This window comes from Bradyrhizobium ferriligni (assembly GCF_056837965.1).
Genome location: NZ_JBXEJO010000038.1, coordinates 1 through 56,536 on the forward strand (window position 1 = coordinate 1; position 56,536 = coordinate 56,536).

The 56,536-nt window shown below is 62.4% G+C and carries 53 protein-coding genes (1 of these 53 cut by a window edge); 23 read left to right on the forward strand and 30 right to left on the reverse strand.

The window, feature by feature from the left end; translation table 11 throughout:
• Positions 1–451 precede the first annotated feature (451 nt).
• Positions 452–772, reverse strand: coding sequence for a helix-turn-helix domain-containing protein (locus tag AC1VNY_RS22600; RefSeq protein WP_482406823.1), 321 nt, complete (start codon positions 770–772; stop codon positions 452–454).
• 126 nt (positions 773–898) lie between these two features.
• The gene (gene mgtE / locus AC1VNY_RS22605; protein ID WP_482406824.1) at positions 899–2,320 is read right to left on the reverse strand and encodes a magnesium transporter; all 1,422 of its coding nucleotides are present in this window, start codon (positions 2,318–2,320) and stop codon (positions 899–901) included.
• Positions 2,321–2,404: 84 nt separating this feature from the next.
• On the opposite strand from mgtE, the gene AC1VNY_RS22610 reads away from it, so the two are divergent.
• Positions 2,405–3,220, forward strand: a complete 816-nt coding sequence (locus tag AC1VNY_RS22610; RefSeq protein ID WP_482406825.1) for a polysaccharide deacetylase family protein — start codon at positions 2,405–2,407, stop codon at positions 3,218–3,220.
• Positions 3,221–3,316: 96 nt separating this feature from the next.
• A complete protein-coding gene (locus tag AC1VNY_RS22615) occupies positions 3,317–4,693 on the forward strand; it encodes a polysaccharide deacetylase family protein (protein WP_482406826.1) in 1,377 nt (458 codons plus the stop codon).
• Between the two features lie 6 nt (positions 4,694–4,699).
• Here the strand turns inward: AC1VNY_RS22615 and AC1VNY_RS22620 are convergent, their stop codons facing one another.
• The 4 genes from AC1VNY_RS22620 to AC1VNY_RS22635 form a co-directional block, all read right to left on the reverse strand.
• Positions 4,700–5,074 carry a hypothetical protein gene (locus AC1VNY_RS22620; protein ID WP_482406827.1) on the reverse strand — a complete coding sequence of 125 codons (375 nt, stop codon included), beginning with the start codon at positions 5,072–5,074 and terminating at the stop codon, positions 4,700–4,702.
• A 564-nt stretch (positions 5,075–5,638) separates the two neighbouring features.
• A complete protein-coding gene (locus tag AC1VNY_RS22625; protein ID WP_482406828.1) occupies positions 5,639–5,815 on the reverse strand; it encodes a hypothetical protein in 177 nt (58 codons plus the stop codon).
• A gap of 136 nt (positions 5,816–5,951) precedes the next feature.
• Positions 5,952–6,824: an alpha/beta fold hydrolase gene (locus tag AC1VNY_RS22630; RefSeq protein ID WP_482406829.1), complete on the reverse strand. Its 873-nt coding sequence runs from the start codon at positions 6,822–6,824 to the stop codon at positions 5,952–5,954.
• A gap of 40 nt (positions 6,825–6,864) precedes the next feature.
• On the reverse strand, positions 6,865–9,351 hold the full coding sequence (locus AC1VNY_RS22635) for an alpha/beta hydrolase (protein WP_482406830.1): 2,487 nt from the start codon (positions 9,349–9,351) through the stop codon (positions 6,865–6,867).
• A 128-nt stretch (positions 9,352–9,479) separates the two neighbouring features.
• On the opposite strand from AC1VNY_RS22635, the gene AC1VNY_RS22640 reads away from it, so the two are divergent.
• From AC1VNY_RS22640 to AC1VNY_RS22660, 5 genes are all read left to right on the forward strand, one after another.
• On the forward strand, positions 9,480–10,406 hold the full coding sequence (locus AC1VNY_RS22640; protein ID WP_482406831.1) for an alpha/beta fold hydrolase: 927 nt from the start codon (positions 9,480–9,482) through the stop codon (positions 10,404–10,406).
• Positions 10,403–11,008 (forward strand): hypothetical protein, encoded by a 606-nt coding sequence (locus AC1VNY_RS22645; protein ID WP_482406832.1) that lies wholly within the window; start codon positions 10,403–10,405, stop codon positions 11,006–11,008. The genes AC1VNY_RS22640 and AC1VNY_RS22645 overlap by 4 nt, the downstream gene beginning before the upstream one ends.
• Before the next feature lie 92 nt (positions 11,009–11,100).
• Positions 11,101–11,748 carry a CoA transferase subunit A gene (locus AC1VNY_RS22650; protein WP_482406833.1) on the forward strand — a complete coding sequence of 216 codons (648 nt, stop codon included), beginning with the start codon at positions 11,101–11,103 and terminating at the stop codon, positions 11,746–11,748.
• A gap of 3 nt (positions 11,749–11,751) precedes the next feature.
• Complete coding sequence (locus AC1VNY_RS22655) at positions 11,752–12,402, forward strand: 3-oxoacid CoA-transferase subunit B (protein WP_482406834.1); 651 nt, start codon at positions 11,752–11,754, stop codon at positions 12,400–12,402.
• Between the two features lie 32 nt (positions 12,403–12,434).
• The gene (locus tag AC1VNY_RS22660; RefSeq protein WP_482406835.1) at positions 12,435–12,893 is read left to right on the forward strand and encodes a MaoC family dehydratase; all 459 of its coding nucleotides are present in this window, start codon (positions 12,435–12,437) and stop codon (positions 12,891–12,893) included.
• 16 nt (positions 12,894–12,909) lie between these two features.
• Here the strand turns inward: AC1VNY_RS22660 and fabI are convergent, their stop codons facing one another.
• Genes fabI through AC1VNY_RS22680 form a run of 4 tightly spaced genes read right to left on the reverse strand, consistent with a single transcriptional unit; the run spans position 12,910 to position 18,120 of the window.
• Positions 12,910–13,701 (reverse strand): enoyl-ACP reductase FabI, encoded by a 792-nt coding sequence (fabI, locus tag AC1VNY_RS22665; RefSeq protein WP_456827893.1) that lies wholly within the window; start codon positions 13,699–13,701, stop codon positions 12,910–12,912.
• Entirely contained in the window at positions 13,698–14,912 is a 1,215-nt protein-coding gene (locus AC1VNY_RS22670) for an acetate/propionate family kinase (protein ID WP_482406836.1), read from the reverse strand. Before AC1VNY_RS22670 ends, fabI begins: the two co-directional genes overlap by 4 nt.
• Before the next feature lie 5 nt (positions 14,913–14,917).
• Positions 14,918–15,883, reverse strand: coding sequence for a phosphate acetyltransferase (locus AC1VNY_RS22675; protein WP_482406837.1), 966 nt, complete (start codon positions 15,881–15,883; stop codon positions 14,918–14,920).
• A gap of 26 nt (positions 15,884–15,909) precedes the next feature.
• Positions 15,910–18,120 (reverse strand): DUF3141 domain-containing protein, encoded by a 2,211-nt coding sequence (locus AC1VNY_RS22680; RefSeq protein ID WP_482406838.1) that lies wholly within the window; start codon positions 18,118–18,120, stop codon positions 15,910–15,912.
• Between the two features lie 116 nt (positions 18,121–18,236).
• On the opposite strand from AC1VNY_RS22680, the gene AC1VNY_RS22685 reads away from it, so the two are divergent.
• On the forward strand, positions 18,237–18,755 hold the full coding sequence (locus AC1VNY_RS22685; RefSeq protein ID WP_482406839.1) for a GNAT family N-acetyltransferase: 519 nt from the start codon (positions 18,237–18,239) through the stop codon (positions 18,753–18,755).
• Positions 18,756–18,817: 62 nt separating this feature from the next.
• Positions 18,818–19,021 carry a hypothetical protein gene (locus AC1VNY_RS22690; RefSeq protein ID WP_482406840.1) on the forward strand — a complete coding sequence of 68 codons (204 nt, stop codon included), beginning with the start codon at positions 18,818–18,820 and terminating at the stop codon, positions 19,019–19,021.
• Between the two features lie 445 nt (positions 19,022–19,466).
• Here the strand turns inward: AC1VNY_RS22690 and AC1VNY_RS22695 are convergent, their stop codons facing one another.
• Positions 19,467–19,676: a helix-turn-helix domain-containing protein gene (locus tag AC1VNY_RS22695; protein ID WP_069278491.1), complete on the reverse strand. Its 210-nt coding sequence runs from the start codon at positions 19,674–19,676 to the stop codon at positions 19,467–19,469.
• 87 nt (positions 19,677–19,763) lie between these two features.
• Between AC1VNY_RS22695 and AC1VNY_RS22700 the strand changes: the two genes are divergently transcribed.
• The 4 genes from AC1VNY_RS22700 (at position 19,764) to tnpC (ending at position 23,819) form a co-directional block, all read left to right on the forward strand.
• Positions 19,764–20,171, forward strand: coding sequence for a hypothetical protein (locus AC1VNY_RS22700; protein WP_482406841.1), 408 nt, complete (start codon positions 19,764–19,766; stop codon positions 20,169–20,171).
• An 805-nt stretch (positions 20,172–20,976) separates the two neighbouring features.
• Complete coding sequence (gene tnpA, locus AC1VNY_RS22705; protein WP_482406842.1) at positions 20,977–21,864, forward strand: IS66 family insertion sequence element accessory protein TnpA; 888 nt, start codon at positions 20,977–20,979, stop codon at positions 21,862–21,864.
• Entirely contained in the window at positions 21,861–22,214 is a 354-nt protein-coding gene (gene tnpB, locus AC1VNY_RS22710; protein WP_482406843.1) for an IS66 family insertion sequence element accessory protein TnpB, read from the forward strand. The genes tnpA and tnpB overlap by 4 nt, the downstream gene beginning before the upstream one ends.
• Positions 22,215–22,283: 69 nt before the next feature.
• On the forward strand, positions 22,284–23,819 hold the full coding sequence (gene tnpC, locus AC1VNY_RS22715; RefSeq protein ID WP_482406844.1) for an IS66 family transposase: 1,536 nt from the start codon (positions 22,284–22,286) through the stop codon (positions 23,817–23,819).
• Positions 23,820–24,244: 425 nt separating this feature from the next.
• Here tnpC and AC1VNY_RS22720 read toward each other — a convergent pair whose 3' ends face one another.
• Positions 24,245–24,556, reverse strand: coding sequence for a DUF736 domain-containing protein (locus AC1VNY_RS22720; protein ID WP_482406845.1), 312 nt, complete (start codon positions 24,554–24,556; stop codon positions 24,245–24,247).
• A 292-nt stretch (positions 24,557–24,848) separates the two neighbouring features.
• Here AC1VNY_RS22720 and AC1VNY_RS22725 point away from each other — a divergent pair, with 292 nt between their 5' ends.
• The gene (locus AC1VNY_RS22725; protein ID WP_482406846.1) at positions 24,849–25,085 is read left to right on the forward strand and encodes a hypothetical protein; all 237 of its coding nucleotides are present in this window, start codon (positions 24,849–24,851) and stop codon (positions 25,083–25,085) included.
• A 189-nt stretch (positions 25,086–25,274) separates the two neighbouring features.
• Here the strand turns inward: AC1VNY_RS22725 and AC1VNY_RS22730 are convergent, their stop codons facing one another.
• Positions 25,275–27,287, reverse strand: coding sequence for a ParB/RepB/Spo0J family partition protein (locus tag AC1VNY_RS22730; protein ID WP_482406847.1), 2,013 nt, complete (start codon positions 27,285–27,287; stop codon positions 25,275–25,277).
• Positions 27,288–28,279: 992 nt separating this feature from the next.
• Positions 28,280–28,603 carry a DUF736 domain-containing protein gene (locus AC1VNY_RS22735; RefSeq protein ID WP_482406848.1) on the reverse strand — a complete coding sequence of 108 codons (324 nt, stop codon included), beginning with the start codon at positions 28,601–28,603 and terminating at the stop codon, positions 28,280–28,282.
• A gap of 693 nt (positions 28,604–29,296) precedes the next feature.
• Here AC1VNY_RS22735 and AC1VNY_RS22740 point away from each other — a divergent pair.
• Positions 29,297–29,518 carry a hypothetical protein gene (locus AC1VNY_RS22740; RefSeq protein ID WP_209944822.1) on the forward strand — a complete coding sequence of 74 codons (222 nt, stop codon included), beginning with the start codon at positions 29,297–29,299 and terminating at the stop codon, positions 29,516–29,518.
• A 119-nt stretch (positions 29,519–29,637) separates the two neighbouring features.
• A complete protein-coding gene (locus AC1VNY_RS22745; RefSeq protein WP_482406849.1) occupies positions 29,638–31,092 on the forward strand; it encodes a tyrosine-type recombinase/integrase in 1,455 nt (484 codons plus the stop codon).
• Positions 31,093–31,140: 48 nt separating this feature from the next.
• Here AC1VNY_RS22745 and AC1VNY_RS22750 read toward each other — a convergent pair whose 3' ends face one another.
• The 3 genes from AC1VNY_RS22750 to AC1VNY_RS22760 are packed head-to-tail and all read right to left on the reverse strand — an operon-like array spanning position 31,141 to position 35,058.
• Positions 31,141–31,890 (reverse strand): SDR family NAD(P)-dependent oxidoreductase, encoded by a 750-nt coding sequence (locus AC1VNY_RS22750; RefSeq protein ID WP_482406850.1) that lies wholly within the window; start codon positions 31,888–31,890, stop codon positions 31,141–31,143.
• Positions 31,891–31,908: 18 nt separating this feature from the next.
• Positions 31,909–33,564 (reverse strand): AMP-binding protein, encoded by a 1,656-nt coding sequence (locus tag AC1VNY_RS22755; protein ID WP_482406851.1) that lies wholly within the window; start codon positions 33,562–33,564, stop codon positions 31,909–31,911.
• Between the two features lie 27 nt (positions 33,565–33,591).
• On the reverse strand, positions 33,592–35,058 hold the full coding sequence (locus AC1VNY_RS22760) for a flavin-containing monooxygenase (protein WP_482406852.1): 1,467 nt from the start codon (positions 35,056–35,058) through the stop codon (positions 33,592–33,594).
• A gap of 246 nt (positions 35,059–35,304) precedes the next feature.
• Here AC1VNY_RS22760 and AC1VNY_RS22765 point away from each other — a divergent pair, with 246 nt between their 5' ends.
• Positions 35,305–36,522, forward strand: a complete 1,218-nt coding sequence (locus AC1VNY_RS22765; RefSeq protein ID WP_482406853.1) for an ABC transporter substrate-binding protein — start codon at positions 35,305–35,307, stop codon at positions 36,520–36,522.
• A 21-nt stretch (positions 36,523–36,543) separates the two neighbouring features.
• On the opposite strand, the gene AC1VNY_RS22770 is transcribed toward AC1VNY_RS22765, so the two are convergent.
• Positions 36,544–37,143, reverse strand: coding sequence for a TetR/AcrR family transcriptional regulator (locus tag AC1VNY_RS22770; RefSeq protein WP_069278186.1), 600 nt, complete (start codon positions 37,141–37,143; stop codon positions 36,544–36,546).
• 253 nt (positions 37,144–37,396) lie between these two features.
• Here AC1VNY_RS22770 and AC1VNY_RS22775 point away from each other — a divergent pair, with 253 nt between their 5' ends.
• From AC1VNY_RS22775 to AC1VNY_RS22790, 4 genes are read left to right on the forward strand one after another with little or no spacing between them, the layout of a single operon-like run.
• Positions 37,397–38,491, forward strand: a complete 1,095-nt coding sequence (locus AC1VNY_RS22775; protein ID WP_482406854.1) for an acyl-CoA dehydrogenase family protein — start codon at positions 37,397–37,399, stop codon at positions 38,489–38,491.
• Complete coding sequence (locus tag AC1VNY_RS22780; RefSeq protein ID WP_069278188.1) at positions 38,488–39,636, forward strand: acyl-CoA dehydrogenase family protein; 1,149 nt, start codon at positions 38,488–38,490, stop codon at positions 39,634–39,636. Before AC1VNY_RS22775 ends, AC1VNY_RS22780 begins: the two co-directional genes overlap by 4 nt.
• Before the next feature lie 53 nt (positions 39,637–39,689).
• The gene (locus AC1VNY_RS22785; protein WP_482406855.1) at positions 39,690–40,745 is read left to right on the forward strand and encodes an MBL fold metallo-hydrolase; all 1,056 of its coding nucleotides are present in this window, start codon (positions 39,690–39,692) and stop codon (positions 40,743–40,745) included.
• A 41-nt stretch (positions 40,746–40,786) separates the two neighbouring features.
• The gene (locus tag AC1VNY_RS22790) at positions 40,787–41,923 is read left to right on the forward strand and encodes a CaiB/BaiF CoA transferase family protein (RefSeq protein ID WP_482406856.1); all 1,137 of its coding nucleotides are present in this window, start codon (positions 40,787–40,789) and stop codon (positions 41,921–41,923) included.
• Between the two features lie 12 nt (positions 41,924–41,935).
• On the opposite strand, the gene AC1VNY_RS22795 is transcribed toward AC1VNY_RS22790, so the two are convergent.
• The 3 genes from AC1VNY_RS22795 to AC1VNY_RS22805 form a co-directional block, all read right to left on the reverse strand.
• A complete protein-coding gene (locus AC1VNY_RS22795; RefSeq protein ID WP_069278191.1) occupies positions 41,936–42,721 on the reverse strand; it encodes an SDR family NAD(P)-dependent oxidoreductase in 786 nt (261 codons plus the stop codon).
• 90 nt (positions 42,722–42,811) lie between these two features.
• Positions 42,812–43,156 (reverse strand): carboxymuconolactone decarboxylase family protein, encoded by a 345-nt coding sequence (locus AC1VNY_RS22800; RefSeq protein WP_482406857.1) that lies wholly within the window; start codon positions 43,154–43,156, stop codon positions 42,812–42,814.
• Positions 43,157–43,201: 45 nt separating this feature from the next.
• On the reverse strand, positions 43,202–43,909 hold the full coding sequence (locus AC1VNY_RS22805; RefSeq protein WP_482406858.1) for a nitroreductase: 708 nt from the start codon (positions 43,907–43,909) through the stop codon (positions 43,202–43,204).
• Positions 43,910–44,156: 247 nt separating this feature from the next.
• On the opposite strand from AC1VNY_RS22805, the gene AC1VNY_RS22810 reads away from it, so the two are divergent.
• Positions 44,157–45,785: a class I adenylate-forming enzyme family protein gene (locus AC1VNY_RS22810; RefSeq protein WP_482406859.1), complete on the forward strand. Its 1,629-nt coding sequence runs from the start codon at positions 44,157–44,159 to the stop codon at positions 45,783–45,785.
• A 148-nt stretch (positions 45,786–45,933) separates the two neighbouring features.
• Here AC1VNY_RS22810 and AC1VNY_RS22815 read toward each other — a convergent pair whose 3' ends face one another.
• Positions 45,934–46,884 carry an alpha/beta hydrolase gene (locus AC1VNY_RS22815; protein WP_482406860.1) on the reverse strand — a complete coding sequence of 317 codons (951 nt, stop codon included), beginning with the start codon at positions 46,882–46,884 and terminating at the stop codon, positions 45,934–45,936.
• A gap of 69 nt (positions 46,885–46,953) precedes the next feature.
• Positions 46,954–47,895: an alpha/beta hydrolase gene (locus AC1VNY_RS22820; RefSeq protein ID WP_482406861.1), complete on the reverse strand. Its 942-nt coding sequence runs from the start codon at positions 47,893–47,895 to the stop codon at positions 46,954–46,956.
• A gap of 124 nt (positions 47,896–48,019) precedes the next feature.
• On the opposite strand from AC1VNY_RS22820, the gene AC1VNY_RS22825 reads away from it, so the two are divergent.
• Entirely contained in the window at positions 48,020–48,955 is a 936-nt protein-coding gene (locus AC1VNY_RS22825) for a LysR family transcriptional regulator (protein ID WP_482406862.1), read from the forward strand.
• 420 nt (positions 48,956–49,375) lie between these two features.
• Here AC1VNY_RS22825 and AC1VNY_RS22830 read toward each other — a convergent pair whose 3' ends face one another.
• The 7 genes from AC1VNY_RS22830 to AC1VNY_RS22860 form a co-directional block, all read right to left on the reverse strand.
• The gene (locus AC1VNY_RS22830) at positions 49,376–50,392 is read right to left on the reverse strand and encodes a zinc-dependent alcohol dehydrogenase (protein WP_482406863.1); all 1,017 of its coding nucleotides are present in this window, start codon (positions 50,390–50,392) and stop codon (positions 49,376–49,378) included.
• A gap of 264 nt (positions 50,393–50,656) precedes the next feature.
• Positions 50,657–51,604: a sugar-binding transcriptional regulator gene (locus AC1VNY_RS22835; RefSeq protein ID WP_482406864.1), complete on the reverse strand. Its 948-nt coding sequence runs from the start codon at positions 51,602–51,604 to the stop codon at positions 50,657–50,659.
• Positions 51,605–51,689: 85 nt separating this feature from the next.
• Positions 51,690–53,186, reverse strand: coding sequence for an alkaline phosphatase D family protein (locus AC1VNY_RS22840; protein ID WP_482406865.1), 1,497 nt, complete (start codon positions 53,184–53,186; stop codon positions 51,690–51,692).
• A gap of 38 nt (positions 53,187–53,224) precedes the next feature.
• The gene (locus AC1VNY_RS22845) at positions 53,225–53,986 is read right to left on the reverse strand and encodes a glycerophosphodiester phosphodiesterase family protein (protein ID WP_482406866.1); all 762 of its coding nucleotides are present in this window, start codon (positions 53,984–53,986) and stop codon (positions 53,225–53,227) included.
• 9 nt (positions 53,987–53,995) lie between these two features.
• Positions 53,996–54,916: an ABC transporter permease subunit gene (locus AC1VNY_RS22850; protein ID WP_482406867.1), complete on the reverse strand. Its 921-nt coding sequence runs from the start codon at positions 54,914–54,916 to the stop codon at positions 53,996–53,998.
• Position 54,917: 1 nt separating this feature from the next.
• A complete protein-coding gene (locus AC1VNY_RS22855) occupies positions 54,918–55,844 on the reverse strand; it encodes an ABC transporter permease subunit (RefSeq protein WP_311989330.1) in 927 nt (308 codons plus the stop codon).
• Positions 55,845–56,048: 204 nt separating this feature from the next.
• Positions 56,049–56,536 carry the 3' portion of an extracellular solute-binding protein gene (locus AC1VNY_RS22860; RefSeq protein ID WP_482406868.1) on the reverse strand. The gene runs 667 nt beyond the window's last position, so only the last 488 of its 1,155 coding nucleotides appear in the window; the start codon falls outside the window, past its right edge; its stop codon occupies positions 56,049–56,051.

The window sequence follows — 56,536 nt, forward strand, 5'->3', positions numbered from 1 at the left end:
GCGTCGTTGCGAAGACGGTGACAAAAAAGCCCAGTCTCGCCGGGGAGAGCACGTATAAGCCGTAACCCATCGCGCAGGGAAAGCCGGGTTGTTTCCGGTTACACCTGTGGTCCTACCCCCGTGCTTTCTACCTTTTGCACGGGGCCCATGGGTGCGATCGGCACCCGGCTTTCCCTGCGCCCTCTTCAAGAGAGAGGGCGAAACGAAATCCAAAGCTCGGACAATTCATGTCGCGAGAATGCGGAAGTTTGACTCACTTTGACTCACAACGCGCGCAACAAACTCACTGTCGTCCCTGCGAAAGCAGGGACCCATAACCACAGATCGCCATTGTTGCGGGACGGTGGAACGACGAGTCCCGTTCACAACACGGGCCGCGGAGTATGGGTCCCTGCTTTCGCAGGGACGAAACCGAGATTGCAGCAATGATGGCGAACTACGCCCTACCCGCTCAAGCCGCCGTCGGCTCGCTCGACAGCGCGGCGAACACCGTCTCCGGCGAATGGGCGATCACGGCGAGCAGCGCGCGGGCAGGTCCGCGCGGCGCGCGCTTGCCCTGCTCCCAGTTGCGGATGGTTTCCACGGGCACGCCGAGCTTGGCGGCGAATTCGAGTTGGGTGAGCCGGGCCCGGCGGCGCAGATCGCGCACGGCCGGCTGCGCGGCGGCAGGCTGCATCGCCGCCTGGTTGGGATGTGCGGGCACGAGCGGGATTTCCTGCCCGTCGCGCAATTCGACGATCCGTCCGTCCGCCTTGAGCCGCAACCGCTGCATGATGGCCCCCGTAATGGCCCCTTGGAGATAGCGGCATCATCGTTGAAGCGCGTTAAGTTCGGATTAACGATAAGCGGCCCGGCGCGGCTCGCGCCCGAACCACGCGCCGCCCTGCCCGCGAGCGCGTTACTTGAGCCCGAACCACAACGTGGCGATGCCGAGGAACGAGAAGAAGCCGACCACGTCGGTGACGGTCGTGACGAAGGTGCCGGACGCGACCGCGGGGTCGGCCCGCACCCGTTCCAGCACCATCGGGATCAGGATGCCGCCGAGCGCGCCGGCCACCAGATTGCAGATGATCGCAAGCCCGATCACGATGCCGAGGCCGGGGATCTTGAACCAAGCCACCGCGGCGACGCCGGTGATGACGGCAAAGGCAATGCCGTTGACGAGCCCGACCATGGTCTCGCGCAGCACCACGCGCATCGCGTTGTAGGAGCCGAGCTCGCGGGTGGCGAGCGCGCGCACCGCGACCGTCATGGTCTGGGTCGCGGCGTTGCCGCCCTGGCTCGCCACGATCGGCGCCAGCACCGCAAGCGCCACCATCTTCTCGAGCTGGCCCTCGAACAGGCCGAGCACCGACGAGGCCAGGAACGCGGTGGCGAGATTGACCAGCAGCCAGTTGAAGCGGCCGCGGGCGATGGTCCACACCGTGTCGGACAGCTCTTCGTCGCTGGTGACGCCGCCGAGCGCCTTCAAGTCCTGGTCGGCCTCCTCCTCGATCACGTCGACGACGTCGTCGATCGTGATCACGCCGACCAGCCGGTCGATGGTGTCGACCACCGGAGCTGCGACCAGATTGTACTTGCCGAACATCCGCGCGACCTCTTCCTGGTCCTCCAGCGCGGAAACCCGGCGACGGTCCTCGTCGATCAGGTCCTTGATCGGGACCGGGCGGCGCGTGCGCAGCAGCACGTCGAGCGGCACCGCGCCGAGCAGGTGCTTGTCGGCATCGACCACATAGATTTCGTAGAAGCGATCCGGCAGGTCGGGCGTGTCGCGCATATAGTCGATCGCCTGCCCGACATTCCAATCCGGGGGCACCGCGATGAACTCGGTCTGCATCCGCCGGCCGGCGGAATTCTCCGGGTACAGCAGGCTGCGCTCGATGTCCTCGCGCTCGGCTGCCGGCAGCTTCTCCAGGATCTCTTCCTGATCCTCCTCGTCGAGGCTCTCCAGCAACTCGACGGCGTCGTCGGATTCCAGCTCCCGGACGCCCTCCGCAACCGTCTCCGGCTTGAGTTCCTCGAGGATCTCCTCGCGGACCGTCTCGTCGACCTCGTTGAGCGCCGAGAAGTCGAAATCGGTGCCGGTGATCTCGACCAGGGTGACGCGGTCGTCCGGCTCCAGCGCCGCGATCAGGTCGCCGAGATCGGCCTCGTGCAGTTCCGCCACCACCTCGCACAGCAGCGGCCGGTCGGCGGCGTGGATGGCTCGGGTGATCGCCGCAACGAATTCGCCGCGGAGCTCGCCCTCCTCGTTCCGCATCGGCATCCGGGCCAGCGGGTCGGCCTCGGCGGGTTCGGCAGCGTCGAAATTCTCGGCCATGCCGTGTTTCGCCGGTTTGACAGGAGGGGAAAAACTGGTTGGATGAGTGCGGAACGGATTACCTAATCGGTGGGGCCCAGTGCAATGAGAAAGATGTCGAGCGCACCGCGACCGCTCCGGAGGGCTTTCGCGGCGCTGGTGGCGCTCGCGCCTGTTGCACTGTGCGGCTCGGCGCACGCCGCCGAATGCCAGCGCAAGGACGCGCTTGGCACCTCACGTGTGCTCGAGGTCGACCCTGCGACCTATCCGCGCGTCGGGCTGAAGAGCTTTCCGCAGACCCTGCCGCTCAGGGATGGCGAGGTCGTGCTGACCTTCGACGACGGACCGACGCCGGGGGTCACCGACAAGGTGCTGACGGCGCTGGCGTCCGAATGCGTGCAGGCCACCTTCTTCATGGTCGGGCGCAACGCGGCCGATCATCCCGATATGGTCCGCAAGATCGCGCGCCTCGGCCACAGCATTGGCTATCACAGCTGGGACCACCCCCATCTCAACAGGATGCCGACGGATCAGGCCGAGGCGAACATCAACCGGGGAATCGAAGCGGTCCAGACGGCCCTGCGCGGCACCGCAAGCACGGTCCCGAGCACGCCGTTCTTCCGGTTCCCCTATTTCGAGTCGACGCCCGCGCTGCTCGATCGCCTGGAAAAGCGCGGTATCGCGGTGTTCGGAGCCGATTTCTGGGCCAGCGATTGGAACAAGATGACCCCCGAGGAGGAACTCAAGCTGCTCACCGGGCGGCTCGAAGGCCACCGCAAGGGAATTATCCTGCTGCATGACCCGCAAATGCGGACAGCCGAGATGCTGCCCGCCTTCTTGAGGTACCTGCAGGAGCATAATTACCACGTCGTCCACATCGTCCCGCCGGCGATGAAAACCGTGTCCGACCGGACACATTGAACCCGGGACCCAAGGTGGATTACAGACCGTTAAGGCGGCATTCATGGCGCCGCACCTAAGGATTCGTCAGTGCGTTTGGAATGCGGCCGAGATGCGATGATTGCAAACGTCCTGGTGATGATCCGGAAGCGGTCGCGGATCGTGGTCCGCGCGGCGCTGCTGGGCTGCGGCTTGATGACGCCGTACGCCGCCCTCGCCGCAGACTGCCCTAACCCCAACGCACTCGGCACCTCGCGGACCCTCGTCGTCGATCCCAAGGAGCATCCCCGGATCGGCACCATGCAGTATCCGGAGACCTTGCCGCTCGCCGATCACGAAGTGGTACTGACCTTCGACGACGGGCCGCTGCCGAAATACAGCAACCAGGTGCTGGCCATTCTCGCCAGCCAGTGCGTCAAGGCGACCTTCTTCACCATCGGCTCCCAGGCCCGGTTCAATCCAGAGGGCGTGCGCAAGCTGATCGCGGCCGGACATACCGTCGGCACGCACAGCCAGAACCATCCGCTGACGATGAACAAGATGCCGCTCGAGAAGGTGCGCCAGGAGGTCGACGACGGCATCGCCTCGACGCTCGCCGCGCTCAATGGCGACAAGAGCAAGCTCGCGCCGTTCTTCCGGATTCCCGGCCTGATGCGCGCCGAGATCCCGGAGGCCTATCTGGCGTCACAGGGCATCCAGGTCTGGAGCGCCGACTTCCCGGCGGACGACTGGCGCCACATCTCGCCGCAGCGGGTCTATGACCTCGCGATCCAGCGGATCGAAGCCAAGCGCAAAGGCATCCTGCTGCTGCACGACATCCAGCCGCGCACCGTTGCGGCGCTGCCGCGCATCCTCAACACGTTGAAGGAGCGCGGCTACCGGATCGTTCATGTCGTGCCCGCAACGCCCGATCGCCCGGCGACGCCGACCCAGCCGCAGCAATGGTACCTGCATCCGCCGACCGAGACGGTGGCGACCACGCGCTGGCCCAGGATTCCGAACTTCGTCTTCACCGCGACGCGGACGCTGCCTGCCGCGGTGCTTGCCGACATGGATTGGCGCGATGCCGACATCCTCGACCACGCACAGCGCACCCGGGTCGCGATGCCCGTCCGCACGCTGTGGCCGCAGCCGCAGCTTGCGCGGTTCGCATCGGTCTCGACATTGCCGGTCCCCGCGTCCGACGTGTTCCGCGTTCCCGAAGCGCTCGACCTGACCCTGCTCGCAGCCCGATCGGCGGCCGATCGCCGCCTCGCGCGGCGCGCGACCGTTGGCGTTGGCGTATCGCGCGCGCAGGCGTTCTCCGCGCGCCAGGCCAGGCATCCGAAGCAGGCTGCGCATCAGGCGCCCGGCGCGGCGCACGGCAGAGCCCACGGCGCACCCTTGCATGTCGCGCCGCCGGCCGCGGAGAATGCTTCAGTCCACGTCGCCAATAATGTGAAGAAGCGCACGCCGCGCGCCGAGGCGTCGGCTGGCAGGCGCGTGCCTGATTGACGGGATCTAGCTGGCCACGATCTTGGCGACGCAGAGCAGGATCACCAGCGCCAGGACGAAGATGTCGATATAGGATTTGATCTCGCCGGCATGCCTGAGCACAGTGACATCGGCGACGATCTGCCTGCGCGAGGCGACAGCATTGGGCCCCTCGCCGGCCGCCGCGGCGAGCCGCCGCGTCTCACCCTCCAGGCGCTCGATGCGCTGGAAGAAATAGAACGAGCGCAAGCCGGAAAAGGCGTGCATAGCCGCATAGACCAGGATCAGGACCGCGACCGTCGCGCGCTGCTCGTACTTCTCCAGAAGGTTCAGCGTGAAATAGACCAGCCCCAGGAACACGAAGTTGGAGACGACACGGTAGGCGTAGCTGGCAAAGATCATCAGGCGCTCCGGGTGGGGCAGACTTGCAGCCGCGCGATCGGGGGAGGCTGCCGCCTCCGGTCGGCAACACCAAACCGGTAAGGCCATGCATCCGCGAATCTACCTGACCGGTGTTACGTGACCGCATCGACCGGCACCTCCACGTCACGCGCCTGCACTCGTCGGACCTGCTCCCCGAAGCACGGGTCGGCATGGCCGGCGAGCGGCCACGCTCCGAAAAGTCCAGCGATTTCAAGGATCGGCTGAGGTGTGGTGCGCTCGGAGGGCGTTCGGATTTGCTGCGATTTCAATGCTTTGCCGAAAGCGGCGAAGTCGTAGGGAGCATTTCTGACGTTTGGGTGCCTTTCAGGCCGACCGCTCAACGCGCCGTAGGCCAAATGGGCCAAGTAGCGGATTTCTACTCCGCTGCAGGTTCGAATTCTGCCGGATTGCCAGTTCGCTCGCGCCCGAGCACGCCGAGTCTGTCAACCCTGTTGGGCGTCATTGACTTGTCTCCGACCAGAAGCTCAGGAGCCGACAACGTCACCACGGAGTTCGTCCGGGCTACCGCAACAACGAGTTTCCCTAGTCCCGTGTGCGTTTGGGCCGATCCAAGCGCATCCTCTGCGCTCTCATGCGCCGTATTTCTTCGTCGAGCGCGCTCATTTTCTCGTCATAGCGTTCGTTCTTCGACTTTGGCTCATCGCTCTTTTGTAACTTCTTTAGCGCCTTTTCGACCGAGAGTTTTGGAGTGTTAGCCATTCGATCCTCCGAAGCGATCTGTTCGAATTTAAGCTAGCTGTCAGTTCAGATTCGAAACGAGGGCCCCTCGTCCTACGCCATGCCGCTTCCGAGCGGCCGTCGATCGAATCCAGGGTTTTCTAGACCTTCACGAGTTTCACCATCGCCAGTCGCTCCGGCCGCCGAACCAGGCGCCAAAATAGCCGGCATAGAGTGGCGGCATTTCAAGGTTCATCGAGTGGCCGACGCCCGGCACGACGACTAATCGGCAGCTCGGCATCGCCTCCGCCATGGTCCGGAGGTCAGCGGGCGCAATCCAGCCGTCGCCCTCTCCCCAGACGACGAGATGTGGATGCCGGATTTCGGGCATCCGCCGCTCGAGCTCGCGGCTTTCCCGCTCGCGCGTGAGATTGACCGGCGTGCCAATCCATATTCCCTCGGAGACGCCAAACGTCTGCTCGAGGATGCGCTCGAACAAGGCTGGGATCGCGCCCAACCCCTCGCGGAACACCGGCACCGCATTCGGCGCCATGCTGTCCGGAAGGAACAAGGAAGAAGCCGCCGTCGCCATCATAGCGCGCGTCACCTCGCGGCTCGCCATCATCGCGCGAAATAGCCCGATCTGCTCCGCGTTGAACGCTAGCCCGAGTGGCGTCACCGGATCGAGCGCAAATACCCTGCCGAAACGCGCCGGCTGCATCAGCAGCATGCGCGCCGCGATGATGCCACCGGTGGAATGCGTCGCGAGATGACAGAACGGGATTTGCAATGCATCAAGCGCTGCCAGCATATCGAGCGCATGTTGCTGCATTGAGTAATTGGCGTAGCCGAGTGTCGCGGGTGGGCGATCGCTGTCGCCACAACCGCGCCAGTCGATTCCGATGACCCGAAGCCCGCTCGGGAACAAGGGGGCGGCGAGCTCGATCCAGTCCTTGCTGGCGAGATTGCCGTGGATGAAGACGACCGTGGTTTCGCCTTCGCCCCACTCCCGCCAGCCAAGGTCGACCTCTCCGGCACGCACTTTGGGCATTGCTACAGTTTGACCATCTCGTTGCAACTCAGCCTGCTGGTCACTTATTCAAACCGGCTGTCGGATTCGGTCCGTCCGGCGTCGGCGCAACAGCCATCGCCGACACCACGCCGTTGATCATTCGGTCCGTCTCGAGCGGTGAACTGGTGTCGAGATTGCCGGTCATCACGAAATCAGTCACGTCGGCCGGGAACTCCACCGGGTTGTCTGTATGGATGAAATGACCGGTGTCCGGATAGATTTTCAGGATCGGCCGGTTGTTCGCGCGCGTCATCCGCGTCATGAACGGGGTGATGATGTCGCGACCGAGGTCCTTCAACCCATTAAAGGGCGTTCCGGGAATGAACGGCTCCTTGTCGCCAAAGGCCAGGAAAATCGGCACCTTGATGTCGGTCAGCCGCCGATACAGGTTCTTCGGATCATCCTGCTGCAACTCCGATACCATGCCGTAGATGTCGAGAATGTACACGTTGGCCCATTGCTCGAGCTCCTTCGGATTGCCTTTGATGAGGCCGACACGCTGCTCGGTATGCAACCGCGCATACTCGCTGTCGTTCATGAAGTAGCCACTCTTGCTGCGCCCGACCACGCCGGTCCCGGGATCGCGCTTCTTGAAATAGAAGAAGTCGCGAATGTTCTGCTCCGGCCGCGCGATTTCGTTGGCTAATACCTGGGTCGGCCCCCAGACATCCTTCCATTTGTCGAAATTGCCCGCGAGCGAGGCGTCGAACAGCTTTGCCGTCTTGCCGGGCCCTATCGTCACCTCGCGGGGGTACTCTTCGAGGCCGGCGGGCGCTTCGAGGATCAGGCTCTTCACAGCGTCGGGATATGTCAGCGCGTAGCCCAGGATCAATTGGCCACCCAGGGAATGGCCATGGTAGGCCGCTTGCTTGACCTTGAGCTGGTTGACGACGAGGTCATAGACCACTTCCCGCATGTCCTGCATGGTCCGCGCCGGGCTCTTGTCGAGGTTGCCGGGGCCTGACATGCCGTAATGCGGCAGGTCGGGCGCGATCACGCGTAGACCGCTGCGCAAGGCGTATTGCATGATGTTGCCGTAGTGGCCGGCGAAGGCTCCCTTGCCGTGGATGACGACGAGGACTTTCGGATCCTTCTCGGTGCCGTAGTATTCATCCATGTAGCCGATCTGCCAGGTCGTGCCCTTGGCGTCCTTGGCGTTGGCGTATTTCACCGGATAGGGATAGGTGACGTAGTCCTTCCAGAACGATTTCTTCGGATCGATGTCGGACGCCACGCCCGGCGTGCGGAAATTCTTGTCGACGAACTGCTGTGCCTTGTCGAGGCTGGCGACGTCGTCCATGAACGTCACGAATTTCGGATCATTCTTGTGGCCATTGATGATCGAGAACACGCCGTAATGCGCGACCGGGCTGTCTTCGGCGATCAGGTCGGCACCTGGGATGTTTTCGACTGCTTTCTCGGCAAGCTTGAAGTTGAGCCACAGGTCGTTCTTGATGTGCATGACCAGAGTGCGTGACTGGATGCGGCCGAGGTCATTGTTGATGTTGTGAAGCTCGCCAACGCGGTTGCGCCATACGAGGTCGACGGCGTCATACAGCTTGGAGCGATTGATGACGTTAAGGCCGGCCTTCTCGTTCGGCGGATCCCAATAGAAGATTTCCGGCTGTACCGCGGTGAACGCCTGCGTTGTTCGGTACGAGAGATCGTAGCCGGTCAGACCCAATACGGACCAGCCGAACGCCATGCCCATCAGCGGATGCTTCTCCTTGGGCAGCTTGTAGTAATCGCCCTTGGTCTGTTGCCAGACCGGATCGGATTCGATCGCCGCCGTCATCAGCTGGAATGTCCAGTTACCGACCGGATCTCCAGCGTCCGACTGCGTCGTGCCACCGATCGGCATGAGCGCGCTGACATATTCCGGATGCATGACGCCCCAGACATAGGTCTGCGTGCCCCCCATCGAGACGCCGGCGGCCAGCGCGACCCTTGCGATTTTCATATGATCGCGAAGCATCCGATAGTTCGCCTGCACCATGTCGTAGTAGGTGTACTGGGGAAACTTGATCCCGAGGCCATCGGAGGGCTTGCTTGCACCCCAGGTCCCCAGCGGATCAACCATCACAACGTAATAGCGGTCGGTGTCGATCGGACGGCCCGGTCCGATGATAGGGACGCCACCCGAAAGTGCGGCACCCTTGACCCATTGCTCGTACATGTCGGTGGAGTCACCGGAGTAGTAGGAATTGATGACGACGGCATTGGTGATCTCACCCGCGGCGTTGCGCCGCGGTGTGCCGACCGCGATGTAGGCGGTTCTCAGCTTTCCGCCGCCGAGCGATTCAAGGGTGACACCCCCCTCGCCGCCATTTTCCCACTTGGACGGATTGGCCAGGTCATACTTGCCACCGAGCTTGAAGTCGGCGATCTCGTAATATTGCTTCAGGCCGTCATGCTGGACTTGCGACGAGCGGCGCGTGAACGGTTGGGCGGTCGCAACCGATGCGCTTACGGCGAGCAGCAGCAGGCCAATGAAAAGACGCCTCATGGAAAGCCTCCCTGACCGATTTTGGGAAGGTTCCGTCGGGACCGCGCGGCCGACGTTGACCTAGGTCAAGGATGCGGCTGGGCGCGCACCACAATTTGACACCCTAAAGCATTGAGCAAGTGAAGCGAATGCCGTTTCTGTCGCATGGCTCGCACCGCATCCGTTATGAGCTGGACGGTGCCACGGACGCGCCAGCCTATGTGCTCGTCAACGGGCTTACTCAATATTCGGAGCTCTGGGCGGCCTATCGGCACGCGCTGGTTGGCAAAGGATTTCGTGTCGCCACTTTCGATCTGCTCGGTCAGGGCGCCTCGGCCAAACCGGAACTGTTCATCAGCCAGGATGATCAGGTTGAGGCGCTTCGGCTCCTGATTGATGAACTCGGTGATGGCCCGGTATTCCTCAGCGGCATCAGTTTCGGCGCACTGATCGCGCTGCGCTACGCGATCTTGCACAGCAACAGGCTGTCGGGCCTGGTGCCTATGAGTGCCTTCGCAGAACTTTCGCCGCAACTTCTGCTGCTTGGCAATGCGCTGCGCACCGGGCTGATCTTGGGCGGAACCAGCTATTTGCAGGATTTGTTGCTTCCGATGAATCTCTCGGACTCCTGGCTCAAGCCTCTGCTCGGCAATCTCGACGCGGTGAAGCGACAGGGCTGGCTGATCAATGACGTTTATGCGGTGCAAAACTTGATGGAATCCTTCCTCGACTTCCAGCCGCTGACACCACAACTGGCGTCGATCAGGGCGCCAACGATGATCCTCAACGGAGAATTTGACTTCCTCACGCCGCGTTCGCTGCACGAAACCCTGCGCACTCACATTGCCGACAGCTCACTAGTCATCATCCCCAACGCTTACCACGCCTTCACCCTCGAGAAGGCCGCACTGACGGCCGATCTGCTGGCACGCTTCGCCGAAGACGTGCTAGCGAAGCGCTGGCAGGGCGAACAGGCGGTATGGATCGCACCCGACGATGCCGGTGGCGAGATGACGCGTTTCCCGGCCGGCTTCGACCACCTGCGCGCTATTCCCGTGCCGCGGGCGACGTCATGAACCAGTTCCTGGGCCCGCTCGATTCCTCCGGTCGCGTACCGTCGCTACAGCAAACTCGGGTGGCATCATTCCTGGTCTCGATGCATGGCGCGCTTGCACGACAGTTGGCCCTCGTCCTGCCGGGCCAGTTCAAGGCCGGCTGGCAAACCGAATTGAACACACAGCTGCATCGCGAGACGGAGATCGTTTCCCTTTTCCTGCGCGCCACCTCGTGGACGCCTGATGTCATGGCCTTCTACAACACGCTGATCTGGGAAATGGCTTGGGCGCCCAACCCGGTTTCCAACGTTGCCGATCGCCAGCTTGCCACGACAATCGACATTGCGGCCCTCGGGCATGCCGCGCACGGCGCTATCCGGCCCGCCGCCCTGTTGCCGGTCGAGGCGTCGGCAGATGATCCTTTTGTCGTGGCGTTGCGCCGGATCGAATTTGAAAGCAGCCGGCTAATCCAGGCCCAGATCCATTTTCTGAAAGGTGACGATCTCAAGCCTGTCCGCGACGCCGTCAGCGCGGCCGTGAACGATCGGCATCGACAGGTGCGCAAATTGTGGGCGGAGATGCTGGATAGCATTGGGATTAGCCACCGCGCCGACGGCGAATGACGCGGGCCTTGACCCAGATCAACGTAGCCGCCCCGCCAAACGACAGTGTTCACCGGGATATCTCGCCTCGGATCAATTACCGGAGCCCAATCATGAAGGCCGTATCCGCCGAAGAAGCTGTTGCGATGATTCCGAACAACGCGCGCATCATGGTCGGCGGCTTCATGGGCGTGGGCACGCCGGAGCGCCTGCTGGACGAATTGGTCCGGCAGAAGAAATCGGGCCTGTCAGTCATCAGCAATGATGCGGCCACACCCGGCAAGGGTGTCGGCAAGCTGTTCGACGGCGCCCAGGTATCGAGCATGATCGGCACCCATATCGGACTGAATCCGAAAGCGCAGCAACAGATGCTGGGCAAGCAGATCACGGTCGACCTTATTCCGCAGGGCACCTTCGTCGAACGGATCCGCGCCGGCGGCTGCGGTCTTGGCGGCGTCCTGACGCCCACCGGCGTTGGCACGCTTGTCGAGGAAGGCAAGCAGAAGATCGAAGTCGACGGCAAACCATATCTGCTGGAGACCGCGCTACGCGCCGATTTCGCGCTCGTTCACGCCTTCCTGGCCGACTACGCCGGCAACCTGTCCTATGCCCTCACTGCGCGAAACTTCAACCCTGTCATGGCGATGGCGGCGGACACGGTGATCGTGACCGCCGAGCACATTGTTCCGGTCGGCGTGATTGCTCCGGATCACGTGATCACGCCGGGACCACTGGTCGACTATCTCGTTGCGAACGGATGAGCCATGGATGCACAAACCATCATTGCGCGTCGCGTAGCGAAGGAACTGCGGCCAGGTAACCTCGTCAATCTCGGCATCGGGATTCCGACCCTGGTTGCGAACTACGTTCCTGCGGGGCTCAACGTGTTCTTCCAGTCCGAGAACGGTTTGATCGGCACAGGCCCAATTCCCGAACAGGGCATGGCCCATCCGCTGCTGACCGATGCCGGCGGCAAGCCGATCAGCGCCTTACCCGGCGCTGCCACCTTCGACAGTGCGATGTCGTTCGGCTTGATCCGTGGCGGCCATGTCGACATCACGGTGCTCGGCGGCCTGCAGGTCGACGCCACCGGGCATCTGGCTAACTGGATGATCCCAGACAAAATGGTGCCTGGTATGGGCGGCGCCATGGACCTCGTCAGCGGCGCCAAGCGGGTCATCGTCGCCATGCAGCATGCGGCAAAGGGAAAGTCGAAGATCGTTGCCAGATGTAACCTGCCGTTGACGTCAGCGCGACCTGTCGACCTTGTTGTGACCGATATGGCGGTCATCGCGTTTCCCGGCGGCAGGGCGACCCTACTGGAAACGGCACCGGGCCTGACAGTCGCCGAAGTGCTCGCGGTGACGGAGGCCGAACTCGCAGTTCCCGATGAGGTTCCCGAAATGGCGGTCTGACGAAAGTGAGCTAAAACAGAGCGAGAAGGACCATGCGAATCTTCAACGGATTTGGCGAACTCAAGTCGGCGGTCGGCACCGAAGTCGGCATCAGCGAATGGACTGAGATCACCCAGGAACGCATCAACAAATTCGCCGATGCGACCTGTGATGAGCAGTGGATTCACGTCGATCAGGAACGCGCGAAGGCCGAAATGCCCGGAGGCAAGACCATTGCACACGGCCTCTTGTCGCTGAGCCTGACGCCGATGTTCATCCGCTCGGTGATGGGCCTGAAGGGATTGAAGAACACGCTCAACTATGGCGCGGACCGGATCCGCTATCTGGCGCCGGTGCCCGCCGGATCAAAGTTGCGCGGTCGCGTCTCCATCGCGGAAGCCGAAGACGTGCCACCGAATGGATTGAGAGTTCACTACCGCGTGGTGATCGAAATGGAGGGCGGCGCTCGCCCTGCCTGCGTCGCGGAGGTCATCGGCCTGCACTACAGCTGACCCGGTTTTCGCGGATTCAATCGATGATGTGGTAACCGCCATCGACATAGAGCACATCTCCGGTGATTAGCTTTGCGCCGTCGAGGGCGAGGAACGCCGTGGCTTTGCCGACATCGTCGATGCTGACAAGGCTGCGTGTTGGCGCCTGCGACTGCGCCTTGTCCATCAACTCATCGAATTCGGGAATGCCGGATGCTGCGCGCGTGGCAAGTGGCCCCGGCGAGATGGCGTGGACCCGAATGCCTTTCGGCCCAAGCTCGGCCGCGATGTAGCGCACGGCTGCCTCAAGCGCCGCCTTCGCGACGCCCATCACATTGTAGTTTTTTACCACCATCTGGCTACCGTAATAGGTCATGGTGAACATTGTACCGCCGTTCTTCATCAACGGCTCCGCGAGATGGGCCATGCGCATGAACGACCAACAGGATACGTCCATGGTCTTCTGGAAGCCGGCGCGATCCACATCGACCACGCGGCCATGCAAGGCGTCCTTCGGAGAGAACGCGATCGAGTGAAGCAGGAAGTCGAGCTGACCCCACTCGTTCCGGATTCGCTCGAAGACTTTCTCGGTCTCGCCCTCGACCATCACGTCAAGCGGCATGAAGATCGGCGATTCCAGCGCCTTGGCCAGCGGTTCGACGTGCTTCTTGGCCTTCTCGTTCAGGTAGGTAACGGCGAGTTCGGCGCCGAGCGCGCGAAACGCCTTGGCACAGCCCCAGGCGATCGACTGGTCGTTGGCAATGCCGACGATCAATCCCTTCTTGCCCTTCAGCGCGACACTGGTCTCAGGATAAACCGGGATGGTCATGACACTCTCGCGCGTTTAGGATTGGGCGATGGCTGGTTCATGAGCAGCGTCAGCGTATGCTGCGCGATCATCAGTTCCTCATCGGTCGGCACGACGAATACGGGGATTCGGCTTTCGGGTCCGGAGATCCTGGTCGCGTGTCGCGCATTCTCGGCGGGATCCAGCACGATTCCAAGCCAGGACAGCCTCTCGGCAATACGGGCACGGATCGAAACGGAGTTCTCGCCGATCCCCGCGGTGAAGACGAAGCCGTCGAGCCCCTCCAGCGCGGCTGCCAACATGCCGGCGTTAAGACCGACACGGTAGACGAAATAATCGATCGCAAATGCAGCTTGCGGGTCTCTGCTTGTCTCGAGCTCGCGCATGTCGTTGCTGACGCCGGACAGCCCCTTCAAGCCGCAGTCGCGGTAGAGAAAATCCTGCACCTTGGAGGCGGACATTCCCTTCTCGGTGAGCAAGTGCAGGACGACGCCGGGATCGATCTGGCCCGGCCTCGTTCCCATCGCGAGGCCGTCGAGCGCCGTAAATCCCATCGTGCTCTCGACGCTCCGACCTGCCCGGATCGCGCACATCGAGGCGCCGCTGCCGAGATGGGCCACGATCACACGCCCAATCGCGACCTCCGGCGCCACCTGCGGCAGCCGCTTGGCCACATATTCGTAGGACAGGCCATGGAAGCCGTAGCGCCTGACACCTTCGCCGTAGAGCTGGAGCGGAATCGCGTAGTGGTCGGCCAGCGGGGCATGATCGCGGTGGAACGCCGTATCGAAGCAGGCCACCTGCGGCAAGGTCGGAAAATTGGTCAGCAGGGACCTAATGGGCGCCAGATTGTGCGGCTGGTGCAGCGGCGCCAGCGGCGCGTAACGCTCCAGCCGCGACACGACCAGGGGGTCGATCAGCACCGGGTGCGCATAATCCGGGCCGCCGTGAACAACCCTATGGCCCACGGCCACAGGGTTGATGTGGAGTTCCTCCCTCAACCAGGCGCCCGCGACGGACATGGCTGCAGGAACATCGGCAACCGCTTCGATCGGATAGGCGCGGTCGGCCAGCGGTTCGCCACTTGAGCCGCTGGCGCGCATTCGCGGCCGGCTGCCGATGCCGTCCATCTGGCCCTTCAGCTGCCGCCGCAGCCGGCCCTCGCCTTCCACCGCGAAGACCTGAAATTTCACACTGGAGGAGCCGGCATTGACGACGAGGATCGTATCCATGGCAGTCACGCGGCGGCGATGGGAGCACGGCGACGCCGGGCATTCGCGTAAAGGCATGCAACCGCGGCTGAGGCCATCCGAGACCGCGCCGAATCGGCGCGCGACGTCAGCACCACCGGCACCCGCGCGCCGAGCACGATGCCGGCACCATCGGCCTTGGCAAAATAGGCCAGATTCTTTGCCAGCATATTGCCGGACTCGAGGTCGGGCACGACCAGGATTTGCGCACGGCCGGCGACCTCCGACCTGATCCCCTTGATCCGCGCCGCTTCGAGGTCGATCGCATTGTCAAAGGCGAGCGGACCATCGAGCAGCGCGCCGGTGATCTGCTTGCGGTCCGCCATCTTGCAAAGCGCGGCCGCTTCGATCGTCGAAGGGATCTTCGAAGTCACCGTCTCAACCGCCGACAGGATCGCCACCCGCGGTGTCGTGCCGAAGCCGGCCTCATTGTAGAGATCGACGGCGTTCTGGATGATATCGCGCTTGGCATCGAGGTCCGGGAAGATGTTGATGGCGGCATCGGTGACGAACACCGTCTCGGTGTAGGCAGGCACGTCCATCACGAAGACGTGGCTGATGCGCCGGTCGGTGCGCAGCCCCCCGACCTTTGCCGTCACGCTGCGCATCAGTTCATCGGTGTGGAGGCTACCCTTCATCAGGACTTCGCCTTGACCTTCATGAATCAACTCGACGCCCTTGGCCGCGGCAGCAGCCTCGGTTGGCGGCGTATCGACGATCTCGCAGTCTCCAATATCAATATTGTGCTTCGTCGCCGTATCCCGGATCCGCGCAGCCGGACCGACCAAGACCGCCTTGATGATCCCGGCATCAGCCGAATCGATCGCACCTCGCAGCGAGCTTTCGTCACAGGGATGTACGACGATCGTGGAGACCGAGGGAACGCCCTTCGCGGCGACGATGAGGCGATCATACTTCGATTCCGGCTGGGCTTCGTTCGGTCCGGCTGCCATGATACCCCTCGCTCCGCTCTGAATTGCTACGACGCCCGGGCTTTCGGATCGAAAGGGACGGTGTTGTCGCGACCCTCGAGCCCGAACAGCCCGGCGACCTGCTTCAACCGCCTGGCCACTTCGCCGGATATCTCGGCGCTTGCCGACAACACGTCCTGAATGGCGGCAAACGCTCTGCGGCGCTCGTCCATGTTTTCCGGCAACAGTTTGGGAATCGCCGCCAATGCGGCTTCCCGATCGAGCAGCAGCATGAAGAACTGCTCACGGACCAGCATCTTGAATTCCGCGAGCGTCACGCGCGCGGCCTCATCGCCCTGGCGAAGCCGCCGCAGCGCCTCGAGGCTGCGCTCATCTACCATGCCTCGGGCCGATCCGACGTAAAGCAAGGCCCGAACGCCTGCCTCTCGCATGCCACCGGAGCCGATCCTGGATGTCAGTTCCGCGATGCGGGCTTGCAACAGCTCACGGTGTTTGGGATCCATGTCGCGGCGTTGGGAGGGTGTCGATTGCGGATCGACCCCGACCGCGGCTTGCAACGCGGGCGAGCCATAGATGGCGAGGAACATCGCCTCGCTCAGCGCCTCCTGCGAGTCGCGCCAATGATCGAGCGAGTTGACGATCTGCTTCGATAGCTGCTCCTGAAATGCCAGGAACGGATTGTCCTTGGCGACTGGTTTGCGGTCGCCGCGCGCTTTCTCCGCGGCGCTCTCCACCATCTTCATCCACGGATTCTCGCTGCTGAACGCCTCGTATTGCAGGCGGAGCGGATGCCAGTTGCGCATCATTTCCGCCATCTGTGGCGTGACCATCGATTTGACCCAAGGCTGCACGTATTTCTGGTAAGCGGCGAGATTCATTTCGGAGACACGCTTGGCGGTCTCGAAGCGTCGTTCATCCTCGGGCGAATTCCCGCCCATCGCACGGATGTCGTCAAGCGTACGGGCCTCGCAGCGCATCACCCACTGCCCGACCGCAAGCTCGTCATTGAGCGTGTCGGATCCCCTCGCCTCGAACGTCGCCTCGTAAAGGCCGGGCGGCAACACGTCGATCAAGTCGATGTTGCTCGAGAATTCCGCGTGCTCTTTCTTGGCGACGCCGCCGGAGACGAAAATGCCGAGATGACCGACGGTCTCGTGAACGGTATAGACGATGGTCTGTCCGTGTGCCCTGATCTCGTCGACGTCCGCATAAAGGTCCAGAATCCAATGCAGCGCCTGTTGCGGAGGCGTGATGTTGTCGCCTTTTGAGCAGAACACCACGATCGGCGAACGAATATTGCGCAGATCGACGGTGGCCCCGTCGGACATCTTGACCCGGCCAGCCGCCAGGTTGTTGCCGATGAAGAGCTCATCGACGATGAACTGGATCTCCTCGGCATTGAGGTTGACGTGTCCGCCCCACCAGCGCTCGAATTCCAGATAGCGGTCGGCCTCGGTGTCGACCTTGGAGTAGACGTTGTACTGCTTGGTCCAGAACGTATTCGACGGATTCTGGTTCTCGAAGTTCTGCACCAGCCAGGCACCGTCGAACTTGCCGGCGCCGAGGTCGCTCGATAGCGCAGTCAGCCAGCTTCCGCCGAACAGTCCGCCAGAGTAGCGCATCGGATACTTGCCGTGGACGCCGGCCCAATAAGCGAGCGGCGCGCCCGCGATGATTACCGGACCGAACAGTTCCGGCCGTACCGACGCAAGGATCATGATCGCCCAGCCGGCCTGGCAGTTGCCGATCACACATGGTTTCCCGTCGGCCACGGGATGCCGCTCGATGACCTTTTCGATGAAGATGGCTTCGGCGCGCGCAATGCGCTCAATTGTCTGGCCCGGCATTGGCTCGGGCAGGAAGCCGATGAAATAGCAGGGATGTCCCGCCTTCATCGCGACGCCAATCTCGCTGTCGGCCTTGAAGCCGCCGATCCCCGGACCATGACCCGCCCGCGGGTCGACGACAACAAATGGCCGGAGCTTGAGGTCGATTTCCATACCTTTCGGTGGGATGATGCGCACTAACGCGTAGTTGACGGGTTGCTCGAGCGAGCGACCGTCCAGGATAAGTTCAGCTGCATAGCTCAAGACATGGGGCGCCGTCTGGGCAACATGCTCGCGATACTGATCGCCGCGTTGGCGCAGGATATCCAGAAGCAGCACACTGCGCTGCCCGGCATCCACCATATATTCCACGGCCTTGGCGACGACCCCTGACATCGGGCCGCCTGGGAGTTGCGGATTGTCCAGCGACATCGTTTTGGTCCCTCCGCCGACGCATCGATGGAAAGCTTCTGGCGCGCCCGGATCGTTGATTTAGGTCAAGCCACGAGCGCGACCGTGCGCCTTTCTGGCGCCGGGAGGACAGGTTGATGCCCGTGCCTGAGAATTATGCAGCAAGCGAACATCTGCGCGATGGCCGGAGGGTCGAGATCCACACGTTACAAGCCGATGATCGGGACGATATGTTGGCCGCCATCGGCCGCACCAGTAGCCAGTCGCTGCAACGTCGCTTCTTCGGTCCCAAGCGAAGCTTCTCGAGGAAGGAGGTCGATTTCTTCATGAACATGGATTTCACCAATCACGTCGCCTTGATCGCGGTTGCCGACGAGGACGAACACGAGGTGATCATCGGCGGCGGTCGGTACGTCGTCGTGGATCCCGGGACGGCCGAGATCGCCTTCGTGACCATCGATGACTATCAGGGACAGGGCGTCGGCATCTTGCTCATGCACCACCTCCTCATCCTGGCGCGCAGGGCCGGCCTCCGGCAACTCGTCGCCGAGGTCCTGTCGGAGAACACGGCAATGCGAAAAATTTTCGCAAAGTTTGGCTTTCATATCCGACGCGGAGGGGATCCGCAGGTCATTTGTTTGGCGCTACCGCTGTGATGATCAGGAATGCACCCGAAAAAACGATCAGATAACTGCTTTATCGATCAAGAGGAAAAGTCATGAGGAAGTCACATGGCCAAGAACGAGCCGAAAACAGCTTCCCAAAGGCACAGCAAAAAGAAACGAACAAGATGGTGGAAAGCAATGATGTGCCGCCCACTATCGAGCCTTGGGATTGCGCAGCCGTCAACATAACTGAGTGGCTTCGTGAAAAAGGCACTTGGCAGGTCCATTTCAGCAAGCCGCCCCTGACCCGCCGTTGAACGGTTCTTCCAGACCCGAATGGCACAAATTGCACTTTCGGAGAGAAAACCTCCCAGCTTATACTTAAAGGTGCTTCCATCGGTTGTGGGGTTACTTATGGCCGAAATTCTCTTTCGCTCGGGCATCATCGTCTTGGGGCTTTTCCCTGTCGCACTGGCTGCGGTTGCCTTGTTTATTTGAGAGTAAAGTAAAGGCGTCACCTGGCCGCACCGGTAGACGGTCCCAGCAACTTGCGTCGTGCGCCCAAAGGTTGATGGAACCTACTCAATAGGTAGCAACCACATCTCCCTCATCGATGTGCTTCCATCAACGGCCGTTCGTGTCGGCGGCCTGAGCGGACCTAGAGCACAGCGCAACAGCGCTCCCACGAAGCAAAATTATCGCCCTCGTGGCACCATCGTGCGGGCACCTTACAGCTTTCGTAATTGGCGGGGCACCTGCTAGTCATCGTCGACGAACCAACTCCTCCGGGTCGACCCTTAGAGCCTTGGCTATCCGCTCAATCACCAAGAGCGATGGATTTCTTTTGCCGCTTTCGACCCCGCTCAAATACGTCTGATGGACCTCGGACAAGCCCGCGAGCTCTTCTTGGCTGAGCTTCCTTGCCCGACGTAATTCTTGAATGTTGAGACCGACTCGATCCTGCAAGCGCATGCAGGACAGCAAGAGAAACTGTGCTGTTTAGCCCATAGACTATGAGTCATAAAATGGATATCCTTTCCTCCTTCCAGGAAGCGACCTATGTCAGCAAGTCCGGTTGAGCTGAGCCTCAGTCCCTTCGTCAAATGTGGGCGAGAAATCTCGAACGTCGGCTATTTCGATGTGTCGACCGGGAGAGTTGTGGCTTCACTGGAGGTCCCTCTCGGGCTGATCGAACGCGCGGTTCTCGCTAACGTGTCCGTGGAAATAGCTTTGGCAGGCGACGGTAGAATTGCGTCCTCCGTCGCTGGAGAGGCATCCGTTTGCGCGTCAGTCGTCAAGACGGTTTCCATTGACCACCTAATCCAAGAGTTCCTGGCTGGCGACAACCTGCGTCTGGAAGAAACGACACAAGCGGAGCTGAGAATGCTCCTGAATAGGCTTCAAGATTCAGCTCGTGCGGTGCAACGCGCGATCGCGTCGTTCGAACGTTCGGAAAGTGAGGCATGAGAGACCCAGCGAGGCTCTGCTATTGTGTTCGGCCGAAGGGTCCTTTGCGATCACCGGCCAATGCCGATTTCCGCTGGTGAGACCATTAGCCAGAGCGGTGGCCTTTCGCGAGACAAATCGGCGCGCGCATGCGTTTAATCCATGCCGGACTGCTAAGCGCCAACAGGCGCCGACTCGCCGAGCGCCTGGCGACACCGTCGCGGCGAGGCCCTTTCCGGGTCCCTCCCACATGGCGTGATGCTGCTGCGTATGCCCATGAGATGATGCATCAGGACAATGATGATGTGGAACGGCGCGCCACCGTGTCCAACGACCTCGCCAGGCAAGCCCAACGCCTGACGGAGTCGTGATGGAGATGGCGAACATTGGCATCGTTGACTCTGGTGTCGCCGGCCAAAGAGCGAAACATGCTCATGGTCCGACGCTCCACTCTCGTTCCAACGGCACACCTTCAAGCGACGCTCACAGTAGAGAAGTCGAAGACTGCTGGCTGCACTCATGGCCCTTCGTCTAACAGCCCAAGCTTCCGTCCAAATTCACCATCGATCTGTTGCGCGGTCCCCGGGTGGCGTGTGGCCACACGCTCGCGGCCGCAGACGCGATCAGCAAGACAGCGTCATGGCCTAGCTTGGCTCTGGCGACATCGCAGACCGCAACAACGCTAACTCTTGAATGTGCAGACAATCACTTGGCCGTCCATCGGCGACAGTGCTTTTATCTTGCCGTGATCCCCTACCCGTAAGCGTCCGGTGCTCGCACACCTTTCGACCATGCCTTGTCGTTCCATATTGGATTTTCCTGCAGCATGGAGAATCTCGTGGGGCGGAGACAATATGAGAACAGAGCACGCCGAACCTGGTGGTCAGTGCACATCGAGGCGTGGCGTAAGAGTGGCCTCAGCCGACGCAGTTACTGCCGTCAACACCGTCTGGATCAGGGCACTTTTGCGCGCTGGCTGAGCGTCCTCGTCGATGTAGAAGCCCTTAAGGTACAGGCCGAATTGAAGCGCGAGCAACGCCGTCTGAGCCGGCCTCGGAAGCTGTCCACCGACATGCGTAGCCGTGCCGTACAGGCGTACTGGGCGATGCATGTGGAGGCGATGACGTGGTCCGGAATGAGCGTGCGGGCGTACGCCAAGGCGCATGGATTATCGCGGTTTGCCCTGCAGCGGTGGCGCGATCTGATCGAGGCCAACGAGGTCGATGTCGACTGGCGAGCGCAACTCCACCCCAGTGCCCGCGCTCAAATAAGCACTAGTGCTAGCAGCGCTGCTAAGGAGTCCGGCGTCGAAAAACGCTTGACGGACGCCTCGAGCGACGTTCCGTCGGTCGACGGACGTTCCAACCGGCGTCGCTTCAGCGATGAGGAAAAGCTGGCGATCGCACGCGAATCCGATGCTCCCAATGCCAGCGCCGCCGAGATCTGCCGGCGCCACGGCATCGTCACCAGCATGCTGTTCCGGTGGCGAGTTCAGTTCGGATTTAGCCGACGAGCGCGGGTGAAATTGGCGCGCGTCGAGGTCGCAAACGCAACGTCGGACGGTCCTTTGCCCCTCGTTCTCCATGATCTGTTGCAGCCGCCAGATGGCATGGTGGCGGTCGAACTGCCCGACGGACGGCGCGTCTTCGCACCCGCCGATGCTGATCCGGACATCGTCCGGCGACACGTCGCTGACCGGGAGACCGCATCATGATGATCGTCCCGGCGGGCGTGAAGGTGCATCTGGCTTTGGGGTACACCGACATGAGAAAGGGCCTCGACGGGCTCGCGACCATCGTCCAGGAGACGTTGAAGAAGGATCCGTTCTCAGGCCACCTGTTTGCCTTCCGGGGCAAGCGGGCGAGCATGCTGAAGATCCTGTTCTGGGACGGCAACGGGCTTTGTCTGTTCAGCAAGAGGCTCGATCAGGGCGGCTTCATCTGGCCCAGAATGAGCGACCCAGGCGGCACGATCACGCTGTCGCCGGCGCAACTGGCGATGCTGATCGAAGGCATCGACTGGCGCACGCCGGAGCGTCGATGGCGGCCTGCAATCGCGGGCTGAGAGTGCAAAAACGCCTTTGAATATAGCGATTTTGATTCTTCGAATCAGGGTGTCCGAGTAGAATCGGACATGCAGCTTGATCTCAACAATCTGCCGTCGGACCCAGCGCTTCTGCATCGTCTGGTGCGCGACATCGCCTCGCTCATCGAGCACCGAAACAGTGAGATCGAGCGCCTCCGTCTGATCATCAAGCAGCTTCAGCGCGCGCAGTATGGGCGTCGCTCCGAGCGTCTCGACACCGACCAGTTCGCACTCGGACTTGAAGATCTCGACACCGATCTGGCGATCGCCGAGACCGATCCGGACCCGATCGCACCGCCTGCGCCAGCTCCGGATGGACCGCCGAAACGCAAGTCGCTGCCCGATCATCTGCCGCGCGAAGAGATCGTTCTCGGTACCGGGAACGAGGCTTGCGCGGGCTGCGGCGGCGCCTTGCATGCGATCGGCGAGAGCATCAGCGAGATGCTGGATTGGGTGCCGGCTCAGCTGCGCGTCGTGCGTATCCGCCGCCCGAAATTTGCCTGCCGCGCCTGCGGCACCGTCACCCAGGCCCCTGCTCCCGAGCGGCCGATCGCGGGCGGATTGGCCACGCCAGCGCTGCTCGCCCAGGTGCTGGTCAGCAAGTATTGCGACCACACGCCGCTCTATCGGCAGTCTCAAATCTTCGCACGCCAGGGCATCGAACTGGAGCGCTCCACACTGGCCGGATGGGTCGGCGGAGCCTGCTGGTGGATTGAGAGTTTGCACGAACGGCTGTGCAAAAACGTGTTCGCCTCCGACCATCTTTTTGCCGACGACACCCCGATCCCGGTGCTGGATCCAGGCCGAGGACGGACGAAAACAGGGCGATTGTGGGTCTATGCGCGCGATCAACACGGATGGGGTGGACCGGCGCCGCCGGCAGCAGTTTACCTGTTTGCGCCAGATCGAAAGGCCGAGCGTCCCGCCTCGCATCTCGAGCGTTTTAAGGGCGTTCTGCACGTCGATGGCTATGCCGGCTTCGAGCGGCTGACTGGTAGCGGCGACATCATTCTTGCTGCCTGTTGGGCCCATACCAGGCGCAAGTTTTACGAAATTGCCGAGGCCGACGGCGCGCCCTTGGCGCTGGAAGCCCTGCGCCGGATCGGCGAAATCTACGCCGTCGAGACCAGAATCCGCGGCCAATCGCCAGCGCATCGGCTGGCCGCGCGGCGCTCAATATCCAGACCGCACGTCGACAACTTCCGGCTTTGGATGGAGGCGCAGCTGCCCTTGCTACCTGGTCGCAGCAAGCTTGCCGAGGCGATGCGTTACGCTCTCTCGCGTTGGAATGGCCTGACACGCTTCCTGCATGACGGCCGCGTTGAGCTCGATACGAACCCCGTTGAGCGCGCGATCCGCCCTGTCGCGCTTGGGCGCAAGAACCACCTTTTTGCCGGTAGCGATGGCGGAGGGACACGTTGGGCGGTCCTCTGTTCGCTGATTGAAACCTGCAAGCTGAACGGCGTTGAACCCTACGAATACCTTCGCGATGTGCTCACCCGGATGGTCGATGGATATCCTGTCAACCGCCTCAACGAGTTGCTGCCGTGGGCCTGGAAAGAAGAGAATCCTGTCAAGGGATGAGGTCTGGTGCAAGCTCCGGACGCTTACCCCTACCCTGCTCTTCATCGCGCTTGGTCGGCCTGGCTTTGCTCAAATTGGCAAGTCGATCCATCACGTGTTCGACCGAAGCGGCGTGAAATATCGCCTTTTCGTTCAACAAACGGACCGCAGTTTGAGCTCTGAGAGCACGCGCGGAGGCGTCATTCCCGCCTGCGAAACTCGCGCAATGTCACGCCCGGAGATCGAAAATCGAACCTCGATCCGACGCGAGATCCCGTTCGCTGAGGCCAAAACACCGCCCTGAAATCCATCGGATCGATCGCATTTTTGCAGGCGGCGAAGCCCGTTTTCCGAACCTCAACATGCCTTTCCGCTCTTTCGAAAGCGGCGCAAGCAACGCAAAAAAGCCCCGCCTCCAAAGAGGCGGGGCCGCTGGTTCCGGCCGGTCAATCGCCGTTTCGGCGCGACCAGATCAGGCTGAAACCGTCCTCGCCTTCGACCTTGACCAGCGAGGCGTAGATCGGGGCCGGGAAGCTCGGATCGTCGAGCTTGACCGAGAGATATTCGCGCTCGCTGTCGCGGGCGGTCTTCTTCCAGGCGGCGCCGAACTCGGTGCTGCCGGCAAAGATGCGGTAGTCGGGAGCCTTCTCGTTGTCCTTCTCGGATGCCACGAGCTTGGCCTTGATGTTGAGCGTCAGCGTCTTGATCGAGCCGGTGTAGCCGGTGTCGGAAGCGGTGAAGGTGCCGATGGTCGCCATGATAATCTCCGTCTGTTTTGCTCGGGCCGCGCCCATCGCAGCCTCGATGGCGATCCCTCGCCCGGGGAGCGATCGGCCCGCAGCCGCAAGGCCACGGAGCGCCAGCGGAGGACGGCGAGAGCCTGCTTTTTTGTCTTCCCGCGAGGAATGCCGCCCCTTGGTGGCAGGGGAAAAAAGCAGGCGTGAGCCGTTGCGGGAAGGCGATCGAGGCGCTTGCCGTCCCCCGGGCTTGATCAGCCCAATCGTGACTGCGTTGGACGCGCGCCCACAACGGAACTGTCGGAGAATTATCATGGCAACCACCGCCGGCGTATCATCAGACGACGGCTACGCCGGCTCGATCAAAGCCGATGTCCGCACATCAATCGCAGTGAGGACACTGCCAGATCAACGCAAGGGAACCCGGCCACATGCTCGCGTTGAAAGCCGATCACACCGCAAGAATTGGCCGCTGAATGCGTTCTCGATGAGCGCAGAAGGCACGATCCGAGCTTCCCGGCCCGATCTACGCCGCGCTGGTGAAGGTTGAAGGAGGCGCGATAACGGCCACGCTGGCTGCGGCAATCGCCATTGATCGGACGGATAGTGCGCCCGATCGGAACGGGCGTCTGCGTGGAAAGTCGTCACTTTGCATCCATCGAATCGGCCGCGCACCGTCAGGTGCGCGGCCGAAATTTTTGAGCCCGCCGGGGCCGCCCGCGCGGCCCCGGCGGTGGTCTCACTCCGCAGCTTCCGCGTGGGGTTCGCCGCCTTGCGCCTCGCTTTGGAGATCAGTTTGCGCGTGCGGCACGGCCGTCCGCAGCAGCACCGGCAGCCAGTCAGTTGCGGCCAACAGTTGCTCGGCGGCCTGCGCCATGTCGGCCTTCTTCATGTCCCTCAAGCGCTCGGCCGCCTCCCCGCCGACGCCTTCGCGGACGGCTTCCAAGATGTTCGCCTTGGTGACGCGACCGAGATAACTGCGCACCGTCGGACGCCAGTAGGAGGTCATATCGAGCGCCAACGCCTCGGCCAAACGACGGGCCGCCGCCAGAGCGCGAGGCCTCCGGTCAAACGGCAATTTGACCGCGTTGACCGTCAGGGAGACGCAATGCGCGAACAGCGCCATGCGGCTGTCGTGGTCGAGCCCGGCCACGAAATCCCACAGTCCGGCGACGTCCTTGGGCAACTGCCGTGCCCAATTGGCATGGCGATCCGACCAAGCCTTTCCGGCCGGGGTGTCCTCGATCCCGTCCGCATGCGTGGCCAGATCGGTCTTCACCGGCTGGATGCCGACCACATGCGCGGCCGCCCCGACATAGAAGATTTGAGCGGCGAGCGCATGGGTGACCGCCACGATGGCAACGTCAGGCTGCTCACTCAAATTGAGGCGCAGCCCCAAGGTCCGGTGCGCGGTGAGGTCGCGGACAAGAGCGTCGGACAGCTTCTGCTCCTCGTCCTCCTCGTTGCTCACACCCTCGTCGTCTTCGTTATCCGGCGCAGGTTCATCGCCTCCTTGGTCCTCCTCGTCCCGCGTCTCGGCGTCGCTTTCCGAACCGGTTTCAGTCGCGAGTTTCTCGTCTCCGGGCCGAATAAAGCCCCGCTCGACCCGCGACATGCCGTCGTGATTGAGGACCACGAAAGCTCCACCGCGCGCCACATCGGCGGCATCGTAGGCCTGCCGTTTTGCCTCCAGCCGGTCGATCTCGGCCTCCAGTTCGCCAAACCGTGCGTCCACGTCGTCAGACAATTCCTCGGCCGACTGATGCTGCTCCGTCAGTCGGTCGAACTCGGTCTGGACCGCCTGAAGCGCGGCCTGATCCTCCGCCGAAAGCTCGACCGGATGCGGGTAGAGGCGGCGCATGCCGTGAGCATGCGGGAAGTCGAGATGGGCCTCCGTCCACTTCCATCCTTCGGCCGCCCGCAGGCTATCCGCCTCGCGGCCGAGCCTTGCCGTCACCAGCAAATCGAGCAGCGAGACATCCTCCAGATAGCCGCCGCGATCCTCGGTGAAGAGGTCGCGCAGCACCGTGCCGCCCGCTTCCGCATAGGCCTCAAGGCCGACAAAACGCGCGCGGCGATCCGTGGCCGCGACATGGGTTTCGGTGAGCAGACGGCGGATGGTCGAGGCATCCCGATCATACGATAACCGCTCATGGACCGCTTCCTGCCGGGCGTGATCGTCGACGATGGCGAAGGCCATCAGTTGATCAAGGGTTAGCGCGCCGTCGCGATAAAGCTGCATCAATCTGGGCGAAACCGCCCCCAGCCGCAAGCGTTGCCGCACCACATGCGCCGACACGCCGAAGCGCGCCGCGATCTCTTCCGCACCGAGCCCGCGCTCGTCCGCGAGCTTCCGGAACGCCTCGAATTGGTCGGCCGGATGCATGTTTTCCCGGGTGACATTCTCGTCCAGGCTGATTTCGTGCGGATCGTTCGCGGTATCGACGATGCAGCGGATCGGCTCGGTCTTCTTGATCTCCTTGCGCTTCAACCGCAGCAGCTGGGCCAATCGCCTGCCCTCGCCGATGGTGACAAGATAGAACCCGGTGGCGGCTCCCTCGTCGTCCAACTCCGGCTCGACAACCAGATTCTGGAGGATGCCTTTCGCGGCGATGCTCGCCGCATAGGCCTCGATTGCCGCCTCGCTGTGCGGCGTCTTGCGCGCATTCTTGGGCGACTTCTTCAGCTTGTTCAGCGGGATCAGAACTTCCGTTCCGCTCGCGGGGATGATTTCAACTGACTTGGCCGACATGATCATTCTTCCTTTTGCTTCTATGGGTGCAAGGCGCACACAGCGCCTGCGCCCCTGCCCGTCGGCGAGGCCGGGGGTAGCAAGTGCCAGGGCGACCCGAGTGGAGGGGTATCGCCCGCCCGATGAGGGCCGCTTCGCGAGAAGCGGGTCTGCACAAGCGCGTCCCGATTCGTCCAAGGTCGGCAGAGTGAGAGAAGCGCGGAAGACCGGGGAGACCGCTCGGATCGGCGTCGGCGGCAGCCGGCGCTTTACCCTGGTGCGCGCGAGGGGCAGCGCCCCTTCCATGTCCGTTTGAAAGGAAAAAGACGCGAAGCGCCCATCAACGCACCAGAGGTGCGGCGTTGGGAATGACGAGCAGCCCGAGTGATGAGAAGGCTTAAGGCAACAGTGAGAAATTCAAAAAGGCAGCCGCCGACAGGGCAGTGATAGCGACGCGGTCATGCAATGACCGCGGGCACCGAGGCGACTGCAGTCGCGAGACCGGTAAACAAGGTACCCGAACGCGGGACAGCGATAGCGACGCCGGCATGCAATAACGGCGGGGCCCGCGGGCGAGTGCCTCCGGCGAGCGACACATTATATATTGCGACATATATTGCGACGTATTGCGCGCGTGAGCGTCATTTCTTTGCGTGAGGGATCGCGGCCGGATGGCCGAGACGTCACGCGGCTCGGTTCACAAGAGCCCGGTGCGGCCCTCGCCGCACGCGCCCGGACAAAAACACGATGACCATGTTTGACGAAGCTGGATCTGATTGCGAGCTATTGTCGTCGTGTCCCTGATTGGCGCACTGGAGAGAACCTCTTCAACTCTTTCTTACCAGCCCGTCATGTCGCGCCGAAAAAAGGGGCAACTCCTCCGCACCACCCGCGGACGGAGCGCGCGATCGAGCGAAAAAATGCATTCGCGCAACAGGCGCCGATGATCGGCAGCCTGCCGCCTGGAGACACGAGAGGCTCCCGCGCGAAGCCGCGGGAGCCCAAATCTTGAGCTAGTCTCCAGGGTTCCAGATCAGGAAGAAGCCGTTGTCGAGACCCAGCCCGAGTGCGCGGCCAAGGTTGGCGTAGAGCTTGCGAGACCCAAGTTCAGGCGCTGCGAGTGACAGGCTGACGTAGTCCTTGCCGCTGCTTTCGCCGCGCCGGATCCAGCCGGCCCCGATCTCGACGCCCTGGGCGATGATACGGAAATCCGGCTGAGCTTCCGTCGACTTGCCGCTGTTGGGGACGATGTCGATGTGGGTACGGATCGACAGGGTCTTGAGCTCGCCCCTGAAGCCGCCGTTGTCCGTGCGGGTGACGAATCCGATTGCAGTCATGGCCTGTCTCCTTCGCTGCCGCAGGGCCGATCCCCTGCGATGGCGAGACCGTCATGGGGAGCGAAGCGCCATCGAACCCGCCGGGGCGAAGCGCAGCGGCGCACCCGAGAAAGCGCCTTTTTTGCAGCGAAGCGACCGCGAGGAGCCGGGCTGCCGGCGGGGAAAAAAGGAGCTGGCGAGGGTTTCAGATGGCGGGACGCTTCCCATAGGTCTTCACGCCCACAAGCAGGGAAATCGTCCATGGAGGCAGCCACAGGCCGGACATTGATCGCATCGGGGACTCCGAACCAAGCGTCCCAGGTGGCGCGTCAGGCCGATGCAAAACCTGTAAGATCTACCAGTGCTGTTTCCGGCTCCATCAAGCAGCGCGAACGCTGCGGCAGCACCCCCACCAAAAGATCCGATCACGCAGGCCCCGATCGGATGGGTGATACACGCGAGCCGTGGCGTAGGAAGCCGTTCAAGCGAAAATGATCGCTAGCTTCATATTCGACGTCATGGCCTCACGATGATGTTTTTCTCCGTACGCTATCCCATCGTTCTCCAGACTTTACCTGGCTGCACTGGGAGGAAGCCCGAACGCGTGGTTGACTGAACTGACGCGGCGCCCTTTCCCTAGCTCGTCCTCGATGTCGCGGGTCGCCAGTCTGGGTGGCATGCCGCCGCTTCACAGCACAAAGGGGAGATGCGCGCATGCCGCGACGTCCAGCCAAAGTGACGCAGGCAGATATCGCGCGCGCGATCCGCGCCGCCAAGGCAGCCGGCGCAAGCGCAGTCATGGTGGACGCAGAGGGAACTATCCGAATTGCGCTTGCGGCAAGCGCCGCATCGATCGAACCGACAAGTGGTAGCGACGAGATCTGGACACCATCCGAGGCGCTGCAGCGCTACCTGAAGCGCACCGAAAGCGGGTGAAACGCACCTTATGCAATTGATGCCGAGTCACCGCATCGCTAGACTCCAAGCATTGGTCCACGGAGACACCAATGCTTGGGACGGAACGACGCGACCCCCGCCTGCCCGGGGATCGCCGGATGTACCTCTACTTCAACTATTCCGGGTCCGGCTCGTTGCGCTGGTACGTGAAGGTCAGCCGCAAAGGCCGCAGGATCGGGATCAGCGAGGAGTACGGAACGCCAGCCTTCGACGCCGCCTATGATGCGGGCGTAGCAGCGCTGGGGGGAGTCTTGCGCATGCGTCGCGTCAAAGGCATGGCGACACCGGACCAGCCGGAACGTCGCTATCTGTACGTCGACGTCAGCCAACGTGGTCAAGTCCGGTACTACGTGCAATTGCGCAACAAGCTGCCGAAGATCCGGATCAAGGCCGATTACGGCACCACTGAATTTGACGCCGAGGTTGATGCCGCGGTCGCCGGTCAGATCACGCTGTACGGCAACGAGGGCGACTACATCAACGCACAGAAGCAGCGCAATGAGGAGCGCCCTGCTCTGCCGAACACACCGGCTCGCCCTGGTACGTTGCGCTGGTACTGGAACGGCTACAGGCAAAGTGATCACTGGCTTGGCGATCTCAGTGTTGGTCAAGAAGGCCTGGCGGAGTCGACCCGGCTTCAGCGCACCGGACTGATCGAGTCAATCCTGCCCGAAAATGGCGAGAAGCCGTTTGCGGTTCTGACGCGCAAGGTCATCAAGGCGGAGATGAAGGCGCGCACTCCATCACAGGCAGGCAATCTGCTGTCCGCGGTTCGTGGCATGATCCGCTGGATGATCGACGAGAAGCATCTCGACGAAGACGACGATCCGACCATCGGGCTAAAGTCCGGTAAGGCAAAGGCGAGCCGTGAAACCGGCGGCTTCGTGCCCTGGACCGAGGATGACATGGCGCGGTTTCGGGCGAAATGGCCGCTCGGTACCGAAGCACGGCTGATGTTCGACATCCTGCACTACACGTTCCTGCGGCTCGGAGACGCCCACCGTTTCGGACCACCTCACCTGCGACAGATCGTTCGGAAGATGGCGGTGCAGATCGCCACCGAGAAAAGTCAGGGCAACACGACTGTCACGGTCCCTGTCCACCCTGAGTTCGCCGAGAGCCTGAAGGCAGCTCGCGCAGCGAACATCATCGGAGCCGAGGTATTCACCGGCAAGCTCGTCTGCGGTCGCATTCAGCCCATGAGCAAGAAGGCTTGGGCAGCCAAATTCAAGAAGTACGCCGTTCTGGCCGGCGTCAACGAGCCCAAGAAGAGCTGCCATGGCGTGCGCAAGGCTAGAGCTGAAGTGGCCGCCTATGCTGATTGCACCGAGAGCCAGATGATGGCGATGTTCGGCTGGACCGACCCAAAAATGCCCGCGCACTATATCGCTCAAGCGAATCGAGAGAGGCTCGGAATCAGTGGGATGGAGAAGATCGTCACGTTCGATCAAGGCCAATCACTCGTGACGAGCAGTGAGCAAACAATGCGTAGCAGAGGAGTTGTGGCATTCCCTGGCGGCATCGTGAAAGGGGCCCGAAGAACTGAAGGATAATCTTGGGCTTTGGGACGTACGAAACGGTGACAGCCATCCTCGCCAAGGTCACCCTTCCGCCGGCTGTGGCAGAAACTTCGCAATCGACCAGCCGCCATCAACCGGAAGGACGACGCCGTTGATGAAGCTCGCGGCATCCGAGGCGAGGAAGGCACAGGCCTCTCCTATCTCCTCGGGCTGGCCAACGCGGCCGAGCGGGCAGCCCTCGATCATCATGCGGTGCCACCATTTATTGTTCTTGATCCGGTCATCAGTGCCAGGGCTCCAGATCAGGCCAGGCGCCACCGCATTCACACGGATTCCGTCCTTGCCAAACTCGGTCGCCAGCATCCGGGTGATACCGACGACGGCGAATTTGGTCGGCACATAGGCGGCGCTGCCCGCTACGCCAGCGATCCCGAAAGCGGACGCGATGTTGACGATCGCGCCGCGGCGCTGCTTCAGGGCTGGAAGCGCCAGACGGCAGAGCCTCAGCACCGGCCGGACATTGATCGAGTAATAACGTTCGTAGTCGTCGTCGGTCGTTTCCAGGAAGCCGCGTGCATTGCCGAGGCCGGCATTGTTGACGAGCGCATCGAGTCCGCCGAAACGATCGGCGCACGCGGCCACGACTTGCTCGCATCCTTTGCCGTCGCGGAGGTCCGCTGTGACATGCTCATAGCCGCCGAGTTCAGCGACCGTCGCGCTGGCCGGCTTCTGGTCGACGCCGAACACCTGCCAGCCATGCTTGAGAAATACCTTCGCGATCCCGAGGCCTACGCCCTGGGATGAGCCCGTCACCATCACCGTACGCGTCATATCGATCTCCCTGTTGCTTCAGTTCGTGAGCTTTTCCCGCTTGATCCGGATGCCTGCTTTCTCGCGATCCCACGTGTCGGCCGTGACGCCCTGCTGCCGCAGAACGTATTTCTCGACCTTCTGCGTCGGGGTGCGCGGCAGTTCGGCGACAATGCGCACGTATCGCGGGATCATGAAGTGGGCGAGTCGGGCCTTCAGAAACTCAAGCAATTCCTCCGGCTTCACCACCGCGCCCGGCGCCGGCGCCACGATCGCGAGCACATCGTCCTCGGCAAGCTCGCTCGACACCGCGACCACGGCGCATTCGCGGATCGCCGGGTGCGACAGGATTTCGGCCTCGACCTCGAACGAGGAGATGTTCTCGCCGCGGCGGCGGATCGCATCCTTGATCCGATCGACGAAGAAGAAGTTGCCATCCCCGTCGCGGCGAAACGCATCGCCGGTGTGGAACCAGCCGTTGCGCCAGGCTTGCGCGGTCGCCTCCGGATTCTTGAAATAGCCGGAGTTGAGCGCCCATGGCGCGTCGCTGCGAATGATCAATTCGCCGATCTCGCCTGGGGCGACCTCACGATCATGATCATCGACGATGCGAAGCGCGTTGCCCGGCCGGCCCTTGCCGCAGGTACCAGGCACCTGCGGATTGCACGCCGACACGATCGGCGTATTGAGTTCGGTCATGTTGAACAGCGTCCAGACGTCGACGCCGAACCGCTCCGCAAACGCCTGGGAGTCGCCCGGGAGCGGAATCATCGTCACTTTCTTCAGCGTGTGCTTGCGGTCGGCATCCGATGGCGGAAGCTTTGCGATGAAGCTCGACATCACGCCGAGCAGGATCGTGTAGGTCGCCTGCGTCGCATGGACAGTCGGCCAGAACCGGTCGGTTGTGAAATCGCCGCCCAGCCCCACCACGCCGCCGCGATTGAGCATCGCCGAGACCGGCAGCGTGCCGCCGATATGGAAGAACGGCAGGAAGCACAGCACGCTGTCGGTCTCGTCGAGCATCGGATAGGCGGCAGGACCGCACATGTGCCACATATGCGCGTAGGAGCTGACCACGCCCTTCGACCGGCCCGTCGTGCCCGACGTGTAGACGATCGATTGTGGATCCCAGGGCTCGATCGGCCTTGCCAACGCCGGCAGGTCCGCAGGATCGAGGTCGAGCGCGGCGAGCGGAAGCAGCCGTTTCCCCTCGATTTCGGCAGCTGGCTCGCCATCGACGACGATCGTCTCGATCGAGCCGCAGTCGATATCCCTCAACCTGTCCACGAGGCCGGTGTTCGCCAGCAGCACCCTCGCCCCGCCATTGACCAGGACATGCGAGAGAAGGTTGCCGCGATAGGCCGTGTTGATCGGCACGTAGATCGCGCCGAGCCAGTTGATCGCAAACCACGCCCGCACGATATCGACCGTATTCGGCAGCCAGACATTGACCGTGTCGCCCTGCTTCACGCCGATGAAGGCAAGGCCCGCGGCAAGGCTCTGAACCGATCTGCAGAACGCGCCATAGGTCGTCGCCATGCCGTTGGCAAAGCGCAGGAACGGACGATCGGGATGCATTGCGGCGCGCCGCTCCAGTACGTAGCGCAGCACCGCTTCGTCGCGCTCGGGAACGCGCCGCGCATCGGCCTTCGCCACGGCAACGTCGTGCCGCTCCTTGGGGATTGCCCCGGTCATTGACGTCCTCCCGTTTTGCCTTTGTCGTCAGGCGGCCTTGAACTCCTCCATGCGGGGCTGCTTCAGATCGGCTTCGAACCGCCCATACGACCACGGCCACGAGACGACCTTGCCCTGCTTGTCGAAGTACCAGCTCGTGCATCCCCCGGTGACCCAGACCGTGTGCTTGATCGCCTGCTCGACCTCGGCGTTGAACGCGTGGGTTGCTTCCTCGGTCGGCTCGACCTCGCGATGGGCGCCCTCGGCGAGCAGCTTCACGAGCTTGGTCACGTAGCCGATCTGGACTTCGGCAGTCCGCAGGAAGGAGAAATTGCCGATCGGACTGTTCGGCCCTCCGATAAAGAACAGATTCGGGAAGCCCGGCACCGCCACCGAGCGATGGGCCTGGCAGGAATCCTTCCAGCGCTCATTGAGGCTGACGCCATTGCGACCGAGGATCACCGCGGGGCGGAAGAATGCAAACGGATCGAAGCCGGTCGCATAGACGATCACGTCGAGCTCATGCATCAGGCCGTCGCTTGTCCGAACCCCTGTAGGGTCGATCCGCATGATCCTGGTGTCGATCAGATGCGCATTCGGGCGCTGGATCGCGGGGTAGAACTTGTCCGACACGATCAGGCGCTTGCAACCAGCCTGATAGGACGGCGTCAGCCGACGACGCAACTCGGGGTCACGAACGTTGTCCTCGAGGTTCTGCCGACAGGCCCGCGCCATTTCGGCGAGACCGTCATCGTTCTCGCCGACCAGCGAGGCGGCGAAGCGCTGGTTGAAGAGATTGTTCAGATGGTCATAGAGATCCGCCATCTTCTGGGGCTCTCTCCGAAACGCGGTCTTCTTCTCCTCGGAGAACGCGTTGTTGGGAACGTTGATGATCCACTGCGGCGTCCGCTGAAACAGCGACACCGATTTCACCTCGTCGACGATCGCAGGCAGGATCTGCGTGGCGGTCGAGCCAGTGCCGATGATACCGACACGTTTGCCGCCGAGCGTGACATCGTGATTCCAGCGCGAACTGTGGAATGACGCGCCGGCAAAGCCGTCGCGGCCGTCGATATCGGGCAACACGGGCTTGTGCAGCACGCCGGTCGCGGCAATCACGGCATTGAACAAGCCTTCATCGCCTTGCGTGGTCGTGATGCGCCACCGCCCCTCGCCAACGAACTCGGCTCTTGTGACCTCGCTGGAGAGGCGGACCTTGTCGATGATCCCGAGCTTCTCCGCCACGCCCCGGAAATAGGCGTGGATCTCCGCGGCCGGCGAATATTCGCGGCTCCATTCGGAGTTCGGCGCAAACGAGTAACGATAGAGGTGCGAGGGAATGTCGCAGGACAGGCCAGGATAGGTGTTGTCGCGCCACGTTCCGCCGACGTCGCCGGCGCGCTCGAACACCGTGAAGGCAATGCCCGCGCGCTGCAGATACACCGCCGTCGCGATCCCGGACGCGCCGGCACCGACGATAGCCACCTTGAACGAAGCGTTGCTCGCGCTGGTCATTTTTGACGTCTCCGGCACTGCGATTTGAATGACATTCTCTATGATATCAAAATATACTGATCAGTATCTGTCAAGCGTGGACCTGATCTGCGTGCCGAGCAAGGTCGCGTTGGCGGCCGTGCGCGCTTGTTGGTCGCGGATTTCCCGGATGCCGTTCCCGCGACCTAGTTCCGTTTGCATTTACCGAAATGGTACTGTATCAAATATAAAAATACCAATCGGTATATCAAACAAATGGGAGGATTTATGCGCTACCTCGTTGGTAAATTGCTGCTGGCGTGCTCGATCTCGCTGTTCGCAGGCACCGCCTGGTCAAATGAGCCGCCGCTGAAGATCGGCGTGCTCGAGGACATGTCGGGTCCCTATGCCGATCTGTCCGGACAGGGCTCGCTGGCGGCAGCCCGGCTGGCCGTCGAGGATTTCGGTCCGGTGTTGGGCCGCAAGGTGGAAATCGTCTCGGCCGATCACATGAACAAGGCCGATGCGGGCGTTGCCATCGCCAAGCGCTGGATCGAGGCCGACGGCGTCGAGATGATCACCGGCCTCAGCAATACGGCTGTGGCGCTCGCCGTTCGCAACGTGGCCGCAGCGAACGGCAAGATCGATATCGTGACCAGCGCCGGCTCCGCCGACCTCAGCGGCAAGGCCTGCACCGCAACCTCGTTCCACTGGGTGTATGACAGTTACGGGCTTGCGAAGACGGTCGGTATGGCGACGATCCGCTCCGGTGCTGACACCTTCTACCAGGTCCTGGTCGACTACGCCTTCGCCGCCGCCATGGCGCGCGATGGCTCGCGCTTCGCCGAGGAGGCGGGCGGCAAGCCGGTCGGCGCCGTCCGCGTGCCCTTGAACACGGCCGATTACAGCTCCTTCATTCTTCAGGCACAGGCATCGAAGGCAAAGGCGATCCTGCTCGCGCTTGCGGGAGCCGACTTCGTCAACTTCGTCAAGCAGGCGCACGAGTTCGGCATCGTCGAAAGCGGTCAGAAGCTTGCATCGTTCATCACCTTCATGAACGACATCCATGCCTTGGGGTTGAAGACCGGACAGGGTCTGCTGTCGTCCGAAGCGTTCTATTGGGATCTGGATGACAAGACGCGCGCCTTCTCAAAGCGCTTCTTCGCGGTCGCCAGGAAGATGCCGAACAGCATGCAGGCCGGCGTCTACAGCGCGGTCACGCACTATCTCAAGGCCGTGCAGGCGGCCGGAACGACAGACGCCAAGAAGGTCGTCGCAAAGATGCGGGAGCTGCCGGTCAACGACTTCATGACCGACAACGGCAAGGTCCGTGAGGACGGCCGCCTGCCGCGCCCGATGTATCTGTTTCAGGCCAAATCCCCGAAGGAATCGACCGGTGACTGGGACATCCTGAAACCGATCCAGAAGCTCAGCGCCGAAGACGCGACCCGCCCTCTCGCGGAGAGCGAATGCCCGCTGATCAAGGAAGCTCAGGCAAAGAAGTGAGGGGGCCTGCGTCGGGTGCGCTCAGGCTGGAGCGCATCCGACCAGGTTCAGCGCAAGGTCGCCCATCGTCTTTGTCAGCTCCGCTGCGGACAGCCGACCCTGAGGCGAATACCAGCGATGCGTCCAACGGACCATGCCGCTGATCGCGAGCGAAGCGATCATCGGATCGCCGACGTGAAATTCCCCGTTGGATACACCCTCTTCGATGAGACGCGCGAGCTTGGTGTCGAAGTCGCGCTGCTTGCGTCTGATGTCGCCGACCTTTTTCGGGCTGAGGCTCTTTTCCTCCTCGAGCATGATGGCGGAGAACTTCTGATATTCGATGTTCTTGGCGACATACAAGGTAACGAATTGCTGCAGGCGATCCCGGGCAGCGCCCTTCTTGTTACCCAGCAGTTGCGTCAAGTCGACATACAGATCGCCATAGGACTGATCGAACAACTGCTCGAGGATCGCGTACTTGTTGTCGAAATAGGTGTAGATGAACGGCTTGGTGACCCCGAGCGCGGCGCCGATGTCGTCGATCGTCGTCTTCTGGAACCCCTTCTCATAGAAGAGCTTGGCCGCGGCTTCCAGGATCAGCTCGCGCTTGTATTCCTTGATGTGCTGCTTGACGCTCATGTCGGCCCTTCGAGACGGTACTTATTGATACGTGATTCTCGGGGGGCTTCGCGCCTCCCTCCTCCAGGCCAGGCGTGCGGCAGAGAGATATCGCACCGGGCCGGAACTCCGCATTCGCCCGGCAGACCTGCCATTCTTCATAGCATATCCGTTGGACAAATAAATATACTAGCCAGTATGTTCGGTGCTGCACCAAGACGAGCCGTGTCGTCGCCGACCTCCTGGCGCACGATGGCCGTGAATGGATCTGGATATGGCGACCTTGCAATACCGGAGCGAGACGAGTGAGCTCCTCAACGAAAGTGCTGGCCGGCTGTTCGCATCGGTGCCCGATCGGGACATCAGGGCGGCCCAGCTCGGTCAGTGGTCGGAAGCGTGCTGGCAGCAGGTCGCGGAAGCAGGCTTTCCGCTCGCGCTCATCCGCGAGGAGGTCGGCGGCTTCGGCGTCAGTCCAGGCGAGGCAGTCGATCTCCTGCGCGTCGCCGGATATCACGCAGCGCCGGTCCCGCTCGCCGAGACGATGCTGGCCAACCGCCTGCTGACTGAAGCCGGCTTCGAAGCCGCGCCAGGGCCGGCGACGATCGCGCCGGTCACCGGGACGAGCGCCTTCGCGCTCGGTCGGCAAGGACTAGGCTGGCGGATCCGCGGCCACGCGGCCGGCGTGCCGTGGGCCCGCAATGTCGACCCGATCGTCGCGTTGGTGGAGCATGACGGCAAGCCGTTTGTGGTCAGGCTGGAGCGGACGCGCGCGGATGTCACGCAAGAGGGCTCGCTGGCCGGCCTGCCCTCCGATGCCGTCACCGTTGATTGCAAACTGTCTGGCGATGTTGTGCGCCCCGCTCCCTCGCGCTGGACCTGCGCAACGCTGAAGGCAGCGGGCGCGGCGCTTCGCGTCGCCGAAATGGCGGGCGCGCTGGAGCGTGTCCTGGAAATGACCGTCACCTACGCCAATGAGCGCGTGCAGTTCGGCAAGCCGATCGGCAAGCAGCAGGCAGTCCAGCAATTGCTCGCCACCCTCGCCGGCCAGGTCGCAGCCTGCGGCGCCGCCGCTGCGATTGCCGGCGCCGCGTTCGACAGGCTCGACATCTCTGCGATTGCCGCAGCCAAAGTGCGCGCCGGCGAAGCAGTCAGCATCGCTGCGCCCATCGCCCATCAGGTGCACGGCGCGATCGGCTTTACCGAAGAGCACCGGCTGCACTTCTTCACCCGGCGCCTATGGGCGTGGAGGGACGAGTTCGGCTCGGAACGGCACTGGAGTGCGATTCTGGGGCAACAGGCGATCGCGGCCGGGGCCGATGGGCTCTGGCCGTTCGTGACCTCGTTCGGCGCGCCGCAGGAGGCATCATGACGTATTTCACCTTCCCCAACGCGCCGCTGCTGCCTGAAGCCGAGAAGCTGCGCGGCGAAGTCCGCGCCTTCCTTGCCAAGGAGCTTCGCCATGTGCCTGCGCATGTGCGGGCCGCGTCCTGGAGCGGCTTCGACGCCAATTTCTCACGCCGGATGGGCGAGCGCGGCTGGATCGGAATGACCTGGCCCAGGCAATATGGTGGCCATGAGCGGAGCAGCCTCGAACGCTACGTCGTGCTTGAGGAAATGCTGGCGGCCGGCGCACCGGTCGCGGCGCACTGGATCGCCGACCGGCAAAGCGGACCGCTGCTGCTGCGTTTCGGCACCGAGGAGCAGCGCCGCAGTGTGCTGCCGAAGATCGCGGCCGGTGAGCTCTTCTGCTGCATCGGCATGAGCGAACCGGACTCCGGCTCCGACCTCGCCGCGGTTCGCACCCGCGCCGAGCCCGTCGATGGCGGATTCCGCGTCAACGGCACCAAGCTGTGGACCACCTACGGCCACCGCGCACATGTCATGCTGCTGTTCTGCCGGACCAGCGGCGGCCCGGCCGACCGTCACAAGGGGACGAGCCAGTTGCTGGTCGACCTGACGCTGCCGGGGATCACGATCCGCCCGATCGCCGACCTGTCCGGAGCGAAGCATTTCAACGAGGTCGTGTTCGAAAACGTCTTCGTGCCCGCTTCCGCGCTGATCGGCGAGGAGGGCAATGGCTGGCACCAGGTGACCAGCGAGCTCGCCTATGAGCGGTCCGGTCCCGAGCGCTTCCTCTCCTCCTTCGTGCTGTTCGCTGAATTGATCCGCGTGCTCCAGCGCAATCCGTCGGAGCATGCGACGGTGGCCGTCGGCCGGCTGATCTCGCACTTCGTCGTGCTGCGCCAACTGTCCCGCGGCGTCGCATGGCTGCTGCAGAACGGCGAGAACCCGGCGCTCGAGGCTGCCGTCGTCAAGGATCTCGGCGCGCTGGTCGAGCAGGAGATGCCGGACGTGGTGCGGAGCCTGGTCGAGATCGAGCCCGACGCGGAGCACACAAGGGAACTGATACGTACCCTGCACTACATCGTGCTCGCCGCGCCGTCCTTCTCGCTGCGCGGCGGCACGCGCGAAATCCTCCGCGGCATCATCGCGCGCGGCCTCGGCTTGCGCTGACCAACGCAGACGCGGCGGGCTATGCGACGAGCTGGTGAAAACGAGAAACGATCATGACATTGCACACACGCCCCGACCAGCCACGCCAGCTGACGTTCCCGTTCGAAACCCCGCCCGCCTACGGCGAGGTATTCGAGATCGCGCCCGGGTTGCGCTGGCTACGGATCCCGCTGCCCTATCGCCTCGACCACGTGAATATCTACCTGCTCGAGGATGAAGGCGGCTGGGCGATTTTCGACACCGGCATCCGCACCGCGGAAGCGCAGGCGGTCTGGGACCGGCTGTTCGCCGGCCCTCTCGCGGGCGTGCGCATCACGCGAATTATCGTCTCTCACTTCCACCCCGATCACATCGGATTGGCCGGCTGGCTTTGCGCACGCTTCAACGTCCCACTGCTCACCAGCTACTCCACCTATGCCGCGTGCAAGATGCTATCGCTCGACCCGCATTCGACGGCGTCAGAGCAGAATCGGTCATTCTACCTGCGCTACGGCATGACGCCGGACACAGCGTCGATTGTCGCCACCCACGGCCTGGATTATCTACGCGAAGTGACCCCACTTCCCGAGACATTCTACCGGCTTTTGATGGGAGACACGCTGAACGTCGGGCCCCGTCGCTTCCGCGTGCTCAGCGCCGACGGGCATGCACCTGAGCAGATCCTGCTCTACTGCCCCGAGGAGGCGCTGCTGCTCGCCGCCGATCAGGTGCTCGAGAAGATCACACCCAATATCAGCGTGTGGGCGGAGGAGCCGACCGGCGATCCGCTCGGCCACTACATGCGCACGCTGCGCGGCATGACCTCGGAAATTCCCGATGACGTACTCGTCTTGCCGGGCCATCGGCGACCGTTCCAAGGCCTGCATCAGCGCTGCGCCGAAATCCTTGCCCATCACGAGGAGCGTTGCCGCCAGGCCATCGAGGCCTGCCGCGAGGGACCGAAATCGGTCGACGAGCTTGTCCCGGCGCTGTTCCATTCACGCAATCTCACTGCACATGAGATGAGCTTCGCCTTCACCGAGACCCTGGCGCATGTGAACCGTCTGATCCGGCGCGGCGACCTCGCGTGGAGCGTCGACGCCGGACGCCCGGTCTGCCGGCTGGCGTGACCGCACCAACCTCAACGCACGACACGTCGGAAGGATACATCATGGCAACCGCCGGCCCGCTCGCGGGCATTCATATTGTCGAGATGGCCGGCCTCGGGCCGGCCCCGCTGGCCGGACAATTGCTCGCCGATCTCGGTGCCGACGTGATCTCTGTCGATCGCGCGGCGGGCAAAGCCGACCCGACCGACATCAACCGCCGCAACAAACGGTCGATTGCATTGGATCTGAAGCAGGCCGAGGCGACCGAGGCATGCAAGCGCCTGATCGCGCGTGCGGACGTCGTCATCGAGGGCTTTCGTCCCGGCGTGATGGAGCGTCTCGGCCTTGGGCCCGCCGAGATGTGCGCGGCCAATCCGCGACTGGTCTATGCGCGCATGACCGGCTGGGGCCAGGCCGGTCCGTGGGCGTCGATGGCGGGGCACGACATCAACTACATCTCGCTGTCGGGCAGCCTGAACTCGATCGGCCAGCGTGGCGCGCCTCCGGTACCGCCGCTCAACTTTGTCGGCGACTATGGCGGCGGCACCATGTTCCTGATCTTCGGCATTCTCGCCGCGCTGGTGGAACGTCAACGCTCCGATCGCGGACAGGTCGTCGACGCCGCCATGGTGGACGGTGTCGCGGCGATGATGTCGGTGTTCTACATGTTCCACGCGCGACGCGACTGGTCGGAGCAGCGCGAGGCCAATTTGCTCGACGGCGGCGCGCCGTTCTATCGCTGCTACGAGACCGCGGACGGCAAGGCCATGGCGGTCGGTCCGATCGAGCCGCAGTTCTACGCTGAATTCTGCGCCAGGCTCGGATTGGCCGAGGAGCCGCTCAAGGCCCAGAATGATCGCAGCCAATGGAGCGAACAAACCCTCCGCTTCGCGCGCGCCTTCAAGGAGAAGTCCCGCGACGAATGGGCTCGAATCTTCGATGGCTCGGACGCCTGCGTCTCGTCGGTCCTGACGATCGCCGAGTCCGAGCACCACCCGCACTTGAAGGACCGCGGCACCGTATTCCGCGGCGAAAGCGACGTGTTGCAGGCCGCGCCCGCGCCGCGGTTCGCGCGCACGCCGGCGCCTCCCGTTCGCCCGCCGCTCGCGGCGGGCGCGAGTGGCGACGAGATTCTTGCCGAGCTGGGCTATGCGTCCGGCGATATCGACGGGATGCGCAGCCGCGGCGCCCTCCGGTGACGCGCGATTGCGTCACAGGTCCGCGTTGAAGCTCTGCACCATCAGCGCCTGAGAGAGACCGCCGTCGCAATTGAGGTTCTGGCCGGTCACGAAGGACGCCATCGGCGAGGCGAGAAAGGCGATCGTATCCGCAAGCTCCGACGGCTGTCCGAGCCGGCGCATCGGAATGCGGGCCGCGCGCTGCTCGATGTCGTCCTTGCTCAGCACGGCCCGCATCAACGGCGTCTCGACGGTGCCGGGGCTCACGACATTCACGCGGATGCCGTGCTTGACCCACTCCATTGCCATCGTCTTGGTCAGAGCGATAAGGGCCGCCTTGGTGACGCCGTAGGCGCCGCCATTGGGATAGGCACCGATACCAGCAAGCGACGCGACGTGGACGATCGAGGCATGCGCGCTCTCGCGCAGGTGCGGCAGGCAGCTTCGTGCCAGCATGATCGCTCCTTCCACATTGACACGGAACGACAGCTTCCAGTCCGCAAGATCGCAGCTCTCCAGCGGCGCGGCCTTCACCACGGCTGCTGCATTGACGACAATATCGAGTTGGCCGTAGGTCTCAACGGCCTTTACGACCACAGCGTCAATGTCGGCCTGGCTCGCGACGTCCATCGTGCCCGAGATTGCGGTCCCTCCGGCCGCGACGATCGCCGCCGCCACATCGTCTGCGGCCGCCTTGCGGATGTCGGCCACGACGACCTTGCCGCCATTGGCGGCGATGACACGCGCCGTCTCTTCGCCGATGCCGCTCCCGCCGCCGACGACGAGCGCGACGAGCCCAGCGAGACGCGACTGGTGCATCCAATCGCGCGGACGATGGTGAAGTACTGGATTGGCTCCCATATGCTCTTCTCTCCAGATGTCCCGCGAGCACGCCGCGGAGCGCCTCGCCTACGCGGCGAATTCGTCGAATGCGGCAAGTGCCGTGGCGCCATAGACCGTCGCAGGACCACCACCCATCTCGACCGCGACCGCTATGGTTTCAGCGACTTCCTCGCGAGTGGCACCATGACGCCGTGCGGCGTCGACGTGATGGACGATGCAGCCCTCGCAGCGGGTCGCAATCGCGATGGCGAGCGCGACGAGCTCCTTGTGCCGGACAGACAGCGCTCCGTCCTTCAAGGTGGCATTGACAAGCGACTGAAACGCCTTCATCGGCTCAGGCGCGGCCTTGTAGAGCCGCGCCGCATTGGCCCTGATGTCCTGCAGCTTTGCCTTGTATTGTCCATCCGCCATTTCAGCCTCCTCGTGCTTCCGTCTCGACAGGAGCATTCCTGTCGGTCAAGCGCCTTCATGGAACCTGATGACCTCCGACGGCAATGCGCGATCGGTCCTGAAGCCGTTGGCCGGATGGCTCGGATCGGCGTAGCCAAACGAGATCGCGCACACGACACGCCGGTTCGCCGGCAGACCAAAATGCGCGCGGACGAGATCGGACCTCACCGTCAACGCCGCTTGGGGGATTGTTGCGACGCCAAGCGCGGTCGCGGCATTCAGGAAATTGGCGACGAAGCCGCCGCAGTCGATCGCGCCATAGGTGGAGAGCCCGTCGTCCGACGAGATGATGGCGACGTGCGGCGCACCGAACAGGCGGTAGTTCTCGGTCATCTGCCGCCGGTATCCTTCCTTGTCGCCGCGCGCCACGCCGACGCTCTCATAGAGCGCAAACCCGCAGGCGCGGCGGCGATCGCCATAGATGCCCTGATAGGCCTTGGGCCACGCGAAGTCCGTGACCGGTTGATCCTCGACATGGGCCAACATCAGCCTGCGAAAAGATTCGGTGCCCTCGCCGCGGGTGATGTCGACCTGCCAGGGCTGGGCATTGCACCATGAGGCCGTGCGCTGCGCGATCTCGATGATCCGTTCGATCACGGACTCCGGCACGGGCGTCGCAAGAAAACCGCGGCAGGAATGACGCCGGCGCAGCAGTTGTTCCAGGGCCGCTTCCTCACTCACGGACACGGCTTCGCTCTTGTTCAATGCGTTCATCACCACCTCTTTGGTTACTCGCGCAGGTTTCGGCGTCCGATCGGGCCTGTAAATCGGTCCCCCGCGCGTCCGGCCCCGGAAGCGGACGCTTGCCTAGGGCGAGCTGGCAAGATATACTGTACGGTATAAATATGCAACTCAATGGTATTTGCCTCGTCGACTTTGGACCGGGCGATCGCGATGGATCTTGGTGACGGGAGCCAATCACCAGGCAATGACCAGCGAGTTTATCGAGGGAGCGAAGCACATGTCCGCAACAGCACCGAGATTTGGCGACCTGCCCCGCATTGCGGCCGGACGCTGGAGCAACGGGACCGCGATCACGTTCCGGGACACCCGACTGAGTTTCAGCGACCTCAACGCCGAGATCGACCGCGCAGCGCGCGCGCTGCTGGCGCGCGGTGTGAGCAAGGGAGACGTCGTCGGTCTGTGGGTGACGAACCGGATCGAGTTCACGATCGCGCTGTATGCGACCCTGCGGATCGGCGCCATCGCAGCCACGATGAACACGCGCTACCGCGAACACGACGTCGCCTATGCGCTCCGTCTGGCCGAGTGCAAATTGCTGTTCGTCGTCGAGCGCTCTGGTCCCGTCGGATACGTCAACATCCTGAAGGACGTGCTTCCCGGGTTCGACGGCAAGCAATTCGCTCGTTCCGAGGCCTTCCCGCACTTGTGCGACATCGTCATCATGAGCGACACGCCCGAAGGCGGACCGCTGTCCTGGGCGCGCTTCCTGAACGATGCCGAACGGGTGCCGGCCGAGGAGCTCGAGAAGGCCGCAGCCGATGTGAAGGTCGACGATATCGCACTGATCGTCTTTACTTCCGGCACCACGGGCAACCCGAAGGGCGTGATGCACGATCACACCCTGCTGCAAAGCATTTGCGCGCGTTACGACATCTGGCCGCTCGGGGAAGGCAACGCCGTCCTCAACTTCCTGCCGATGTTCCACCTCTACGGCATGTCCGAGACGGTGTTCGGCTGCATGTATGCCGGCGCGCATCAGGTGATGATGGACACCTGGAACGCCGAGATGGCGGTGCGGCTGATCGCGCGTGAGCGCATCACGGGCCTGCATGGTTTCGAGACGCACTATGCTGATATCATGCGCGCGCAGGAGCATTTGAAGGCCGATCTCTCCAGCCTGCGCTTTGGTTCGCTACCGGCGGGCATGGAGAACTCCAATGCCGTCGCCGCGCAAGTTCAGAAAGCGATGTGCCCGACCGCATCCGGTTGGGGCATGTCGGAAGCCGGATGCTACGTGTTCTTGAGCTCACTCGACGACACCGAGGAACAGCGCTGCACGACGTCCGGTCGCCCCCTGCCCGGCCTGGAATTCAGAATCCTCGATCCCGCAACCGGCGACGAGCGGCCTGACGGCGTCGAAGGAGAGATCGCCGTACGCGGCTATACGGTCATGCGCGGCTATTTCCGCGATCCGCAAGCGACCGCTGCGACGATCAACCGCGATGGATGGTTGCTCACCGGCGACCGCGGTTTCAAGCGGCCTGACGGTTTCCTCCAGTTCCTCGGGCGCTACAAGGAGATGCTGAAGGTAGGTGGCGAGAATGTCTCGCCCGCCGCGCTGGAGACCGAGCTCATGGCGCTGGTGCCCTCGATCGAGCAGGTCGCCGTGGTCGGCGTCCCTCATCCGCGGCTGATGGAGGTTCCCTGCGCCTACGTTGTGCCCAAGCCGGGCATGGAATGCTCGCTCGAGGATGTGAAGGCCCGATGCAAAGGCAAGATCGCCAGCTTCAAAATTCCGCACTACATCGTGCCGGTCGATGCACTGCCGATGACCGCCTCAGGCAAAGTGCAGCGCGTGTACCTGCGAGATCGAGCAAGACAGGAGCTGACGTTGACTCCTGAATAGGTTCAATGAACGCGCTTGCACCACCCGAGGACTTTTGGCACGGGTCATGGCCCGTGCTGCGCACCGCGCATAGAGCGATTGTCCCGAACCTTTCTCGATTGGCTTGTCGATGCTCCGCCTGCTCTGGCGTAGGGCCTGATCAGGCTGCCTAACTCGCAGCCTGCCGGCTGCTGAGATGCTGATTGAAGAACGGAACGAGCTTGGCGAGCGCTTTTGCCACTGGCTCTGGCTTGTCGTAGAGATCGTAGTGGGACCAGCCATCCAACTCGACCAGTTGCCGGTCCTTCGAAGCCGTCGAACGCCCGTAGATCTCCATGCCGTCGCGGTACGCGCCGAAGGCCCCGACCTTCTTGCCGATCACGACCATCATCGGCTGCGTCATCAGCATCTCTGCGAAGGCGAAGGCGTCCCAGCCCAGCGTGTTCTGGGCATGCGAGAACAGCATCCGGGTAGCGCCGCCGGGCTTTTGGCCGCGTGTAGTCTTGTAATATTCAGTGGCTTCAAAGACATCGATCTCGGTCATGCCATTCTTCCGGGCAGCATCCGGATCGGCAGGGAGCAATTCGTTGATCTGAAGCTCGCCGCCGCGTGCTTCCTTGGTACGCTGCGCTGCCATTGCCTCGAGCGCGCCAAGCGGATCGTAGTTGCTGAATCCTTCCCGGAACAACCGACCGATGTTCACGCCGGTGATGCTGACGACGGCCTTGATGCGCTTCTCCGTCAACGTCGCATTCAGCGCGTACCCTCCGCCGCCGCATACCCCGAGAACGCCGACGTTGTCCGAGTCGACGTAGGGCAAAGTGACCGCGTAATCGATGACATGGCTGATATCCTCCACGCGCTGGGTCGGATCTTCGATCCAGCGCGGCTGACCGCCCGATTCCCCCTGGAAACTCGCGTCGTATGCGATGACGACGAAACCCTCCTTGGCAAGCGCCGCGCCGTAGACGTTGCCGGATGTCTGCTCCTTGCAGCTTCCGAACGGATGGACGCTGACGATCGTCGGATACTTCTTCGATCTGTCGAAATCCGGAGGGAAAAGGATGTCGGCTGCGATTTGCCAGGCCATGTCCGGATTCTGGATCTTGACGGTTTCCATGCTGCGCTCCTTCCAGTGCAATGGATCGTGGCCCCGCTCGACGGCGTCGAGCGGGCCAACTCGTACTTGTCAGGCGGCTTTCGCGGTCTTCGAAGGTTCAAGGATCCTGTCGAAGAACGGCGCCAGCACCGACACGGCCTCGTCGACGTATTTCGGGACGTCGTAGAGCTTCATGTGGTTCGAACCCTGCACGACGTGCATCTTCTTGTCCTTGCTGGCGGCACGCCTGAGAAGATCGTCGCTCATCCACTTGCTGCCGGCGTCGCTTCCGACGACGATCTGCAGCGGTTGAACCAGGAACACCTCGGCCATGTTGTAGGCGTCGTAGGGGATGATCTGCGTCAGGCTGCGCGCGGTCGCCCACCCGGGCGCGGTCGGGTATTCTGCACGGGGCGTGTGATAGTACTCCCAGGCCTCCTCAAGATCGGCGTTTGGAGCGTCCTCCTTCTTCATCGGCGCCAGCGGCATCCTGGTGATTTCCGCCCCGCCGGCCTCGGCTGTCCTTGCGGACGAACCGCCCAGAAGCACCGGCATGGCATCCGGAGACTTGATCTCGCCCGTAAAACCGTTCCGGAACATCTGACCGATGTTGACCGCGCTTACCGTCCCGACGGCCTTGATGCGGGGATCGTTGATAGCGGCATTGGCTGTGTACCCGGCTCCAGCGCAGATGCCCATGGCACCGACCCGCTCCTTGTCGACATACGGCAGGGTAATCAGGTGGTCGATCACCGCGCTGATGTCTTCCGTACGAATGGACGGGTTCTCCAGCTGGCGTGGTTCGCCACCGCTCTCACCCTGGTAGGACGCGTCGTAGGCGATGGTCACGAAGCCATGTTCGGCCAGCTTCTTGGCGTAGGTGCCGGCGGTCTGTTCCTTCACGCCGCCCCCCGGGTGCGACACGACGAGCGCGGGATATTTGCGTTTCTCATCGAAACCTCGGGGGAAGTTGATCACCGCCGACATGGTGATCGTCTTGTTGTTCGAATTGACGAAACTGACCTTGCTCATTCTCTGTCTCCTTCGCGAAACCGAGCCCCCTTTAGCGAGGGCTACCGTTGCAAACGAAGATACGCCGTCGACGTCACATCGATTAGATGCTTAAAAGTGCTTGAACCTAGAAGTGGAGTGATAAATGCGGCGCGAGGAAATGGCCGATATGACTGCCTTCGTGGTGGTGGCCGAGGAGCGGAACTTCACCCGGGCGGCGGCAAAGCTCGGCCTGTCCCAGTCTGCTCTCAGCCAGATCGTTCGCCGACTTGAAGCGCGTCTAGGCATTCGGCTCCTGACACGAACGACGCGCAGCGTGGCGCCGACCCAGGCAGGCGAGCGACTTGTACAGACGCTCTCGCCGATGCTGTACCAGCTGGATCAGAGCATCGACGCTCTCAGCGAGTTTCGGGACAAACCTGCCGGCACGATCCGGATCACGACAGTCGAGCACGCTGCCAAGACGGTCCTGTGCCCGGCGCTCGCAAAACTTCTGCCCAGCCATCCAGACATCACCGTGGAGATCATCGTCGACTACGGTCTCGCCGATGTGGTCGCGGACCGATTCGATGCCGGGGTGCGGCTAGGCGAGCAGGTGGCCAAGGACATGATCGCGGTCCGAATTGCGCCGGATATTCCAATGGCAATCGTCGGATCTCCCGAGTACTTCGAGCGACATCCCGCGCCTCGCGATCCGCAACAGCTCATCAAACATCGCTGCATCAATCTGAGGCTTCCGACGTCGGGAGCGCTGAACGGATGGCGGCTTATTCAGAACGGGCGCGAGATCAGAGTTCAGGTCGAAGGTCCGCTCGTCTTCAACACTATCGACCTCATCCTCGACACGACGCTCGACGGATTAGGTCTTGCCTACCTGCCCCTGGATCAGGTCGACCAGCACATCTCGGGCAAGAGATTAAAGAGGGTGCTCGATAAATGGACCCCTCCTCTGCCTGGATACCACCTCTACTATCCGAGCCGGCACCACAATTCTCCGGCGTTCAAGTTGCTGGTCGACACGTTGCGATATCGCTCGACTGGGTCGAAATCCGGCTCGAAGAATCGCAGTCGCTCTGCATAGGCGAAGATGCCGCCGACGTTTGCGTTAGGGTTGCCTCTCACTAACGACAGAATGACGTTGCAAGGGATTGAAGTTGCATTGGTCGTTCCAAATCGATGACGTGCGGGAACGAGCAGCCGCCAGGACAGCAGGCTGGATGGTTGATGGCTTGCCTTAACCTTCTTCCACGCTCTATCGGCATGAACGTCTGCCTGAAGCGATCCAACGTTCTGGCTTCGAAGTCATCGCCTAATCATGAGGGCAGAGCTCTTCCGACCGTCCTCTCGATCTCGACGACAATTTCGTTGAACCGCTTACCCAGATAGTGGCGATAGGAATCCCCGACTGTCGTCGGCGCGCCCAACTGTCCGCGACAACTCCGTCAAAATCGAAGATAAGTGTCTTGGTCATTAGGTGAACTCACGCTTCCTCGATCTAGTTCTATGGATATATTATCGCCTTGATGATGCCGTCGCGACGCGCGGACTGCTGTTCGAACGCCGCGGCAGTCTGATCCAGCGAAAATCGATGTGTTGCAAGTGGCGCGAGTTTGATGCGACCGCTCCGTGCCAGGCCAATGGCGCGTGGATAGACTTCCGGCATTCGGCGCGAGAACTTGATCGAAAGGCCTTTGCGACGCGATTCTGCGCCGCTCAACACATATTGATTGTTCTCCGGGATTCCGACGATCACGAGCCGGCCACCAATGCGGGCGCTACGAGCGGCATGCTCGAAACCGTGTGAAGAGTCTGTCGCCTCGATTACGAGGTCAGCACCGCGGCCGTCTGTATAGCTTGCAACTTCATCGCAGCTAGCGCATGCAACCTCGGCACCCAGCTCGCAGGCCAATTCCGTCCGTTCCTTTACCGGATCGACCGCGACGATCTTCCCGGCGCCAGCCAACCGCGCCAATTGAATCACCAACAGTCCTACCGGACCGCAACCAAGCACCGACACGGTTTCCATCAATCGTGGACGCGCGAGGTCCATAGCGTGGATCGCGACCCCGAGCGTTTCAAGGATGGCAGCGGCAGCAGGATCGAGGCTGTCAGGCACGACATGCACGGCAGATGTCGGTACACAGATGAACTCGGCCATCGCACCATTGTTCGGGGCATAACCGAGAAAGCGTACGTTTGGACACAGGTTCGTATGGCCCCGATGGCACCATTCGCAGCGACCGCAGGAAATTGAAGGATCAACGGCCACCAACGTTTCCGCCGGCAATCCAACCCGTCGTGCGCTCTCGGGGGTCAACGTGCCTGAAAATTCATGACCGAGCACGAACGGCTTTATCCGGGTCGGTCCGGTCGTTCCGCCCTCCAGATACGAATGCAAATCGCTACCGCAGATGCCCACAGCCTTGACCCGCACCACGACTTCGTTCGCCCCCGGTGCTGGCATCGCGATGTCGGTAACGCGAATGTCGCGAATATCATGGAGAACGGCCGCGCGCATATTCAAAGCCCTCGTTCATGCTTGTGCCAGGTATCGCCCTTGAGAGTTGTACAAGTACATATGTATTTTATATTTTACAAATGCTCTGTCACTTCGATCCCTAAGATTCGCGCTACGGCCGTACCATCGCCCCGCCCCGAGCCGAATGCTGATCCGGCCATTGCGGCCCGTCGATCGATGGCGGTGCTACCGCCGCTCGCGTCCCCTGGATCCATAACGATCACCTTCACTCCACGGGTCCCTACGTTCAACCCGACGGGACACTCATCGTCGATTACCGATCAGTTTGAGCGCTCCAGCCGCCGCCTTCTCGTCCGTGACCAACACCTTGCCGATCCGCCCCAGCAGTGCAGCTGCAATCACGGGCGCCTTGTTGGTGCCTCCCGCGATCAACATGACGCTTGGCGTCTTCGCGAGCTTTTCGATCGGAAGGGCGATCGCGCGCGCATTTATGCCGTGGTTGATCTGCCGGCCGGATTGATCGAGATACTGCCCCAGCACGTCGCCGACCGCCCCGGCGGCACGCAAATCCTCGATGCCGACATCGGGCGGCAGGCCATGCCGTACCAACAGAGAGCGCGGCGAGAGATCGCCCAGGCTAAGCAGCGCCAGATCGAGCCGCCCCACTCGCTCCAGAACCTCCGCATAGACTTCTTGCGCCATGAACGTGTCGCGTGAGCGTCTGCTGCTGGCGTAGATCGGGGCGGCAAGATAACTGCATTTGGCATGAAGCCTGCGCGCCAACTCACCCGCGATCTCGAAAGTATTGAGCTCGAGTCCGCGCGAGAGACCTCCCATCATCGAGACGACCCAGAGATCCGGGTGCTCTGCCGGCGTTACATGACGGATCGTTTCGCGCAGGGTCGCGCCCCATCCGATGCCGATCGTTCGCGGATGCTTCTCATCCAGAAATTTCGATAAATAGGCTCCGGCCGCCATTCCAATCAGGCTTGCCACCAGTTCAGGGTTTTCCGGGCTCGGGATCACCACCGCGTCGTCCAGCCCGCACCGCTCGCGCAGCCGGTGCTCCAAGTCGGTGCAACTAGCAAACTGGGAATTCAGCCGAATGCTGACAAGGCCGCTCTGCCGCGCCTCCGCCAACGTGCGGTTGACGCGCGCTCGCGTCAGCCCTAGCCGCTCGCCAATCTCGGCCTGAGTCAAATTTTCCATGTAGTAAAGCCAAGCAATACGCAGGCTAATCTGGTCACTCAAAGCGCAATCTCCTGGAGAACTGTCAAAAGCTCGTCATGGATATGACCACTTGTCGCAACCCTCTGCCCATCGTCGAATCCCGATATCAGATCAACTTCGGTCCCCGTACCGCGTCCTCCACCACGAAGGTCGCAAGCCGCCGCACGTTGCTATTGATCTCCTTGACGTCGTCGACGACCTCAAACCCGACCGTACAGGTCTTCGCATCAAGCTCGACAGTGGCAAAGCCACGCTTGTCACCGCGCGCGAAAGTCAGATGCGGATTGTCAGCGATCGCCTTGCGCGTCGCGGTCTCGCTCGGACCGTCCGATGTAATTGACGTACCCACGAATTCCGTCGCGATGGCAGCCTCGTCCGGCTCGGTGAAATCGCGCTTTAGGGTGCCGGCAAAGAAGGCGTGGCGATCGCCCCCGATTACGACCGGATTCCGCGTCCGATGCACGACGAGAGCATCGAGCAGCCGCCGGCGCGCGTTGGGATAGCCGTCCCAACCGTCCATCCAGTAATGATCGCCGTCGTCGGCGCCGCGCCGATCCTCCACCATCAAGGTCTGCTGCGCGACGATCGTCCAGCGTGCGTGACATTTGCCGAGACTTTCGTCCAACCATCGTTCCTGTGCGCGACCCAGCATCGTCCGAGCCTCCTCGATCCGCTCCGCACATGGAACGATCCAGGTCGGCCGCCCGCCGTTCACGCAAGCCGAAGCCGAGCGATATTGCCGGTCATCGAGCAGCAGCACGTCCATCACATCGCCGAACCGATAATGCTCGTAGATCGTTGCATCCGGCCCGCGTGGTCGGGCCGACGCCGGCAGCGGCATGTGTTCGTAATAGGCTTGGTAGGCGGCGGCCCGGATCTTCAGGAACTGGACGGAGTCGCGTATCGTGTAGGAGCGGTCATTGGCGTAATCGTCGGTGACCTCGTGATCGTCCCAGATCGAAAGCCACGGAAAGGCAGCGTGCGCGGCTTGCAAGTCGGCATCCCTCTTATAAAGTGCGTAGCGGTTCCGGTACTCGGCGAGCGTCGTCGGGATCCCGACACCGTGCTGGCGCACATGGTGCGATCCCCAGGATCGCTCGTAAATGTAGTCGCCGAGATGCACGACCACATCCAGGTCGCGCGCGGCCATGTCACGATAGGCGCTGAAGAATCCCTGCTCATATTGCTGACAGGATGCGAAAGCGAACCGAACGCGCGGCTTGGGGCCCCCCGGCGCAGTGCGGGTCCGCCCAACCGGGCTGACCGCGCTACCCGCGCGGAAGCGGTACCAGTAGATGCGATCAGGCTGCAGCCCCCTCGCCTCCACATGCACGGAATGCGCTAGATCGGCCATCGCGCGCTCAGTGCCACGCGCAGCGATACGCGCAAACTTTTCATCCTCTGCAACCTGCCATTCGACGTCGACCGGCGTCTGCGGCATGCCGCCATCTTCGAGTGGCGATGGCGCGAGACGGGTCCACAGGATGACGCTGTCCGCGCGTGGACAGCCGGAGGCGATGCCGAGCGTATATGGATCGGCACCGAAATTAACCGGCGCTCCGCGCACGATGCCAAAAGGAGCAGCGAGCGTGGCGCTCGCCATCGCCGCCCTCAAGAAACGCCGTCTCGAAATCCCCGCGGTCATGACGCTGCCGGGATCGAGCTGCGCTTGCGCCTAATGTCAACCGCGAGGTCAGGCCGGTCGGTCGTGATCTGCCGCACCGGCTGAGCCAGCCAATATTTGATGTCCTCCGGCGTGTTGGCAACCCAAGCGCCGAGCCGCGCCGTACCGAGGATACCGAGCGCCAGCGGCAACACCGGCGCCAGCAGCGTCTTCTCGATCGCTACGACACAATCACGAATTCCGGCCAGCCGTTCCAGCGCCGGCCTGATTCCGCCCATCATCTCCGCCGAGCGACGATCGAGCGAGGTCAGCACGCGGGCGTCGGGCGCGAGCTTGCGCACGGTCTCGATCACCTCAGGGACGAAACAGGTGAGAATCGCCCGCCGCTCCAGCCCGCGCCGCCTGATCTCCTCGATCAACCTTGCCTCCAAGCCTTGATAGGTATTACCTAACGCATCGGTCTTGATCTCAACATGCAGCTCGAGCGCGGTGTCGTTGAACACATCGAGCACTGACGAGAGCGTCGGAATGCATTCATCGCCGGCGTCGCGGAGTCGTGTCGATGTCAGGCGGTTCAGGCTTTGCTCGCCAACCGGACCGCTGTCATGCGTAGTGCGGTCGAGCAAGGGATCGTGGATCACCACGATGCCGCCGTCGGCGCTTTGGTGGACATCAAACTCGACCGCGTCGACGCCGAGCCCACATAAATTCCGGAAGCCGAGAATGCTGTTCTCAGGCCAAAGGTCGCGCGCACCACGATGTCCGGCGATGAAAACCATTTTCAACCCTCACTTGCTGCTGTCGACGAGCCCTTTCAGGAACCAGCGCTGCAGCAGCAGGATCACCAGGGTCGGCGGCAGCATGGTTAGCAGCGCACCGCTCATGGCGACGTTCCAGGCCGGCTCTGCGTCCGCGCGCGGGATCAGGTTCTTTAGGGCAATGACGGCTGTTGCCATGTCCTTGTCCGTTGTGAAGAGCAGCGGCCAAAGATACTGGTTCCAGCCGAACAGGAACAGGATGATCGCAAGCGCGACCATGTTCGGCACCGACAGCGGCAGCAGGATGCTCCAGAAGAAGCGCAGCGGTGACGCACCGTCGAGCCGCGCCGCTTCGCAAAGTTCGTCGGGCACGGTCAGAAAAAACTGGCGAAACAGGAAAGTCGCGGTGGCGGATGCCATCAGCGGCAAGATCAGCCCGGGATAGGTGTTGACCATGTTCCATTCCAGCGCGATGTCGATGCGATTACCGCTGATCCAGCCGAGAAGAGCCGCCACGTGCAGCGTGTCGGCCAGCCATTGCAGCGGCAACGCGGCATTCGCGACCGCCTCGAAGGTCGGCACGATCCGCACCTCGATGGGCAGCATCAGCGAGACGAAGATCAGCCAGAATGCCAGCATCCGGTAGCGAAAACGGAAATAGGTGATCGCGAAGGCCGAGAGCAGCGATACGATGATCTTGCCGGCGGTAATGCCCACCGCCACTACGGTTGAATTGACAAAGGTCCGGCCAAAATTCGCTTTCGCCCAGGCCGCCTGCAAATTGGGGACGAACTGATCGCCCGGGAGCCATGGCAAGGGCACCTTCTGCACGTCGCCGATGGTGAGCGAACCGGCGACAAAGGCAAAATAGAGCGGCACGCACACGATCAACGCCCCCACAATCAGAATCGCGTGGCAGGCGAAGGTGAGAACGGGGGCGCGCTCGACCATCTCAAACTCCGTAATTAACCTTGCGGTCGAAATAGCGGAACTGCAGCAGCGTGCACAGCAGCGCGAAGCTCATCAACAGCACCGACTGCGCGGCGGAGGAGCCGAGGTCGAGATTGACGAAGCCGTCGACATAGACCTTGTAGACGAGGATGTTCGTGGCGCCGGCCGGCCCTCCCTTGGTGACGGCGTCGATGATCGCAAACGTCTCGAAGAAGCCGTAGATGAAGTTCATTACGGCGAGGAAGAACACGGTCGGCCCCAGCATGGGCAGGCCGATCGAGACGAAGCGCCGGATCGGGCCGGCGCCGTCGACCGCAGCGGCCTCCATCAGCGATACCGGCACGGCGAGCAGTCCCACCACCAGGAAGATGTAGTCGTAGCAAATGTGCTTCCACGAAGCGGCCAGCGTTACCAGGATCAGCGCATGGTTAGGATTGAGGTTCGGATCCCAGCCGATTCCGAGCGCATGCAGCATCTGGGCAAGTGGCCCAACCGCGGGATTAAACAGGAAGGCCCAGAGAATGCCGGCTATCGCGGGCGCAATCGCATAGGGCAACAAAATGATAGTGCGGTAGACCGAACGGCCACGGACGATGTGGTCGGTGGCGAAGGCAAGCACAAGCGCGACTACCAGCGTCAGCACGTTCTGTCCAACCGTGAACTGCAACGTCACCCACAACGACTGGCGGTACTCTCCATTGGCGAACAACGCCTTGAAATTGTCGAGCCACACGAACTGGACTGTCGTGCCGAAGGGATCAGACAGCAGCACCGACTGCGTTAGAGCCCGCAGCGAGGGGATGAAGAAAAAGAACAGCAGGATCAGGAACTGCGGCAGCAGCAGCAAGGTTGGCAGGCCCGGCCCGTCGCCGAAATTCGCGCGCTTCAGGCCCGCCTCCTGTGCCGGCCGCGCCCTCCTCTTCGACACAGCGGCCCGGCCGCCATCGGCCGTGGCGCTACGCAAGGCTTGCCCGGCAGGCACAGCAACCGAACGCGGTTGTGCCGGCACAGTCACGTCACGCCACGTCGCTGACGAACGCACGGTCATGGCCGTCAGCGATCGCCGTCGACGTTTTTCCCGGCATTGAGCTTCTCGAACTGCCGGAGGATCTCGTTGCCGCGCTTGACCGCGTCATCCATCGCCTGTTGCGGCTGTTTCTGGCCCGCAAAGACCGCCTCCACCTCCTGGCGCTGCGCCAGCATGGTCTGCACGAAATTGCCGAAACGGAAGCCGCGCGAATTTTCGTTCGGCGTCCCACGCGACAATTGTAGCACGGCGATCTCTCGCGTTGGGTGATCCTTGTAATAGCCGCGCTTCCCGCGCGAGCTCGTAAGCGCGGTTGGTCGCCGGGACGTAGCCTGTCGCGCCGTGCCACCAAACCTGGGTCTCCGGCTGGGCGATGAAATTGAGGAAGGCCGCTACGGCCTCGTAGCGCTCCGGCGTGTGGCCCTTCATCACCCAGATCGCGCCGCCACCGATCGTGCTGTTCAGCGGTAGGTTGATGTCGCTTTCACGCGGCAGGAACGTGGCGCTCCAGTTGATGGTGGCATTTCGCTCGATATTGCCGTGCGAGGCAGTGGAGTTGACGAAGGTCGAGCAGCGGCCCGAGGTAAATAATT

Coding starts and splice junctions, on each gene's coding strand:
- AC1VNY_RS22820 (WP_482406861.1), bottom strand. CDS start 47,895: ATGAGCAAGGTCAGTTTCGTCAATTCGAACAACAAGACGATCACCATG.
- AC1VNY_RS22740 (WP_209944822.1), top strand. CDS start 29,297: ATGCCGCGACGTCCAGCCAAAGTGACGCAGGCAGATATCGCGCGCGCG.
- AC1VNY_RS22655 (WP_482406834.1), top strand. CDS start 11,752: ATGGATGCACAAACCATCATTGCGCGTCGCGTAGCGAAGGAACTGCGG.
- AC1VNY_RS22635 (WP_482406830.1), bottom strand. CDS start 9,351: ATGAGGCGTCTTTTCATTGGCCTGCTGCTGCTCGCCGTAAGCGCATCG.
- AC1VNY_RS22685 (WP_482406839.1), top strand. CDS start 18,237: ATGCCCGTGCCTGAGAATTATGCAGCAAGCGAACATCTGCGCGATGGC.
- AC1VNY_RS22845 (WP_482406866.1), bottom strand. CDS start 53,986: ATGGTTTTCATCGCCGGACATCGTGGTGCGCGCGACCTTTGGCCTGAG.
- AC1VNY_RS22690 (WP_482406840.1), top strand. CDS start 18,818: ATGAGGAAGTCACATGGCCAAGAACGAGCCGAAAACAGCTTCCCAAAG.
- AC1VNY_RS22850 (WP_482406867.1), bottom strand. CDS start 54,916: ATGGTCGAGCGCGCCCCCGTTCTCACCTTCGCCTGCCACGCGATTCTG.
- AC1VNY_RS22725 (WP_482406846.1), top strand. CDS start 24,849: ATGGCAACCACCGCCGGCGTATCATCAGACGACGGCTACGCCGGCTCG.
- AC1VNY_RS22735 (WP_482406848.1), bottom strand. CDS start 28,603: ATGACTGCAATCGGATTCGTCACCCGCACGGACAACGGCGGCTTCAGG.
- AC1VNY_RS22625 (WP_482406828.1), bottom strand. CDS start 5,815: ATGGCTAACACTCCAAAACTCTCGGTCGAAAAGGCGCTAAAGAAGTTA.
- AC1VNY_RS22695 (WP_069278491.1), bottom strand. CDS start 19,676: ATGCGCTTGCAGGATCGAGTCGGTCTCAACATTCAAGAATTACGTCGG.
- AC1VNY_RS22610 (WP_482406825.1), top strand. CDS start 2,405: ATGAGAAAGATGTCGAGCGCACCGCGACCGCTCCGGAGGGCTTTCGCG.
- AC1VNY_RS22650 (WP_482406833.1), top strand. CDS start 11,101: ATGAAGGCCGTATCCGCCGAAGAAGCTGTTGCGATGATTCCGAACAAC.
- AC1VNY_RS22800 (WP_482406857.1), bottom strand. CDS start 43,156: ATGGCGGATGGACAATACAAGGCAAAGCTGCAGGACATCAGGGCCAAT.
- AC1VNY_RS22780 (WP_069278188.1), top strand. CDS start 38,488: ATGACGTATTTCACCTTCCCCAACGCGCCGCTGCTGCCTGAAGCCGAG.
- tnpC (WP_482406844.1), top strand. CDS start 22,284: ATGCAGCTTGATCTCAACAATCTGCCGTCGGACCCAGCGCTTCTGCAT.
- AC1VNY_RS22680 (WP_482406838.1), bottom strand. CDS start 18,120: ATGTCGCTGGACAATCCGCAACTCCCAGGCGGCCCGATGTCAGGGGTC.
- AC1VNY_RS22775 (WP_482406854.1), top strand. CDS start 37,397: ATGGCGACCTTGCAATACCGGAGCGAGACGAGTGAGCTCCTCAACGAA.
- AC1VNY_RS22660 (WP_482406835.1), top strand. CDS start 12,435: ATGCGAATCTTCAACGGATTTGGCGAACTCAAGTCGGCGGTCGGCACC.
- AC1VNY_RS22825 (WP_482406862.1), top strand. CDS start 48,020: ATGCGGCGCGAGGAAATGGCCGATATGACTGCCTTCGTGGTGGTGGCC.
- AC1VNY_RS22730 (WP_482406847.1), bottom strand. CDS start 27,287: ATGTCGGCCAAGTCAGTTGAAATCATCCCCGCGAGCGGAACGGAAGTT.
- AC1VNY_RS22750 (WP_482406850.1), bottom strand. CDS start 31,890: ATGACGCGTACGGTGATGGTGACGGGCTCATCCCAGGGCGTAGGCCTC.
- AC1VNY_RS22745 (WP_482406849.1), top strand. CDS start 29,638: ATGTACCTCTACTTCAACTATTCCGGGTCCGGCTCGTTGCGCTGGTAC.
- fabI (WP_456827893.1), bottom strand. CDS start 13,701: ATGACCATCCCGGTTTATCCTGAGACCAGTGTCGCGCTGAAGGGCAAG.
- tnpA (WP_482406842.1), top strand. CDS start 20,977: ATGGAGAATCTCGTGGGGCGGAGACAATATGAGAACAGAGCACGCCGA.
- AC1VNY_RS22770 (WP_069278186.1), bottom strand. CDS start 37,143: ATGAGCGTCAAGCAGCACATCAAGGAATACAAGCGCGAGCTGATCCTG.
- AC1VNY_RS22815 (WP_482406860.1), bottom strand. CDS start 46,884: ATGGAAACCGTCAAGATCCAGAATCCGGACATGGCCTGGCAAATCGCA.
- AC1VNY_RS22640 (WP_482406831.1), top strand. CDS start 9,480: ATGCCGTTTCTGTCGCATGGCTCGCACCGCATCCGTTATGAGCTGGAC.
- AC1VNY_RS22805 (WP_482406858.1), bottom strand. CDS start 43,909: ATGAACGCATTGAACAAGAGCGAAGCCGTGTCCGTGAGTGAGGAAGCG.
- AC1VNY_RS22785 (WP_482406855.1), top strand. CDS start 39,690: ATGACATTGCACACACGCCCCGACCAGCCACGCCAGCTGACGTTCCCG.
- AC1VNY_RS22630 (WP_482406829.1), bottom strand. CDS start 6,824: ATGCCCAAAGTGCGTGCCGGAGAGGTCGACCTTGGCTGGCGGGAGTGG.
- mgtE (WP_482406824.1), bottom strand. CDS start 2,320: ATGGCCGAGAATTTCGACGCTGCCGAACCCGCCGAGGCCGACCCGCTG.
- AC1VNY_RS22615 (WP_482406826.1), top strand. CDS start 3,317: ATGATTGCAAACGTCCTGGTGATGATCCGGAAGCGGTCGCGGATCGTG.
- AC1VNY_RS22620 (WP_482406827.1), bottom strand. CDS start 5,074: ATGATCTTTGCCAGCTACGCCTACCGTGTCGTCTCCAACTTCGTGTTC.
- AC1VNY_RS22840 (WP_482406865.1), bottom strand. CDS start 53,186: ATGGCGAGCGCCACGCTCGCTGCTCCTTTTGGCATCGTGCGCGGAGCG.
- AC1VNY_RS22760 (WP_482406852.1), bottom strand. CDS start 35,058: ATGACCAGCGCGAGCAACGCTTCGTTCAAGGTGGCTATCGTCGGTGCC.
- AC1VNY_RS22645 (WP_482406832.1), top strand. CDS start 10,403: ATGAACCAGTTCCTGGGCCCGCTCGATTCCTCCGGTCGCGTACCGTCG.
- AC1VNY_RS22700 (WP_482406841.1), top strand. CDS start 19,764: ATGTCAGCAAGTCCGGTTGAGCTGAGCCTCAGTCCCTTCGTCAAATGT.
- AC1VNY_RS22790 (WP_482406856.1), top strand. CDS start 40,787: ATGGCAACCGCCGGCCCGCTCGCGGGCATTCATATTGTCGAGATGGCC.
- AC1VNY_RS22830 (WP_482406863.1), bottom strand. CDS start 50,392: ATGCGCGCGGCCGTTCTCCATGATATTCGCGACATTCGCGTTACCGAC.
- AC1VNY_RS22795 (WP_069278191.1), bottom strand. CDS start 42,721: ATGCACCAGTCGCGTCTCGCTGGGCTCGTCGCGCTCGTCGTCGGCGGC.
- AC1VNY_RS22720 (WP_482406845.1), bottom strand. CDS start 24,556: ATGGCGACCATCGGCACCTTCACCGCTTCCGACACCGGCTACACCGGC.
- AC1VNY_RS22755 (WP_482406851.1), bottom strand. CDS start 33,564: ATGACCGGGGCAATCCCCAAGGAGCGGCACGACGTTGCCGTGGCGAAG.
- AC1VNY_RS22675 (WP_482406837.1), bottom strand. CDS start 15,883: ATGGCAGCCGGACCGAACGAAGCCCAGCCGGAATCGAAGTATGATCGC.
- AC1VNY_RS22670 (WP_482406836.1), bottom strand. CDS start 14,912: ATGGATACGATCCTCGTCGTCAATGCCGGCTCCTCCAGTGTGAAATTT.
- AC1VNY_RS22600 (WP_482406823.1), bottom strand. CDS start 772: ATGCAGCGGTTGCGGCTCAAGGCGGACGGACGGATCGTCGAATTGCGC.
- AC1VNY_RS22810 (WP_482406859.1), top strand. CDS start 44,157: ATGTCCGCAACAGCACCGAGATTTGGCGACCTGCCCCGCATTGCGGCC.
- AC1VNY_RS22765 (WP_482406853.1), top strand. CDS start 35,305: ATGCGCTACCTCGTTGGTAAATTGCTGCTGGCGTGCTCGATCTCGCTG.
- tnpB (WP_482406843.1), top strand. CDS start 21,861: ATGATGATCGTCCCGGCGGGCGTGAAGGTGCATCTGGCTTTGGGGTAC.